The organism is Streptomyces sp. NPDC008313 (assembly GCF_042956125.1).
Classification (GTDB): domain Bacteria; phylum Actinomycetota; class Actinomycetes; order Streptomycetales; family Streptomycetaceae; genus Streptomyces.
This window is the reverse complement of sequence record NZ_JBIBFR010000032.1, coordinates 1-57,671: the sequence shown is the minus strand read 5'-3', so window position 1 is coordinate 57,671 and position 57,671 is coordinate 1. Positions and strand designations below refer to the sequence as shown.

Annotated in this window: 38 protein-coding genes (1 of these 38 running past the window's edge); 20 read left to right on the top strand and 18 right to left on the bottom strand. The window is 73.2% G+C overall.

The features are described 5' to 3' along the window. The 3 genes from prfB to ACFY93_RS31340 form a co-directional block, all read right to left on the bottom strand. Positions 1–706 carry the 5' portion of a peptide chain release factor 2 gene (prfB, locus tag ACFY93_RS31350; RefSeq protein ID WP_391365278.1) on the bottom strand. Its footprint begins 401 nt before the window's first position, so the window shows 706 of its 1,107 coding nt (coding positions 1–706); the start codon lies at positions 704–706; its stop codon lies beyond the left edge, outside the window. An 84-nt stretch (positions 707–790) separates the two neighbouring features. Then, on the bottom strand, positions 791–2,014 hold the full coding sequence (locus tag ACFY93_RS31345) for a protein kinase (RefSeq protein WP_391365277.1): 1,224 nt from the start codon (positions 2,012–2,014) through the stop codon (positions 791–793). A 180-nt stretch (positions 2,015–2,194) separates the two neighbouring features. Continuing rightward, entirely contained in the window at positions 2,195–3,871 is a 1,677-nt protein-coding gene (locus ACFY93_RS31340; protein WP_391365276.1) for a protein kinase, read from the bottom strand. 466 nt (positions 3,872–4,337) lie between these two features. Between ACFY93_RS31340 and ACFY93_RS31335 the strand changes: the two genes are divergently transcribed. The 8 genes from ACFY93_RS31335 to ACFY93_RS31300 all read left to right on the top strand — a co-directional run bounded on the left by ACFY93_RS31335 (position 4,338) and on the right by ACFY93_RS31300 (position 19,752). Then, on the top strand, positions 4,338–7,967 hold the full coding sequence (locus ACFY93_RS31335) for an FHA domain-containing protein (RefSeq protein ID WP_391365275.1): 3,630 nt from the start codon (positions 4,338–4,340) through the stop codon (positions 7,965–7,967). A gap of 281 nt (positions 7,968–8,248) precedes the next feature. After that, on the top strand, positions 8,249–9,595 hold the full coding sequence (locus ACFY93_RS31330) for an extracellular solute-binding protein (RefSeq protein ID WP_391365274.1): 1,347 nt from the start codon (positions 8,249–8,251) through the stop codon (positions 9,593–9,595). 25 nt (positions 9,596–9,620) lie between these two features. Next, positions 9,621–10,967 carry an ABC transporter permease subunit gene (locus ACFY93_RS31325; RefSeq protein ID WP_391365302.1) on the top strand — a complete coding sequence of 449 codons (1,347 nt, stop codon included), beginning with the start codon at positions 9,621–9,623 and terminating at the stop codon, positions 10,965–10,967. Further along, a complete protein-coding gene (locus ACFY93_RS31320) occupies positions 10,964–11,845 on the top strand; it encodes an ABC transporter permease subunit (RefSeq protein WP_391365273.1) in 882 nt (293 codons plus the stop codon). Before ACFY93_RS31325 ends, ACFY93_RS31320 begins: the two co-directional genes overlap by 4 nt. A gap of 175 nt (positions 11,846–12,020) precedes the next feature. Next, positions 12,021–14,354: a CDP-glycerol glycerophosphotransferase family protein gene (locus tag ACFY93_RS31315; protein WP_391365272.1), complete on the top strand. Its 2,334-nt coding sequence runs from the start codon at positions 12,021–12,023 to the stop codon at positions 14,352–14,354. Between the two features lie 6 nt (positions 14,355–14,360). Continuing rightward, the gene (locus ACFY93_RS31310; RefSeq protein ID WP_391365271.1) at positions 14,361–16,565 is read left to right on the top strand and encodes a CDP-glycerol glycerophosphotransferase family protein; all 2,205 of its coding nucleotides are present in this window, start codon (positions 14,361–14,363) and stop codon (positions 16,563–16,565) included. A 131-nt stretch (positions 16,566–16,696) separates the two neighbouring features. Then, positions 16,697–18,097 carry a hypothetical protein gene (locus ACFY93_RS31305; RefSeq protein ID WP_391365301.1) on the top strand — a complete coding sequence of 467 codons (1,401 nt, stop codon included), beginning with the start codon at positions 16,697–16,699 and terminating at the stop codon, positions 18,095–18,097. Continuing rightward, positions 18,094–19,752, top strand: a complete 1,659-nt coding sequence (locus ACFY93_RS31300; RefSeq protein ID WP_391365270.1) for a hypothetical protein — start codon at positions 18,094–18,096, stop codon at positions 19,750–19,752. The genes ACFY93_RS31305 and ACFY93_RS31300 overlap by 4 nt, the downstream gene beginning before the upstream one ends. Positions 19,753–19,827: 75 nt before the next feature. Here the strand turns inward: ACFY93_RS31300 and ACFY93_RS31295 are convergent, their stop codons facing one another. Beyond that, the gene (locus ACFY93_RS31295) at positions 19,828–20,241 is read right to left on the bottom strand and encodes an Ohr family peroxiredoxin (protein ID WP_391365269.1); all 414 of its coding nucleotides are present in this window, start codon (positions 20,239–20,241) and stop codon (positions 19,828–19,830) included. Positions 20,242–20,369: 128 nt separating this feature from the next. Between ACFY93_RS31295 and ACFY93_RS31290 the strand changes: the two genes are divergently transcribed. Then, entirely contained in the window at positions 20,370–20,867 is a 498-nt protein-coding gene (locus ACFY93_RS31290; RefSeq protein WP_391365268.1) for a MarR family transcriptional regulator, read from the top strand. A 120-nt stretch (positions 20,868–20,987) separates the two neighbouring features. After that, positions 20,988–22,580, top strand: coding sequence for a glycosyltransferase (locus ACFY93_RS31285; RefSeq protein WP_391365300.1), 1,593 nt, complete (start codon positions 20,988–20,990; stop codon positions 22,578–22,580). Positions 22,581–22,655: 75 nt separating this feature from the next. Here ACFY93_RS31285 and ACFY93_RS31280 read toward each other — a convergent pair whose 3' ends face one another. Next, on the bottom strand, positions 22,656–23,279 hold the full coding sequence (locus ACFY93_RS31280) for a TetR/AcrR family transcriptional regulator C-terminal ligand-binding domain-containing protein (RefSeq protein WP_391365267.1): 624 nt from the start codon (positions 23,277–23,279) through the stop codon (positions 22,656–22,658). A gap of 209 nt (positions 23,280–23,488) precedes the next feature. Between ACFY93_RS31280 and ACFY93_RS31275 the strand changes: the two genes are divergently transcribed. Then, the gene (locus ACFY93_RS31275) at positions 23,489–24,433 is read left to right on the top strand and encodes an ABC transporter permease (protein ID WP_391365266.1); all 945 of its coding nucleotides are present in this window, start codon (positions 23,489–23,491) and stop codon (positions 24,431–24,433) included. Next, positions 24,426–25,271 (top strand): ATP-binding cassette domain-containing protein, encoded by an 846-nt coding sequence (locus ACFY93_RS31270; protein WP_391365265.1) that lies wholly within the window; start codon positions 24,426–24,428, stop codon positions 25,269–25,271. The genes ACFY93_RS31275 and ACFY93_RS31270 overlap by 8 nt, the downstream gene beginning before the upstream one ends. Before the next feature lie 18 nt (positions 25,272–25,289). Here ACFY93_RS31270 and ACFY93_RS31265 read toward each other — a convergent pair whose 3' ends face one another. The 5 genes from ACFY93_RS31265 to ACFY93_RS31245 form a co-directional block, all read right to left on the bottom strand. Then, positions 25,290–26,477 carry a glycosyltransferase gene (locus tag ACFY93_RS31265; RefSeq protein WP_391365264.1) on the bottom strand — a complete coding sequence of 396 codons (1,188 nt, stop codon included), beginning with the start codon at positions 26,475–26,477 and terminating at the stop codon, positions 25,290–25,292. After that, positions 26,474–29,341, bottom strand: a complete 2,868-nt coding sequence (locus tag ACFY93_RS31260; RefSeq protein ID WP_391365263.1) for a CDP-glycerol glycerophosphotransferase family protein — start codon at positions 29,339–29,341, stop codon at positions 26,474–26,476. Before ACFY93_RS31260 ends, ACFY93_RS31265 begins: the two co-directional genes overlap by 4 nt. Before the next feature lie 201 nt (positions 29,342–29,542). Next, complete coding sequence (locus ACFY93_RS31255) at positions 29,543–34,477, bottom strand: NAD-glutamate dehydrogenase domain-containing protein (RefSeq protein WP_391365262.1); 4,935 nt, start codon at positions 34,475–34,477, stop codon at positions 29,543–29,545. 780 nt (positions 34,478–35,257) lie between these two features. Beyond that, positions 35,258–35,923, bottom strand: coding sequence for an HAD family hydrolase (locus ACFY93_RS31250; RefSeq protein ID WP_391365261.1), 666 nt, complete (start codon positions 35,921–35,923; stop codon positions 35,258–35,260). A gap of 198 nt (positions 35,924–36,121) precedes the next feature. Next, a complete protein-coding gene (locus ACFY93_RS31245) occupies positions 36,122–36,637 on the bottom strand; it encodes a DUF6912 family protein (protein WP_391365260.1) in 516 nt (171 codons plus the stop codon). Between the two features lie 334 nt (positions 36,638–36,971). Here ACFY93_RS31245 and ACFY93_RS31240 point away from each other — a divergent pair, with 334 nt between their 5' ends. Next, positions 36,972–37,601, top strand: a complete 630-nt coding sequence (locus ACFY93_RS31240; RefSeq protein ID WP_391365259.1) for an Rv3235 family protein — start codon at positions 36,972–36,974, stop codon at positions 37,599–37,601. Positions 37,602–37,768: 167 nt separating this feature from the next. Here the strand turns inward: ACFY93_RS31240 and secA are convergent, their stop codons facing one another. Further along, a complete protein-coding gene (gene secA / locus ACFY93_RS31235; protein ID WP_391365258.1) occupies positions 37,769–40,579 on the bottom strand; it encodes a preprotein translocase subunit SecA in 2,811 nt (936 codons plus the stop codon). Between the two features lie 264 nt (positions 40,580–40,843). Between secA and ACFY93_RS31230 the strand changes: the two genes are divergently transcribed. After that, positions 40,844–41,410, top strand: coding sequence for a GNAT family N-acetyltransferase (locus ACFY93_RS31230; RefSeq protein WP_391365257.1), 567 nt, complete (start codon positions 40,844–40,846; stop codon positions 41,408–41,410). Positions 41,411–41,538: 128 nt separating this feature from the next. Further along, entirely contained in the window at positions 41,539–42,741 is a 1,203-nt protein-coding gene (locus tag ACFY93_RS31225) for a DNA glycosylase AlkZ-like family protein (RefSeq protein ID WP_391365256.1), read from the top strand. Between the two features lie 5 nt (positions 42,742–42,746). On the opposite strand, the gene ACFY93_RS31220 is transcribed toward ACFY93_RS31225, so the two are convergent. From ACFY93_RS31220 to mtnA, 7 genes are all read right to left on the bottom strand, one after another. Continuing rightward, a complete protein-coding gene (locus ACFY93_RS31220) occupies positions 42,747–43,493 on the bottom strand; it encodes a response regulator (protein ID WP_391365254.1) in 747 nt (248 codons plus the stop codon). Between the two features lie 214 nt (positions 43,494–43,707). Then, complete coding sequence (gene hpf / locus ACFY93_RS31215; protein ID WP_391365252.1) at positions 43,708–44,400, bottom strand: ribosome hibernation-promoting factor, HPF/YfiA family; 693 nt, start codon at positions 44,398–44,400, stop codon at positions 43,708–43,710. 320 nt (positions 44,401–44,720) lie between these two features. Then, on the bottom strand, positions 44,721–45,605 hold the full coding sequence (locus ACFY93_RS31210) for a ComF family protein (RefSeq protein ID WP_391365250.1): 885 nt from the start codon (positions 45,603–45,605) through the stop codon (positions 44,721–44,723). A 187-nt stretch (positions 45,606–45,792) separates the two neighbouring features. Next, a complete protein-coding gene (locus ACFY93_RS31205; protein WP_391365248.1) occupies positions 45,793–47,622 on the bottom strand; it encodes an LpqB family beta-propeller domain-containing protein in 1,830 nt (609 codons plus the stop codon). Next, positions 47,612–49,846 (bottom strand): MtrAB system histidine kinase MtrB, encoded by a 2,235-nt coding sequence (gene mtrB, locus ACFY93_RS31200; RefSeq protein ID WP_391365246.1) that lies wholly within the window; start codon positions 49,844–49,846, stop codon positions 47,612–47,614. The genes ACFY93_RS31205 and mtrB overlap by 11 nt, the downstream gene beginning before the upstream one ends. Position 49,847: 1 nt before the next feature. Continuing rightward, positions 49,848–50,537 carry a two-component system response regulator MtrA gene (mtrA, locus tag ACFY93_RS31195; protein WP_187822996.1) on the bottom strand — a complete coding sequence of 230 codons (690 nt, stop codon included), beginning with the start codon at positions 50,535–50,537 and terminating at the stop codon, positions 49,848–49,850. Between the two features lie 4 nt (positions 50,538–50,541). Beyond that, a complete protein-coding gene (gene mtnA, locus ACFY93_RS31190; protein ID WP_391365243.1) occupies positions 50,542–51,690 on the bottom strand; it encodes an S-methyl-5-thioribose-1-phosphate isomerase in 1,149 nt (382 codons plus the stop codon). Positions 51,691–51,830: 140 nt separating this feature from the next. Here mtnA and ACFY93_RS31185 point away from each other — a divergent pair, with 140 nt between their 5' ends. Genes ACFY93_RS31185 through ACFY93_RS31165 form a run of 5 tightly spaced genes read left to right on the top strand, consistent with a single transcriptional unit; the run spans position 51,831 to position 57,501 of the window. Then, positions 51,831–53,252: a hypothetical protein gene (locus tag ACFY93_RS31185; protein WP_391365241.1), complete on the top strand. Its 1,422-nt coding sequence runs from the start codon at positions 51,831–51,833 to the stop codon at positions 53,250–53,252. 4 nt (positions 53,253–53,256) lie between these two features. Continuing rightward, positions 53,257–54,003, top strand: a complete 747-nt coding sequence (locus ACFY93_RS31180) for a DUF4129 domain-containing protein (protein ID WP_391365239.1) — start codon at positions 53,257–53,259, stop codon at positions 54,001–54,003. Then, positions 54,000–55,193, top strand: a complete 1,194-nt coding sequence (locus tag ACFY93_RS31175; protein WP_391365237.1) for a DUF4350 domain-containing protein — start codon at positions 54,000–54,002, stop codon at positions 55,191–55,193. Before ACFY93_RS31180 ends, ACFY93_RS31175 begins: the two co-directional genes overlap by 4 nt. Continuing rightward, positions 55,193–56,191, top strand: a complete 999-nt coding sequence (locus ACFY93_RS31170) for an AAA family ATPase (RefSeq protein WP_391365235.1) — start codon at positions 55,193–55,195, stop codon at positions 56,189–56,191. Before ACFY93_RS31175 ends, ACFY93_RS31170 begins: the two co-directional genes overlap by 1 nt. Beyond that, positions 56,191–57,501, top strand: coding sequence for a DUF58 domain-containing protein (locus ACFY93_RS31165; RefSeq protein WP_391365233.1), 1,311 nt, complete (start codon positions 56,191–56,193; stop codon positions 57,499–57,501). The genes ACFY93_RS31170 and ACFY93_RS31165 overlap by 1 nt, the downstream gene beginning before the upstream one ends. Positions 57,502–57,671 lie beyond the last annotated feature (170 nt).

The following is a 57,671-nucleotide window of genomic DNA, read 5'->3' as shown; positions in this document are numbered from 1 at the left end:
ACTCGTCGATCTCGATGTGGTCGGTCTGCTCGACCACGGGGAGGATCTCGACGCCCGCGAAGGAGGTCTGCCGGCGGCCCTGGTTGTCGAACGGGGAGATGCGCACCAGGCGGTGCGTGCCCTGCTCCACGGAGAGCGTGCCGTAGGCGTACGGGACGTGCACGGCGAAGGTGGTCGACTTGATGCCGGCCTCCTCCGCGTACGACGTCTCGTAGAGCTCCGTCTTGTAGCCGTGGCGCTCCGCCCAGCGGAGGTACATCCGCTGCAGCTTCTCGGCGAAGTCGGAGGCGTCGACGCCGCCGGCCTCGGCACGGATGGTGACGACGGCCTCACGGGAGTCGTACTCCCCGGACAGCAGGGTCCGGACCTCCATCTCGTCCAGCGCCTTCTTGACGGCCGTGAGCTCGCTCTCGGCCTCGGCGCGGGTGTCCGGGTCGTCCTCCTCCTCGGCCATCTCGAAGAGCACGCTGAGGTCGTCGATCCTGCCGCGCAGGGTTTCGGCCTTGCGGACCTCCGCCTGGAGGTGGCTCAGCTTGCTGGTGATCTTCTGCGCCTCGTCCGGGTCGTCCCACAGGGACGGCGCGGCCGCCTGCTCCTCGAGCACGGCGATGTCTGCCCTCAGCTTGTCGAGGTCCAGGACGGCCTCGATCGACTCCATGGTCGAGGAGAGGGACTTGAGCTCTTCGGATACATCGACGACTGCCACGCCTCCAGCGTAACGGCAACGGCGAGCGGTCCCGCCGCCCCTGTGGGCAATCGTGCCTCCGGGGCCGCCCGCGCGCCCGCGGCTCTACGGTGTCGCGGACCGGCTGGTCTCCGGCGGGGGCGCGCCCTGGTCGTCGGCGGAGGTGGCGAGCCAGGCGCCCACCGCCGCGCCCGCGAGCAGTACCGTCGCCGCCGCCAGCGTCACCCTGCGTCGCCGCGCGGACGCGCGGTGCCGGGCGGAGCCCGGGCGGGGCGCTCCCGCCGCGCGGGGCGCCCGCGCCGTTCCGCGTGCCCCGCCGGCCAGCTCGTCCGGCCCCGGCACCCGCATCGACGTGTGCGTGTCCCGGTTGGAGTCGGGCGCGGCGCCCGGTACCAGGGGCACCGCTCCGCGCCGTATCCGCTCGCGGGGCGCGTCCGGCTCGGCGGGGTCGGCGGGCTCGTCCACCGGCTCCGTGTCGGGTTCGTCCACGTCGAGCGGCCCCATCCCCACCAGCAGCGGCAGCTGCTCCCGCAACCGGTCACCCAGCTCGGACGCCCGCAGCCGCGAGGCCGGCGCCTTGGCCAGGCACTGCACGATGAGCTGCCACAGCTCCTCGGGGATGCCGGGCAGCGGCACGACCGTCTCGGTCACGTGCCGCCGCAGCACCGCGCCCGGGTGCCCGCCGCCGAAGGGCGTGAACCCGGCCAGCAGCTCGTACAGCACGGTCGCGAGCGCGTAGATGTCGACGGAGGCGCGCGGCGGGAGCCCTTCGATGATCTCGGGGGCGAGGTAGTCCGGCGTGCCGATGATCTTCGTGGCGCGGGGCCGGCGGGGCGAGTCGATGAGTTTCGCCACTCCGAAGTCGGTCAGCAGCGCGGGGTGCGAGCCGCCGGGCCCGAGCGGGCCCTGCATGTCCAGCAGCACGTTCTCCGGCTTCACGTCCCGGTGGACGACGCCCGCCGCGTGCGCGGCGGCCAGTCCGTCCGCGACGTCCGCGACGATGGCGACCGCGGCCTCGGGGGCCAGGCGCCGCTCGCGGTCGAGCCGGGTCCGCAGGTCCGTGCCGCGGACGAGATCCATGACGAGCGCGAGATCGGTCCCGTCCACCACGAGGTCCCGGACCGCGACCACGTGCGGGTGGTCGAGCCCGAGCAGGGCGGTCCGCTCCTGGACGAAGCGGCCCACGAGCTCCTGGTCGGACGCGAGGTCCTCGCGCAGCAGCTTGATGGCGACAGGACCCTCGGGCCCCTCGCCCAGCCACACCGTGCCGGCGCTCCCCCGCCCCAGGATCTGGTGGGCGGTGTACCGGCTGCCGATCTTCCGTGTCAAGACTGCTCCTACGGACGCGTGTTGTCGCTGCTGCGCCATCCAGGGAACGTCCCTGGGCCCCGAGGACCCGGACCCCCAGCCGATAAAACTACGCGCCGTACGAGCCGACCTTCACCGCGGAGACGGAAATCACCCGGCAGGTGTCGACAAATCTCCAGAGTCGCCGCTCGGCGGCGGCCGTCAGACGTTCCCCAGGTCGCCGATCCAGCCGCTGACGGTGTCGTACCAGTCCTTCAGCTGCTCGAAGTAGCCCTTGCCCGTCCCGATCCACTCCTGGAGGGGGCTCAGCTCCCAGACCAGCCAGCTCGCGACGAAGAGGATGACCACGGTGAACAGGCACCCCTTGAGGCAGCCGAGCCCGGGGATCTTCATCGGGTTGGCGCCGCGCTGACGCGGCTCGCGCGGCTGCCGGGCGGGCTGCTGCGGCTGGGGCGGGGCGGGTGCGTACCGCTGGGGCTCGGGCTGCGGCTGCGTCGCGGGCACGTACCCCTGGGGCTGCCGGTGCTGGGGCTGCTGGGGCGCGTACTGCTGCTGTCCCGGATAGCCGTATCCGGGCGCCTGCTGCGGCTGCGGGCGCTGCTGTTGCCGGGGGCGCTGCTGCTGCGGGCGCGCGACCTGCCGCTGGGGGCGGCGGCGCAGCGGGTCCTCGCTGGGGTCGAGGTACTGGATCTGGGTCTGCTCGTTGCGGTCGCGGGCCGCGCGGAGCTGGTTCTGCCAGGGGTGCGGGTCCTCGGGGCCGGGTGCGCCCGGCTGGTTGTGCGGCACCGGCGGCATGACGGCCGTCGGGTCGGCGGCGCCCCGGTGGGGCAGCACGGAGGTGGGGTCGGCGTCGCCCGAGGTGTGCGGCAGGACGCTCGTCGCGCCGTTCGGGTCGTACGCTCCGGCACCCTGCGGCAGTACCTGCGTGGGGTCGGCGTCGCCCCCCGCGCCGGGGACCGCGGCGGGCGCCGGGTCGGGCGCGAGGAGCGCGCCGACGCCCTCGGCGGCGGCGATCTGTGCGGCGCTCGCGTGCACCCCGACGCCCTCGGCGACGGTGCGCAGGGCGCGCGCGAGGTTCTCGGCGCTGGGCCGCTGGTCCGGGTTCTTGCGCAGACAGCGCTCGATGACCGTCCACAGCGGGTCCGGGACGGTCGAGGGGCGGCGCGGCTCGGCGCTCAGGTGCTGGTGCAGCACCTCCAGGGCGGAGCCGCCGCCGAACGGCGGGCGGCCGGTGACCAGCTCGTACAGCAGGATGCCCGCGCCGTAGATGTCGACGGCGGACGTCTGCGGCCGGCCCTCGGCCGACTCCGGCGCGACGTACGCGGGCGTGCCGACGAACTCGTGGGTGCGGGTGAGGCCCGGGGAGTCGGCGAGACGGGCGATGCCGAAGTCGGTGAGCATCGGGTGCATCCGGTCGCCGTCCTGCTTGAGCAGGACGTTCGCCGGCTTCAGGTCCCGGTGGACGACCCCGTCGGCGTGGCTCGCGGCGAGGGCGTCGGCGACCTGGGCGGTGAGCAGGGCGGCGGCGACCGGCGTGAGCGGTCCGCTCTCCCGGAGGTAGCGGTGCAGGTCGGGGCCGTCCACGAGGTCCATGACCAGCGCGAGCAGCTCGCCCTCGACCACCAGGTCGCGCACGCGCACGATGTTCGGGTGGGTGAGGCGGAGCAGGACGGAGCGCTCCCGCAGGAACCGCATCACGATGTCCGCGTCGCTCGCGAGCTCTTCCTTGAGGACCTTGATCGCCACGGTCTCGCCGGGCTGCCCCGCCACGGCCGCCTCGGCACCCGCGGTCTCCCGCTGGCGGGCGCGCCAGACGGTGCCCGTGGCGCCGCGGCCCAACGGCTCCTCAAGGAGGTACTTGCTCCCTACCGGCCGCACGTCATGCGCTCCCTGTTGCTTGCTCGCCTGGTGATCGGTCCACCGCCGTCCACCGTGCTACGGGTGTTCCGACCCACTGTAGTGCCGTGGGCACGGGTCCCGGGCTGTCGTCCTCCCACGGGCCGAAAGCCGCGTACCGCGGTCGTTCTCGCGGCGTTCCCCCGGTGTCCCGGTCCGTGTTCGATGAGAAGACGCGCGCTTGTGCCGGATGGTTGCCGACGCCCCGTGCGAGCGGTCCCAAGCGGGCACGGGTCGGGTACCGGTCAGGCACTTTTGCGGGCAGAGCCGACCAATCAAGATCACTTGTTCCCGGGTGCCGGGCGTGTTGTCGGTGGCAGGTGCGAGGATGCCTCCAGTACTGGCCGACGTGCCCGTGCGCGGTGGGTGGGGGAAGTCTGCGGTGGGGGACCGCGGCGCAGCCTCGTCCTCGTCGCGGGTGCCCGCGCGGAAGGGACCGCTGACGGCGATGCAGATCCGGCTGACCGTCGTAGACCCGCTGGGCCCGCCCTCGGAACCACGGGGGCGCGCCGCGGCCTGCGATGTGCTGGTCACCGCGCCCGCCGGGACGGCGCTGGCTGCGGTGGCGTCGGGTCTGGCGGCGGCGGTCGGCGGGGACGGGAGCGGAGCGCACGCCGAGCGGGGCCGGGAGGCCGGGGGCGGCCAGGCCGTGCTGTACGCGGGCGCCGAGCGGCTCGACGCGCAGCGCTGCACGCTCGGTGAGCCGCCGCTGACGGACGGCGCGGTGCTGTCGCTGGGCGCGCCGGTGGAGCCCGGCCCCGACGTCGACGAGGGCGCCGCCCAGCTGCGCGTGGTCGCGGGCCCCGACGCGGGCGGCGTGCACTTCCTGCACGGCGGGCAGATCCGGGTCGGCCGCTCCGCCGACGCGGACGTCCCGCTGGACGACCCGGACGTCTCCCGGCTGCACTGCGCGGTCACCGTCGCCCCGGACGGCCGCGTCACGGTCGCCGACGTCGGCTCGACGAACGGCACGTCGCTGGACGGCGCCCGCGTCGGCGCCCGCCCCGTGCGGTTCGCCCCGGGGGCCTTGCTCCGGGTCGGCGAGTCGGCGCTGCGGCTGGTCGCGCCGGGCGCGGTCCCGGCGGTGGCGACGGCTCCCGACGGGGAGGGGCACGTGCGGGTGGCGGCCCCGGACGCCGGTGGCCCGGACGACGCCGGGCACGGGCCCGCTACCGGCGACGGGGATGCGGAGGGCCGGGCGCGTCCGCTGCCCGGTGGCGGCGCGTCGGGGCCGGCCCCGGGTGGCGTGCCCCACGCGCGCGTGGGCGAGCCCGCCGCGCCCCCCGGGCAGACGGGTCACGCCTACGGGACGGCGGGCTGGGGCGCCGCGGAGGGCGGTGCCCGGGCCCAGGGGCACGACGGGCCGCAGCCGCCCGTGGTGCCGGACCAGAGCGGGGCCCCGCGGATCGAGAGCAGAGGGGCGCGGACGTACGACGTGGGCACGCGGGCGGGGGAGCGGGCCCTCACCCCGAGGGACGGCGACCCCCGGCCGGCGTCCGGCCTGCCCACCCACGGCGGCGGCTTCGAAGCGCACGCGCGGGGCGGGGCGACGGGCGCGACGGCGTCCGGGTACGGCGCGGGGCGCGTCGGCGGCGGACCGGCCGGGGACCTCCCGGGGGCACGGCCCGGCGAGGACGGCGCCCGGGGCACCGGCGAGCCCGCCGGGGTGCGCAGGCGCGGCGGGCTGAGCGCGTGGGCGCGGCGCCTCGCCAAGGGCCGCGGCGAGACGCCCGGCGCGGAGCGGGAGCCGTACGAGGTGGAGCGGGCGCCGTCGGCCGAGCCCGCCGCACCGGTGGCGCAGGCGCCCGAGAGCTGGCCGGATCCGGCGGCGCTGCTGCTCACCGCGCTGGGCCCGGGTCCCCGCCTGTGGGAGCGCGGGCCGGGCCACCCGGAGGCGCTGGCGGTCCGGCTCGGCACGGCCGACCGGTCGGCGCCCGACGGCGCGGGGCTGCTGCCCGCCGTGCCGGTGACCGTGGGGCTGCGGGAGGCCGGCTCGCTGGGGCTGGCCGGGCCGCGCGAGCGGCTCGCGGGGCTGGCCCGCGCGGTCGTGGCGCAGCTCGCCGCGCTGCACTCCCCCGACGACCTGGAGATCGTCCTGATCGGCACCGACCGTTCCCGCACCTCGCGGGAGCGCGTCGCGCAGTGGTCCTGGCTCGGCTGGCTCCCGCATCTGCGTCCGGCCCACGGCCAGGACTGCCGTCTCCTGCTCGCCTTCGACCACGAGCAGGCCACCGCCCGCACCGACGAGCTCCTGCGCCGCCTCGAGGACCACGCGGCCGAGCCGCGCGCGGGCCTGGTCCCGCGCCGGGCCCCGGCCGGCGGCGCGCCCGGCGCCCGCGGGCAGGACGGGCCCGGACGCCCCTCGTGGGCCCGGGCCGACGCGGACGACGCCACGGACGAGGACGTCTTCGACGGGCCGTACACGGTCGTCGTCGTGGACGGCGACCCCGGCTGCCCCGGCGTGCGGGAGGCCGTGGTCCGGCTCGCGCAGGACGGGCCGCGCGCCGGGATACACGTCGTCTGTCTCGCCGAGACGGCGGCGGCCTCGCCCGCGTCCCCGGTGACACAGACGTACGAGGCGGCCTGCGCGGTGTCGCCGGTGTTCCGCGAGTGCGGGGCCGTCGCGCTGCTCAGCGGTGACGTGGCGACGGCGCTGCGGCTGATGCGCATCGCGCACGGCGGTGTCCCGGACACCACGCGCGGGGAGCGGTCCGGGCCCCGTGCGGCGGGCGGCCCCGCCGGGCAGGCGGCTCCTCACGCCTCCGGTCACCCCGCGCGCGGCCCCATGGGCCACGGCACCGTCGCGGCCCTGGACGCGGTGTCGACGGCGTGGGCCGAGCGGTTCGCGCGGGCGCTGGCACCGTTGCGTCCCGACGGCGCGGCCGTCGAGCGGCACCCGCGCGTGTCCGCGCCGCTGCCGCAGTCGGCGCGGCTGCTCGACGAGTTGGGGCTCGCCCGCGCCACCCCCGCGTCGCTGATGGCGCGCTGGGCGGACGCGGCCGACGACACGGAGTCGCTCGGCGGACGCGCCCGGGCCGTGCTCGGCGCGGGTCCGCGCGGGCCGGTCGGGGTGGATCTCCCGGCCGACGGCCCGCATCTGCTGATCGAGGGCCCGGCGGGCAGCGGCCGTACGGAGCTGCTGCGGTCCGTCACCGCCTCCCTCGCCGCCGCCGAGCGGCCCGACCGGCTCGGGATCGTCCTCATGGACGGCCACGACACCCCGGGCGGCAGCGGCGGTGCGCGCGGCAGCGGCGGTGCGCGCGGCGGCGGTCTGCACGTCTGTACGGACCTGCCGCACGTCACCACCCATCTCACCGCCAACGACCCCGTCCGGATGCGGGAGTTCGCGCAGTCCCTGAGCGCCGAGCTGAAGCGGCGCTCCGAGCTGCTGGGCCGGCTCGGCTTCGCCGAGTGGCACACACGGCGCGAGGTGTCGGGCCGGATCGTGGCCCAGCGTTCACCGGGCGGCCCGCCCGCGGCGGGCGCGTCCGACCTGGACACGCCCCCGAGTTCGACCCTGCGGCTGCGCCCGGCGGCGGCCCGCAGGCGTCCGGAGCCGGGCCCGCCGCTCCCCCGGCTGGTGCTGGTCGTCGACGACCTGGACGCCCTGCTGGCCCCCGCGCTGGGAGCGCCGGGGCGGCCCTCCGCTGGCTCCGTCATACGGGCGCTGGAGGCGGTCGCCCGGGAGGGTGACCGGCTCGGCGTGCACCTGGTGGCGGCGGCCGCCGCCGGGGGGCGTACGGCGGACTCGGAGCTGGGGCGGGCGGCCCGGTCACGGATCACGCTCGACGCTCCCGCGCCGGGACCGGAGGAACCGGCCCCCGGCCGGGGCCGCCTGACCACGGCGGACGGACGGGTCACGCCCTTCCAGGCGGGACGCGTGACGGGGCGGATCCCCCGGACGGCGACGCTGCGGCCCACGGTCGTACCGCTCGAATGGCAGCGGATGGGCGACCCGCCGACGCGCCGGCCCGTCCGCGAGCTCGGCAACGGCCCGACCGACCTGGCCCTCCTCGCCAGCGCACTGGAGCGCGCCGCCCGTTCCGTCTCGGCGGCGGAGGTCCCGTCCCTGCTCTGACCCCCGGCCGTCCACGCCCCCTCGCCGCTCGCTGCCCCGGCCCCCGCGCCGCCGTCCCGCCGCCCGTCGCCGCCCGCTCGTCCGCCCTCGCCCAGGCGAGTTACGACGCGGTCACGATCAGTCGCTTGACACGGCAGGCGCTATTGCCACCCCCGGGACCCGGGCGTAGACAGATCGCACGGGATAGCGCCGGACGTTCGACGAGTACGAAGAACGGGGCAGTGATGCGCAGAACTCTTCGTGTACGAGGTCACCAAAGTCACGGGTCGAGGCCGTCGGGGATGGCGAGGACGGGCGCCGCCGTCGTCGCGGGCGCGCTCGCGCTGACGCTCACCGCGTGCGGCGGTGACGACGACAAGGACGGCGACGGCGGAGGGGGCGGCGGCAAGAAGACCAGCGGCTCCGTCGAACTCCCGAAGCTGGACGGGCAGAAGCTGGAGGTCGCGGCCGTCTGGACCGGCCCGGAGCAGAAGAACTTCACCAAGGTCCTGGACGAGTTCGAGAAGCGCACCGGCGCCCAGGTCAGCTTCGTGCCGACCGGCAACAACACCTCCACGTTCCTCGGGACGAAGATCGAGGGCGGCGCGCCGCCGGACGTGGCGTTCCTCCCGCAGGTCGGCGTGCTGCACCAGTTCGCCGACAAGGGCTGGCTCAAGCCGCTGGGCAGCGAGGCCCAGGCGCAGCTCGACAAGAACTTCTCGCAGGGCTGGAAGGACCTCGGCGCGTACAAGGGCAAGCAGTACGGCACCTATGTGAAGGCCGCCAACAAGTCCCTGGTCTGGTACAACACGGACGCGTTCGAGGCGGCGGGCATCACGGACACGCCGAAGACGTGGAAGGACTTCGTCGCCACGGCGCAGACGCTGTCCGACGCCGGTTCCCCGGCCGTGTCCGTCGGCGGGGCCGACGGCTGGACGCTCACCGACTGGTTCGAGAACATCTATCTCTCCCAGGCGGGCCCGGAGAAGTACGACCAGCTGGCCGCGCACAAGATCAAGTGGACGGACCCCTCGGTCAAGGACGCCCTGACGACACTCGCCGGGCTGTGGGGCAAGGACGAACTGCTCGCGGGCGGCCGTTCGGGCGCGCTGCGCACGGAGTTCCCGAAGTCGGTCACCCAGACGTTCTCCGGTGACAGCCCGGCCGCGATGGTCTACGAGGGCGACTTCGTGACGGCGAACATCAACGCCGACACCAAGGCGAAGGTCGGCACGGACGCCAAGGTCTTCCCGTTCCCGGCGGTCGGCGACCAGGCCCCCGTGGTCAGCGGCGGCGACGTCGCCGTGGCCCTCAAGGACGGCAAGGGCGCGCAGGCGCTGCTGACGTTCCTGTCCTCCACGGACGCTGCCGAGATCTGGGCGGCGCAGGGCGGCTTCATCTCCCCCAACAAGGAGATGGACCCGGCGACGTACAAGGACGGCGTGACCCGGGACATCGCGAAGGCGCTGCTCGCGGCGGGCGACGACTTCCGGTTCGACATGTCCGACCAGGCACCGGCGGCGTTCGGCGGCACGCAGGGTGTCGGTGAGTGGAAGGACCTCCAGGACTTCCTGAGGAACCCGAAGGACGTGGCGGGCGCCCAGAAGAAGCTCGAGGCCGACGCCGCCAAGGCGTACAAGAGCAGCTGACGGCCGCGTCGTGTCGTCCTCGGCACTGAAGGCGGACGGCGCCGGCGCACTGCCGCCGGTGCCCTCCGCCGCCCCGCGCAAGAGCGTGACGGGTACGCGGCTGTGGGTGGCGGTGCTGTTCCTGCTGCCCGCGCTGGTGCTGCTCGGCGCGCTCGTGGTCTACCCGATCGGGTACTCGGTCTGGCGCAGTCTGTACGACGCGGACGGCTCCGGTTTCGTCGGCCTGGACAACTACGGCGACATCTTCAGCAACGACTCGACGCTGACCGCCGTCCGCAACACGGCGATCTGGGTGGCCGTCGCCCCCGCCCTGGTGACGGCGCTCGGCCTGATCTTCGCCGTGCTGACGGAGCGGGTCCGCTGGGGTACGGCGTTCAAGCTGATCGTCTTCATGCCGATGGCGATCTCGATGCTCGCCGCCGGCATCATCTTCCGTCTCGTCTACGAACAGGACCCGGACCAGGGCGTCGCCAACGCGGTCGTCACCTCCGTGCACGACACGTTCACCGACTCCTCCGTCTATCCGAAGGCGCGGCCGAACGCCCAGGCCGGCGATCTGAAGGCGTCCGGCGGCGGCTCCTTCACGACGACCGGCACGGTGCGGTCGGGCACCCCGGCGCTGCTTCCGCTGGTCGGCATCGCGCCGAACCGGCTGCCCGGCGACCCCGAGGGCGCGAAGGCGGCGAGCGCCTCCGGCGACGGCGTCTCGGGCACCGTCTGGCTGGACTTCAAGCTGGGCGGGGGCGGCGAGAAGGGCGCGATCGACGCCGGTGAGAAGGCGCTGAAGGGCGTCGAGGTCGAGGCGGTGAAGGACGGCGAGGTCGTCGCCTCCGCGACCAGCGGGGCCGACGGGACCTTCACCCTGCCGAAGGAGGCCGACGGGGCCCGGCTGAGGCTGCCGGGCTCCAACTTCTCGGCGCCCTACGACGGGATCGACTGGCTCGGCCCGACGCTGGTCACCCCGGCCATCATCGGCTCGTACGTCTGGATGTGGGCCGGGTTCGCGATGGTGCTGATCTCGGCGGGCCTGGCCGGGGTCGACCGCAATCTCCTGGAGGCCGCGCGGGTGGACGGCGCGAACGAGTGGCAGGTGTTCCGCAGGATCACGGTCCCGATGCTCGCGCCGGTCCTGGTCGTCGTCCTCATCACCCTGATGATCAACGTGATGAAGATCTTCGACCTGGTCTACATCATCGCCCCGCAGCCCACCCAGGACGACGCCAACGTCCTCGCCCTGCAACTGTTCCTGTCGTCGTTCGGCGGCGGCGGCAACTACGGCGTGGGCAGCGCGATCGGCGTGCTCCTGCTGCTGCTGGTCCTCCCGGTGATGATCGTGAACATCCGCCGTCTCAGGAAGGAGCGCGAGCGGTGAGCGCACTCGACACCCCGGTACGCGCCAAGCGCTCCCTCGCCGCCCGGGTGGTCGGCGGCGCGGCGGGCGGAGCGCTGCGCGTCTTCCTGTTCCTGGTCGCGCTGTTCTGGCTGGTACCCGCCTTCGGCCTGCTGGTCTCCTCGTTCCGCGAGCCGACCGACATCGCCTCCTCCGGGTGGTGGAAGGTCTTCACCGCGCCCGCGCAACTGACGACCGGCAGCTACCGGTCGCTGCTGGAGAACGACGACGTCACCGGAGCGCTGTTCAACACCGTCTGGATCACGGTCCCGGCGACGCTGCTCGTCGTGGTCATCGGCGCGATGGCCGGATACGCGTTCGCGTGGATGGACTTCAAGGGCCGCGACTGGTGGTTCCTGGCCGTGGTCGCCCTGCTGGTGGTGCCGGTGCAGGTCGCGCTGATCCCGCTGTCGGACCTGTTCGGGAAGATCGGGATCTTCGGTGACGTCATCGGCGTGGTCCTCTTCCACGTCGGCTTCGGGCTGCCGTTCGCCATCTTCCTGCTGCGCAACTTCTTCGCGGAGATCCCCAGGGAGCTGCTGGAGGCGGCGCGGCTGGACGGCGCGGGCGAGATGCGGCTGTTCGTGACCGTCGTCCTCCCGCTGGGCGCGCCGGCCATCGCGTCGCTGGGGATCTTCCAGTTCCTGTGGGTGTGGAACGACATGCTGGTCGCCCTGGTCTTCTCGGACGCCGATTCGCAGCCGCTGACGGTCGCCCTGCAGCAGCAGGTCCGGCAGTTCGGCAGCAACATCGAGATCCTGGCGCCCGGCGCGTTCATCTCGATGGTGATCCCGCTGGCCGTGTTCTTCGCGTTCCAGCGGCAGTTCGTGTCGGGGGTGATGGCGGGCGCGGTGAAGTAGCGGCGCGACCGCACGGGCACGAGCACGGCGCGGCAGCGGCAGCGACGAGGGGTGGTCCCAAGAGGACCGCCCCTCGGTCAGTTGTGCGGGTCCCCCGGATGCCGCGTCCGGCGTAACCCGGTCACACCATCTGCCGTTTTACGGCAATATGCCCGCACCGACCCATGGATGCCCTTTGCCCAGGTTCAGTGTCATCATCCCCACTCACCAGGTCGCGGGCCGCCTGTCGCAGGCTCTGGACTCGGTCCTCGGCCAGTCCTTCGGCGACGTCGAGGTGATCCCGGTCTGCGACGCCCCGGACTCCCCGGCGGCCGACGTCGCCGCCGAGTACGCCGGGCGCGACCCCCGCGTGCGCCCCCCGGTCGTCTCCGCGCCCTCCGGCGGACTGAGCGCGGCCCGCAACACCGGGATGGAGGCCGCCCGGAGCGCGTACCTGCTCTTCCTCGACGGCGACGACGTACTGACGCCGGGCGCGCTCGCGGCGATCGACGCGCGGCTGCGCGAGACGCAGGCGCCCGGCGAGGCCCGCGACCCCGCTGGGACCACCCGTGACGCCGACGCGTACGGCTCCACCCGTGACGCCGACGCGTACGGCACCGCCCGCGCCGTCGACGTCCTGCGCTTCGCGTACGAGCGCGTCCACTGGTGGGACGTCGAGACGAGCACGCCCGAGCTCCCCCGGACGCCCCGGGGGGTCTTCGCGCCCGTCGAGGCCCCGGAGCTGACCGGCGTCGGCCTGCCGGCCTGGACGGCCGCGTACCGCAGGGACTTCGTCACCGCGAACGGCCTCGCCTTCCCGGCCGGCCACGGCACCGACGTCGGCTGGGGCGGCCTGGTCACCCTCGCCGCCGAGCGCATGGCCGTCCTGCGCACCGTCTGCGTACAGCACCTGCTGCGCCGCCAGGGCAGCCGGCTCAACGCGCCGGGCGAGCACCAGCTCGAACTCCTCGACCAGGTGGAGCTGGTCCTGTCCCGCGCCGCCGAACTGGGCCTGCCCCCCGAACGGTCGGGGCCGCTGTTCGGGGACCTGTTCGCCGAGGTGCTGCGGACGGCGGCGCGCCCGGAGCGGCTGCCCGCGGGCCGGCGCCGGGCCTTCTTCCGCCAGGCGGGCACGCTCTACCGGCGGCACCGCCCGGCCGGGTACCGGCCGCCGCCGGGAAGCCTCGGCGTGCAGCACCGGCTGCTGGCCACCGGGGCGTACGGCGCGTTCCGGGCGCTGCGCGGCGCGAACCGGGCGGCGCGGGCGAGCCGCCGCTCGCCGCGCCCCCACTTGCCGCTGGCCCGCGCGGCCTACGCGGCGTACCGGCGCCGACCCCTCGACGAACACCTCGCCGTGTACTGCGCCTACTGGGGCCGCGGTTACGCCTGCAACCCGGCCGCGATCCACGCCAAGGCCCGCGAACTCGCCCCGCACATCCGCTCGGTGTTCCTGGTGGAACCCGACGCGGTGGGCAGCCTGCCACCGGGGCTCGACCACGCGGTGATCGGCAGCCGCCGCTCCTGGGAGGTGCTGGCCCGCGCCAAGTACCTGGTCAACAACGCCAACTTCGCCGACGGGGTCGTCAAGCGCCCCGGCAGCGTCCACCTGCAGACCCAGCACGGCACCCCGCTGAAGAAGATGGGTGTCGACCAGTCCACGTACCCGGTGGTGGCGGCCGCGACCGGCAGCTTCGCCAAGCTGCTGAACCGCGTCGACCGCTGGGACTACAACCTCTGCTCCAACCGGCACTCCACCGAGGTGTGGGAGCGCGCGTTCCCCGGCTCGTACCGGACGCTGGAGTACGGCTATCCGCGCAACGACGTCTATTACACGGCGACCGCCGCCGACGTCGCCCGGGTACGGCGCGAGCTGGGTGTTCCGGAGGGCAGGAAGGCGGTCCTGTACGCGCCGACGCACCGGGACTTCAGCAGCGGCTTCGACGAGCGCCTGGACCTGGCGGCGTTCTGCGAGGCCGTGGGCGACGAGTACGTCGTGCTGCTGCGCGCCCACTACTTCTACGACGACCGGGCGCGCGGGGCGGCCGCGGCGGGCGGCGCACGGGTCATCGACGTGACCGGGCACCGCTCCTCCGAGGACGTCTGCCTGGCCGCCGACGCGCTGATCACGGACTACTCGTCGATCATGTTCGACTACGCCAACCTGGACCGGCCGATCGTCGTGTACGCGGACGACTGGGACGTCTACCGGGAGACCCGCGGCGTCTGCTTCGACCTGCTCGCCTCGCCCCCGGGGCCGGTCGTGCGCACGCCGGCCGAGCTGGCCCGTGTCTTCCGCGACGGCTCCTGGGCGGACGCCGAGGCGGCGGCGCTGCGGGCGCGGTTCCGCGAGCGTTTCTGCGAGTTCGACGACGGACGGGCCGCCGAGCGGGTCGTGCGGCGGGTGTTCCTCGGTGAGCCGCCCGAGGCGCTCCCCCCGCTGCTGCCCCTGGCCGCGCGCGTCCCGGCCCCGGCCGCCTGTCCCGCGCTCCCCGCGTCCCCGGCCCCCTCCGCGACCCCGGCAAGGAGCTGATCCGCCGTGCCCCGCTTCAGCGTCATCGTCCCCGTCCACAAGGTGCAGGGCTTTCTGCGCGAGTGCCTCGACTCGGTCCTGGAGCAGTCGTTCACCGATCTGGAGGTGATCGCCGTCGACGACCGCTCCCCGGACGGCTGCGGAGCGATCCTCGACGAGTACGCGGCGGCCGACCCGCGCGTGCGGGTGCTGCACCTGGCGGACAACGTCGGGCTCGGCCGCGCCAGGAACGCCGGGATCCCGTACGCCACGGGGGACTTCCTGCTCTTCCTCGACAGCGACGACACGTTCACGCCGGGCGCGCTGCGGGCGATGGCCGACCGGCTCGACGAGAGCGGCGACCCCGACGTGCTGGTCTTCGACTACGCGCGCACCTTCTGGTGGGGCGGCACCCGGCGCAACGTGCTGGCACGGGTGCTCGCCGAGGCGGGCGAGGGCACCTTCACGGCCGCCGAGCACCCGGAGATCCTCCAACTGCTGATGGTGGTCTGGAACAAGGCGTACCGGCGGGACTTCGTCGAGCGGCACGGGTTCCGGTTCCCGCCGGGCTACTACGAGGACACGCCCTGGACGTTCCCGGTGCTGCTCAGCGCCGAGCGGATCGCGACGCTGGACCGGATCTGCCTGGCCTACCGGCAGCGCCGCCAGGGCAACATCCTGTCCACCACCAGCCGCAAGCACTTCGACGTCCACGACCAGTACGAGCGGGTCTTCGCGTTCGTCGACTCCCGTCCGGCGCTGGCCGGCTGGCGCTCCTACCTGCACGGCAAGATGGGCGAGCACTGCCTGGACATCCTCGGCAAGCCGGACCGGCTCCCGGAGGCGGACAAGGCCGAGTTCTTCCGGCGCACCGCCGACCTCTTCCGCAAGCACCGGCCGCCCGGCCCGGTCCCGGTGGACCTGCGCGTCCTGGAGCAGGGCTACCCCGCCTACCGGGCCCGGCAGCAGGCGGCGCGGGCCGCGAAGACCGCCGGCCGACGCGGGCGGCAGGCGGGCGCCTGGGCGGCCGGACGGGCCGGACACGCCTGGTCGGCGCTGCACGAGCGCCGCCCGCTCGACCCGCACCTGGCGGTGTACTCGGCGTTCTCGCACCGCGGGGTGCTCGGCGACCCGGCGGCCGTGTACCGCGCGGCCCGTGAACTCGCCCCGCACATCCGGGGGGTGTGGGTGGTGCGCGAGGACCAGGTCCCGTCGCTGCCGCCGGGCATCGAGTACGTCGTCCCGGACTCCGCGGGCTACCGCGAGGTCGTCGCCCGGGCCACGTACCTCGTCAACAACGTCAACTGGCCCGGCGCCCTGGCCAAGCGCCCCGGCTCCGTCCACATCCACACCCACCAGGGCACGCCGCTGAAGTACATGGGCGCCGACCTGCTGCACAAGCCGGGCGCCCGGCACGGTCTCGACGTGCCGCAGATGCTGCGCCGCGCCGACCGCTGGGACTACAGCCTGGTCGCGAACCGGCACGCCGAGCTGGTCTGGGAGCGGGCCTACCCGTGCGGCTTCACCTCGCTGCGCACCGGCAGCCCGCGCAACGACGTGCTGGTGGGGGCCAAGCCCGACGACGGCGACGCGGTCCGCGCCCGGCTCGGCGTCCCGGCCGGGCACCGGGTGGTGCTGTACGCGCCGACCCGCCGCGACTACGTCAGGGGCGGTCACGCCGAGCGGTTCGACCTCGCCCGGTTCGCCGAGGACCTCGGCGAGGGCCACACCCTCGTCGTACGCCTGCATCCGTCGCTCGCGGACGGCCCGGCGCGCGGGTTCGGGCTGACGGAACTGCACCGCCGCGGGGTCCTGGTCGACGCCACCGACGAACCGCACGTGGAGGAGCTGATGCTCGCCTCGGACGTGCTGGTCACGGACTACTCGGCCCTCATGTTCGACTACGCCAACCTGGACCGGCCGATCGTCGTGCACGCCGACGACTGGGGCACGTACGCGGCGAGCCGGGGCGCCTATTTCGACATCACCGCCGAGCCGCCCGGCCAGGTCTCGCGGTCCTACCGGCAGCTGGTGTGGCTGTTCGCGTCCGGAGCCTGGGAGGACGAGGAGGCGACGCGCATGCGGACCGAGTTCCGGGCCCGGTTCTGCGAGTTCGACGACGGGCGGGCGTCGGAGCGGGTGGTACGGGCGCTGATGCTCGGGGAACGGGCGGAGGCCGTGCCCCGCGTGCCGAGTCCCGTGAGCGCCCGCGGCGTCCTGGCGCCGTCGTGAGCGTCGCCGCCGTCCTGGCGGGCGCCGCCGCCCGGATGCGCACGGCGGTCCGCGCGCCCCGGCCCGTTCGGCCCACCCGGGCCCCTCGCCCTCCCCGGCCCTCCCGGCGCCCGCGGTCCGCCGTGTCCTGGGTGGTCCTGGTGGCCGCCGTCTTCGCCGTCCTGCAACTGGCCAACGTCACCGGGCGGGACACCCCCGACACGAAGAACTACCTCTCCTACGCGCTGAGTCTGCGCGGCGACGGCAAACGGGAGGCGGCCATGGGGGCCGTCGACTACGCCTGCGCGGGCCGGGCGTCCATCGCGCGCCGCGCCCAGAGCGTCGACACCGTGCGTTTCCACGCGCCCAGCCCCACCCGGCGGGTCACCGCGACGTGCCGCCGCGAGCAGTGGCGTGAGGTGTCGAGACGGCTCGCCGCCGGACAGACGGCGGGCCGCACCGCCCCCTTCATGTCCGAGCGGTTCATGCGGATCTTCGAGGTGCGGCCCGGCTACCCGGCGCTGCTCGTGCCGTTCGTGACGGTGCTCGGCGTGACGTGGGGCGTGTGGGCGGCGGGCGTGGCGGTCACGGTCGCCGGGGGCGCCCTCGCCTTCCTCGTGCTGCGCACGCTGCGCGCCCCGCCACGGGCCGCCGTCACGGGGCAGGTCCTCTTCCTCGTCCTGCCGTGCGGAAGCACGGCGATGCGCCCGATGACCGAGGGTCTGCTGCTGGCCCTCTCACTGGCCGCGCTGTGGGGCTGCGCCCTGACGCTGGCGGGCCGCCGCCGGACCGGGGCCGCCGTGCTCGCCGGTTCCCTGGTGGCCCTCTTCACCGTGAAGCACGCGCAGACGCTGTTCCTCGGGGTGTGCCTGGCGGGCGCGTGCGCGGTGGCCGGCGCGCTGCGCGGACGGCGGCGCGCGCGGCACGGGCGGGGGTCCGGGACGGTCGGGGACGGCGGCGGCCCCGACACCGGGCTGCGGACGATCGCCGCGGTCGCCTGCTGCGCGGCCGCGGGGACGCTGGTCGCGGCTCGGCTGCTGCACTACCCGTCCGAGACCGACAGCGTCCAGGACCTGCTCACGAACCACTTCGCGTACCCGGACCGCGCCAGGCCCTGGCGTGAGTTCCTGCATCTGGAGGCCGACTTCTGGGTGGAGTGGCTGCGCCGCCGGCTGTGGGAGCCGCTGTTCCTGTCGGCCGTACTGGCCGCCGCGTGGGGCGCGCTGCGGCAGCGGCCGGCGTTCGGCGCGCTGCTGCTCGGGGCCGCGGGCACCGGAGTGCTCACCCAGGCGGCCCACCCCGACATCAACATCTGGGGCGACCGGCTGATCGTGCTGGTCTGGCTGCTGCCCGTGGTGGGGCTGCCCCTGCTGCTGGAGTCCGCCGTACGGCCGCACGCGGCGGCCGCCCCGCCGGTCCCGGGTACGGTGCCGGGCCCGGTGCCGGGTTCACTCGATGAGGTGGTGACCGGCAAGGGCGTTCACCCGGACGGGCATACAGTGCACATGCCGCAGACCGTCCAGCCCTCCCCCGCCCCGCCCATCGTCCGGTGAGCGCCGACCTCCTCGCCGGACGGGACCTGCGCGGCGCCACCGCGCTCGGCCGGGCCCGCTCCCGCCGCCCCAGCCCCTATCTGGTGTGCGGCGCCCTGTTCTGGCTGGTGACGACCCTCGCCTACTGGCGGGTCCCGATGTGCTGCGACTTCGGCCAGCACGCGGCGGTCGTCGAGCGGCTCAGGGCGAGTCTGCTGCATCCGGCCCACCCGATGGCCGACCTGCCGGGCACGGGCAGCCCGTACTACTCGCCGTACGCCGTGGCCCAGGGAGCCTTCGCCCGGCTGACGGGGCTGCCGGGACGGGAGGTCGTGAAGCTCGGCGGTCCGCTGAACCTGCTGGTGGTGCTGACCGGCATCGGCCGGCTCGTCCGCGTCCTGACGCCCCGGCGCTGGGCGCCCGTGTTCGCGCTGCTCGCGATGGCGCTGCTGTGGGGCACCGAGCGGGCCTGGTGGAGCGGCTACCTCGCGCTGATGTCGATGACCGGGAACCTCGGCTACCCGTCGGCGTTCGCCATCGGACTCACCTTCTGGGCGTGGGCGCTGACGGGCAGGCGCGCGGGCACGGCCGAGGGACCCGTCCGGTACGCGGGCCCGAGGCGGCTGCGCGGCTTCGGCGGGTACGTGGGGCTGGGCGCGCTGTACGGACTGATCCTGCTCGTCCACCCGATCACCTCGGTGGCGGCGGTGCTCGGCGCGGCGGCCTTCGTCGCGGCCGGGCAGCGCGGATGGCGGGCCGGTGCCGTGGTCCGCTGGGCGCTGACGGGCGTGACGGCGCTGCTGGTCGCGGGCTGCTGGCCCTACTTCGACGTGTTCGCGCTGGCCGGCGACGACAGCGTGGACGCGATGCACGAGCGGCTCTACGAGGGCATGCCCGGCCACTTCTGGCTGGCACTGCTCGGACTGCCCGCCCTGTGGCTGCGCGCGCGCCGGGCCGGAAGAGCGGGGCGGACGGGGGAGACGGGGCGGACCGGGGAGGCGGGACGCGGCGCGCGGGCCGGGGGCGCCGGGAGGTTGTGGCACCGGTGGCGCGATCCGCTGGTGCTGATGTTCACCCTGGACTGCCTGGCGGTGGCGTACGGCTGGTTCAGCGGGCACTACACGTACGGCAGGATCCTGGGGCTGACGCTGGTGCCGCTCCAGTTCGCGCTCGCGGTGGAGCTGGCCGCGCCCCGCCCCTGGCCGGTGTGGCGGCGCGCGCTCGGCACGGCGGCGGCGGCCGGCGCGGCGGCCGGCTTCCTCACGGTGCACGCCGGGGCGGTCGTGCCGCGCGCCCTCGACCCGGTCGGCTTCGACCGGCCGCCGCACTGGCCGACGTACGAGTGGGCGGCGCGGCACATCGCGCCCGGCGAGGTGGTCGTCACCGACGGGTACTACGCCGTCCACTCGATCGCGGGGTACGGGGCGAACCTCGCCGCGCCCGCCTGGCCCGACGCCTCGCTGGACGAGCGGGAGCGGATGCGGCGGCTCGCGGCGGTCCGGGCCTACCTCGACCCGGCCTCGACCCGCACCGAGCGCGCCGCCGTCGTCCGCCGCTACCACGTCCGCTGGCTGCTGCTGACGCGCTGGCGGAAGGTGCCCGAGGAGGCGGTGGTGGTGGCGCGGAGCCCGCGGACGGGCGAGGTGCTGGCGCGGGTCGGGGGCGGCGGGCGCTGACCCGGGGGCCGCCCGGAGCCGCGTCGCGGGCCGGGTCGGAGGGGGCCGGGGCGCAGGAGGCCGGTCCGGGGCGGACTACTCGACGATGAGCTCGACGGGGATGTTGCCGCGGGTCGCGTTGGAGTACGGGCAGACCTGGTGGGCCTGGTCGACGAGCTCGCGGCCGGTCTCGGCGTCGACGGAGTCGGGCAGCTCCACGCGGAGCGTGACGGCGAGCGCGAAGCCCTCGCCCTGCTTGCCGATGCCGACCTCGCCGGTCACGGCGGCCTCGCTGACGTCGACCTTCGCCCGGCGGCCGACGACACCGAGGGCGCTGGCGAAGCAGGCCGCGTATCCGGCGGCGAACAGCTGCTCGGGGTTGGTGCCCTCTCCGTTGCCGCCGAGCTCCACCGGCGGGGCCAGCTGGAGGTCGAGCGTGCCGTCGGAACTGACGGCGCGACCCTCGCGGCCGTGCGTGGCGGTGGCGACAGCGGTGTAGAGCGCGTCCATGGAGACCATCCCTCTCGGATCAACATCGTGGCCGGGCGGCCCGTCCTCCGGCCGCCTCACGACCATAAGTAGAGCACGCAATTCAATTGTGCACAACCATCTTGCCCGCGAAGAGCTATCCTGGAACCATGACCGTCACGCCCACTCCGGGCCCCGCGTCCCCGTCGGACGGGGACCTCCTCCGGCTCGACCAGCAAGTCTGCTTCTCGCTGCACGCCGCGTCGCGCGCCTTCGGGAGCCTCTACCGCGTACTCCTCAAGGACCTCGGACTGACCTATCCCCAGTACCTGGTGATGCTGGTCCTGTGGGAGCGGGGCGAGCTGCCCGTCAAGAAGCTGGGCGAGCACCTGAGGCTCGACTCGGGCACCCTGTCACCACTGGTCAAGCGGCTGGAGGCGGCCGGTCTCGTGCGACGCGAGCGCAGCACCCTGGACGAGCGCTCGGTCCACGTCCACCTCACCGGCGAGGGCACCGCGCTGCGCGAGCGCGCCCTGCTCGTACCGCGCCGGATCGCCGCCGCGACGGGCTTCGCGGTGGAGGAGATCCGCGATCTGCGGGCCCGCCTCGACCTGCTGACGTCGGCGCTGGACGCGGCGGCGCTGGAGGAGACCCCGGGCGCCGTGTAGCCGCCGCCGGGAGGGCGCCGACCGCGCGGCCCGGCTCCGCCGGGGCCGCCGAGCCGGTCCGCGAAGTCGGACCTAACGGATATTTGCGCGCAAACGCCTACCATTCGGCTCGTGGACCTCATGCACCCTCACTTCCCGCGGGTCTGCGTCGTCGTCATCGGGTTCGACGACGCCGCCCATGTGTCCGACGCGGTGGGCTCGGCGCTCGCGCAGGGTCCGTCCGTGCGTGAGGTGATCGCCGTCGACGACTGCTCGACGGACGGCAGCGGCGCCCTCCTCGACCGCCTCGCCGCCGGCGAGCCCCGGCTCCGGGTGATCCACCGGTCGGCGAACAGCGGCGGCTGCGGCAGCCCCCGCAACGACGGGATCGACGCGGCCCGCGCCCCGTACGTGATGTTCCTCGACAGCGACGACGTCCTGCCGCCCGGCGCGGTGGACGCGCTCCTCGGGGCGGCCGTCGAGGGCGGCACGGAGGTCGCCGCCGGACTGTGCCTGCGGCGCGAACTGCCCGGCGGCCGCGAGACGCCGTGGCTGCCCGAGTTGTACGCGCGCCACGCCCTGGTCACCCGCCCGGCCCGGCACACCCGGCTGGTCCACGACACCCTCTGCGTCAACAAGCTCTACCGCGCCGACTTCCTGCGCGAGCACCGCATCCGCTTCCCCGAGGGCCGCTTCCCCTACGAGGACTTCGTCTTCACCGCGCGCGTGCTGGCGGCCCGCCCGCGTGTCGCCCTCGTCCCCGACCCGGTCTACGTCTGGCACGTGCGCAGATCCGCGCGGCAGCTGTCCATCTCCCTCGACCGGGCGGGCATCGGCAACTGGCGGGCCCGCACCGAAGCCGACCGGCAGGCGCACGGGATCCTGCTCGACGCCGGGGAGAAGCGTCTCGCCCACGCGGCCCGCGCCCGGTTCCTCGACCACGGCCTGCGGATGTACGCGCGGGACCTCGGCCTGCGCGGCCCCGAGTACCGCCGCGCGTGGTGGGACCACACGCGCGCGTACCTGGCCACCTTCGACGAGGCCGACTTCGCTCGGGCACCCGCCCCGGGCCGGCTGGTCGCACGGGTGGTCCTCGCCTCGCCCGAACCCCGCGACCTGCCCCGGCTCAGGGAGCTGGCGGCCCGCCCGTCCCGGCTCCGCCCGCCGTACGCACGGGCCGCCGACGGCAGCCCGGTGTGGTCGGCCGACCTCCCGCAGGTCCCGCTGGACCACCTCCTCGTACGCCCCATGCACCTGCTGCCCCTCGCCGTCGACGCGGAACTGCGTCCACGCGCGCGTGCGGCACGGCTGCGGCTGCGCCTGCACGAGCTGTACGGGCGGATGGCGGAGGCGGGACCGGCGTGGATGGACGTCGAGTTCGTACACCGGGAGGACCGGCGGCCGGGGCTGCGCCGCACGGTCGCCCTCGTGCCCGACCCGGACTTCAGCAGTTGGTCCGCCGAGACGCCGGTGGAGCTCGCGGCGCTCGGCGCGGGCACCTGGGACCTGCGCATCGGCGTGCGCTTCCTCGACGGCACGAGCCGCGACACCACCGCCCACGCCGTCACGGGCCCCGGCCTGCTGCGCCGCCACGTCATGGTCGGCGCGAGGCACGGCGTGCTGCTCGCCCAGCCGTACGCCACCCACGCGGGCTCCCTGGCCCTGCGCCTGGCCCCCGGTGCCCGCGGACTCGCCTCCGTCGTACGCCGCAGGCTCCGCCGCCTGTTCCGCTGAGACCGGGAACGCCGACCGGACGCGCACCCCACGGACCCGACGGACCCCGCGTACCAGGTGCCCGGAGGGCTCGGCTCAGAGCGCCCTGAGCGCCGCCGCCGTGGCGCGGGCCAGGCTCGGCAGGTAGGACGCGGGCGGCTTCGGGGCGCGCACCACCACCGAGTGCCAGTAGAGCGGGCCGGAGATCAGGTCGAGGGCCAGGTCCTCGTCGAGGTCCCCGCGCACCTCGCCGCGCGCGGCCGCCGCCGCCACGATGCCGCTGGCCGCGCCCTGCTGGCCCTCGCGCAGCGCCTTCTGCAGGGCCTCGGCGATCTCGGGGCTGCGGGCCGCCTCCGCCTGGAGGTCGGGGATGATCTGGCCGGCCACGGGGTGGCGCAGCGCGCGGGCGGTCACCTCGTACAGGAGGCGGAGGTCGCCCTCCAGGGAGCCGGTGTCCGGGGCGGGCAGTCCCTGCACGGCCACCGCGGAGACCAGGTCGAGGACCAGGTGCAGTTTGGAGCGCCAGCGGCGGTAGACCGCGGTCTTGCCGACGCCCGCCCGGCGCGCGATGCCCTCGATGGACATCCGGGCGTAGCCGACGGCCGCCAGCTCCCCGAAGACGGCGGAGCGGATCGCCTCGGTCACGTCCTCGCGGAGCACGGCCGCCCCGGCGGGGGCCCTGCGGCGCGGGGTACGGGTGTCGTCGGCGTTCGTCGTCATGCGGACCAGCATAGGCAGGCGCCCGAACGCCGTTACGACGAAACGGTTGCGTTCCGACGTACGGGCCCCCTAGGCTCCCGATTGCGACGCGACGATACGGTGCCGTTCCGACGTACCGGAGCCGCCTCTCGGCGACCCCCCCCCAGGGGGTGCCAGGCGCCGCGGCGCCGCGGGCAAGTGTCAGACACCCCCTAGCGAAAGCAGCGGATGTGAGCCAGGTACTCCAGCCCCCGCCGGCCGCGGCCGGGCCCCCGGGTCACGAGCCCGGCCCGCCGGCCGGGCCCGCCGAGTCCGCCGCCGCGCTGGCCGCCCGGTACGGGCTGACCGCCAGCGGGGCCCGCCCCTCGCTGCCCGAGTACGTCCGCGCGCTGTGGGCGCGGCGCCACTTCATCACCGCGTTCGCCACCGCCAGGCTCACCGCCCAGTACAGCCAGGCGAAGCTCGGCCAGGTCTGGCAGGTGGCGACCCCGCTGCTGAACGCGGCGGTCTACTACTTCATCTTCGGCATCCTGATGGGCACCAAGCACGGCGTGCCCGACTACGTGCCCTTCCTGGTCACCGGCGTGTTCGTGTGGACGTTCACCCAGAGCTCGATCATGGCGGGCACCCGGGCGATCTCCGGCAGCCTCGGCCTGGTGCGCGCCCTGCACTTCCCACGCGCCGCGCTGCCCGTCTCGTACTGCCTCCAGCAGCTCCAGCAGCTGCTGTTCTCCATGGCCGCGCTGGGCGTGATCCTGCTCGGCTTCGGTGTGCCCGTGCGCGCGTCCTGGCTGCTGGTCGTCCCCGCGCTCACGCTCCAGTTCCTCTTCAACGCCGGTGTCGCGATGGTCATGGCCCGGATGGGCGCGAGGACGCCGGACATCGCGCAGCTGATGCCGTTCCTGCTGCGCACCTGGATGTACGTCTCCGGTGTCATGTGGAGCATCGAGCGGGTGCTGCGCCACCAGGACCTGCCGGACGCCGTGCTGCTGGTGCTGCGCTGCAACCCGGCGGCCGTCTACATCGACCTGATGCGGTTCGCGCTGATCGACAGCTTCCGCGCGGAGCAGCTGCCGCCGCACGTATGGGCGCTGGCGACGGGCTGGGCGCTGCTCGCGGGCGTCGGCGGCTTCGTCTGGTTCTGGAAGGCCGAGGAGACCTACGGACGTGGCTGAGACCCTCACTCCCGAACGCGCGGGCAGCTCCCCGAGCACCGCCGGGCGCGTTCCCACCGTCATCGCCGACCGCGTCGACATCGTCTACCGCGTCAACGGCACCGGCGCCGGCCGCGGCACCGCCACCGCCGCCCTCAACCGCATCCTGCGGCGCGGGAAGGCGGAACGGGCGGCGGGCGTCCGTACGGTGCACGCCGTGCGGAACGTCTCCTTCACCGCGTACCGCGGCGAGGCCATCGGCCTGATCGGCACCAACGGTTCCGGCAAGTCCACGCTGCTCAAGGCCGTCGCCGGCCTCCTCCCGGTGGAGAGCGGGCACGTCTACACCGACGGCCAGCCCTCGCTGCTCGGCGTCAACGCGGCCCTGATGAACGACCTGACCGGCGAGCGCAACGTGATCCTGGGCGGGCTCGCGATGGGCATGTCCCGCGAGCAGATCCGGGAGCGCTACCAGGAGATCGTCGACTTCTCGGGCATCAACGAGAAGGGCGACTTCATCACCCTGCCGATGCGCACCTACTCCTCCGGCATGGCGGCGCGGCTGCGGTTCTCCGTCGCGGCCGCCAAGAACCACGACGTGCTCATGATCGACGAGGCACTGGCGACCGGCGACCGCACCTTCCAGAAGCGCTCCGAGGCCCGCATCCGCGAGCTGCGCAAGGAGGCCGGCACGGTCTTCCTGGTCAGCCACAGCAACAAGTCGATCCGCGACACCTGCGACCGGGTCCTGTGGCTGGAGCGCGGCGAGCTGCGCATGGACGGACCGGTGGACGAGGTCGTCAAGGAGTACGAGGCGTTCACGGGCGGCGCTTCCGGCAAGGGCGGCGGAAGGAAATAGGCAGCACCGCGCGGGCCGTCACCTCTCCAGGAACGCGAACAGGTCCTCCCAGCGCCGCACGATCGCGTCCGTCGAGTAGCGCCGGATGTTGACGCGCGCCGCCTCGCCCATGCGGTCGCGCAGTTCCTTGCCGGACATCAGCGTGTCGAGCCGGCGGGCGAGTTCGGAGGTGTTGCCGACGGTGGCGAGGAGACCGTCCTCGCCGTCGCGGACGATCTCGTGGACGCCGGGCGCGCAGTCGAAGGCGGCGCAGGGCACGCCGGTCGCCATGGCCTCCATCAGGGCGAGCGGGAAGCCCTCGCCGCGCGAGGACTGCACGAAGACGGAGCCGCCGCGCAGGGCGCCCGGCACGTCGCCGGTGCGGCCCCGCCACTCCACGCTGTCGTCGAGGCCGAGGGACGTGCACTGCCGCTTCAGCGTCTCCTCGTCCTCGCCGGTCCCGTAGATCCTCAGCACCCAGTCGGGGTGCCGGGGCGCCACCTCGGCCCAGGTGTCGAGAAGCATGTCCACGCCCTTCTGGTCGTGCAGCCGGCCGATGCTGACGACGGCCTTCCCGGTGCGCGGCGAGGGCGTCTCGGGCAGGAACGGAAGGGGGTTCGGCATGAAGGACACGTTGTTCATGCCCTGCCGGATCCACAGGTCGGCGTCCTCGCGGGTGAGCGACAGCATCCGGTCGACGTCCCGGTAGTGCCGCAGCACCCGGCCGTGGCGCGACGAGGCCCGCGCGTACGCGTACGACTCGTGGCTCATGCCGATGACGGTCAGCCCCGAGGTGTCGGCGAGCTCGACCCACTCCATGGCCCACACCTGGGTGACGATCACGATCCCGCCGGGGCGCGCGGTGCGCAGCAGCGCGGTGAGCGTCCGTGCCCGCTCCCGCATCCCGGCCGCGTGCCGGGCGCGCAGTCTGCGCCGGGCGGGGCCGTACCGGCTCCTGAGGCCGCGCGCGGAGGGCGGCTGAGGCGGATGGACGTCGTACAGCGTCGTGGTCGGGTAGGGGACGTCGCCGATGTCCTGGGGTATTTCGGGCTCGGTGATGCCGATGACGTGGACGCGGTGGCCGCGTCCGAGGAACAGGCGGGCCATCTGGTGCGACCAACTGGTCACGCCGCCCAGTTCGTCGACGCTGTTGGAGACGAAGAAGACGTCCCGGCCGTCCCCCTCGTACCGCTCGCTCGTCGCGTCGCCCTGCGTCTGCGTGGTCACGTGGGCCTCCAGTGCGCGAAGAACTGCTCGACGACGTCGGCCGCGGCCCTTCCCCGGTCGTACTCGCCGAAGTCCGCGACGAACCGCTCGCGCGCGGCGGCGTACTTGACGCGCTGTTCGTCCAGCGAGCCGAGGGCCGCGTGCAGTTCGTCCTCGGTGCGCAGGACGGGGCCGGGGGCGCGGTCGAGCAGGTCGAAGTAGGTGCCGCGGCCCTCGACCACGTACTCCTCGTAGTCGTGGACGAGGAAGAACAGGGGCCGGTCGAGGAGGGCGTAGTCGAACATCACGGACGAGTAGTCGGTGATCAGCCCGTCGGCGAGCGCCAGCAGCGGGGTCATGTCGTGGTGTGCGGTGACGTCGACGACGCGGCCCCGCACGGACGGCGGGAGCACGACGTGGTTGAGGTAGTGCGAGCGGACCAGGAGGACGTAGCGGTCGCCGAAGGTGTCGGCGAACCGTTCGACGTCGAAGGGCAGGGTGAACCGCCGCTGCTTGTCCGCGCGCCCCCGGAAGGTCGGGGCGTAGAGCAGGACGGCGCGGTCGGCGGGGATGCCCAGTTCGGCGGCGAGCGGCCCGCGTTCGCGCCGCCCGGAGGCCCGCTCCTTCTCCCGGGCCCGTACGAGCGCGTCGTTGCGGGGGTAGCCGACGCGCAGCAGGGTCCCTTCCTTCAGCCGGAACGCCCGCGCCAGGGTGCGTACGTCGTGCTCGGAGCGGATCAGGAACCGGTCGAAGCGGTCCAGGACGCGCTGCTGGTCCTCCTGCGCCGGACGGGGCTTCAGCTTCCATTCGGGCTCGTCGAATCCCATCCGCTTGAGCGCGGACCCGTGCCAGGTCTGGAGGTAGGTGGTGCCGGGCCGTTTGGCCAGCTTCAGCGGATAGCTCTGGTTGTCGATCCAGAACGCGGCCCGGGCGAGCGCCCTGAGGTACGGCAGGGACCAGCGGCGCACCAGGGTGGCGTCGGCGGGGAACCCCTCGGGGCTCGTCGCGTACGACCACACCGCGTCGAACTCCAGTCCCCGGCGGCGCATCTCCTCGTAGAGGGCGCGGGGGCTGTCGCTGTACTGGCGGCCCAGGTGGCTCTCGAAGACGACGAGGCGCCTCCTGACGGGCAGGCGGCTGTACACCTCGTGGTAGAGGCGGATCCGGGCCGGTCCCGAGGTGAGCCGCTTGCGGACGGTCCTGACCCCGCGGACGCCGGACTTGGCGAGCCGGCCCGCCGGCCCGTGCACCCCGCGCAGGACGAGGGCGTTCGCCCGCTTGTCCGGGACGAGGCGGAAGGCGAGGTGGCCGCGGACGGAGACGCCCGGTTCGATCCGGTCGGCCACGAGCCGGCCGAGCCGGGGCCGGACGGGCAGCGAGCCGCCGCTCACTCCGGTCGCGGGGGCGGTGAGGCGGGTCGTGGTCCGCACGCCGTCGGCGTCGAGGCGCAGCCGTACGTCCCAGACGGCGTCCACGATGCCGAGCGGCCGCAGCCGTCCGCCGAGGTCGGCCGTGGCCTCCCAGGCGAGGGTGTCCCCCTCGTGCCGCACGGTGGCGACGGGGAAGCGGAACGTCTGGAAGCGCACGCCGGGCCTGCGGGCGTGGAAGAGCAGTTCCGCGCGGAGCCGGGCGCCGGGCGGGACGACGCCGAGCGGGTTGGTGATGCGCCCGGCGAGCCGGACGGTGCCGCCGCTGTGCGTGAAGGAGGTGAGCGCGTTGCGCAGGAACATCCGGTCGAGGGGCCGGGCGTGGTGGCCGAGGCCGGTCACGTCCAGGACGTGCCGGCCGAAGGGGTCGTCGAGGTGCTCGGCGCACCAGTACACGCGTCCGTCGCGTTCGACGAGCGGTGAGGAGATCTTGTCGCGGTTGCTGAGGGTGTCCACGGCGGGCAGCAGGTTGTCCCAGTCGCCGCGCTCGAGCAGGTAGGCGCAGACGGCGTGGACCGGCTCGGCCTCGTCGAAGGCGGCGCGGTCGACCGACTCCAGGTAGGGCCGGGCGAGCGCGGCGAACTCCCGGCGGTACGCCGCGTCCCGGAAGGGCAGTTCACGCAGGTGCAGTACGAGGTCGTGCTTGAGGAACTTGACGTCCTTGCGGAACTTCAGCTCGCCGAGGCCCCGGTCCGCGAGGAGTCGGTCGACCTGGCGGTGGATCTCCATGCGGTGCGCGAAGTTGGCGATCTCGTCGCGCCGGTTGCTGATCGACTTCGCCGTCGCGTGGTCGGTGATCCGCCAGTCGTAGACGCGGTTGGGGACGAGGGTGATGCGGCGGGCGGCCACGTAGGCACGGGCCGAGAACAGCAGGTCCTCGTAGTGGATGCCGACCGGGAACCCCAGGCCCTCGTCGAGCAGGAACCGCCTGCGGTAGCACTTGTTCGTCGACAGGGTGTCGTAGACGAGCAGGTCGGGCAGTTCGGAGACCGACTCCAGGGTGCGGGTGCGCTCGTAGAGCCAGGGGTACCACTTCACCTCCTTACGGGTGCGCGAGTCGACGTGGACGCGCACGCACAGGCCGGAGACGAGGTCGGCGCCGGTGGTCTCGGCGGCCTCGACCAGATTGCGGCAGGCGTTGCGTTCCAGCACGTCGTCGCTGTCGAGGAAGAGGACGTGGTCGCCGCGGGCCTCGCGGATGCCGAGGTTGCGCGGGGCACCGCAGCCGCCGCTGTTCTCGGGGAGCCTGAGGACGCGGACGCGGCCGGGGTGCTCGGCGGCCAGCCGCCGGGCCACCTCGTACGAGCCGTCGGTGCTGTGGTCGTCCACGACGACGGCCTCGACGCCGCGCAGCGTCTGGTCCAGGACGGAACGGACGGCCGTGGGCAGCCTCTCCGCGTCGTTGTAGACGATCACGACGACGGACGCGGCGAGCGGACGACGCGGATCCACGTTCATCTCATAGATGCTAGATATGACTGATCTGATGGTATAGGCGTATTGCGCCATTCGTGGACACGCGCCCCCGTGGCCACGCGCCCCGTTGCGCACGCGCGGCACGCGGGGTCGGGGAGCGGGGTGTTCCGGGCCGGAAACGGGAGCGCCCCGGACCGTTCCCGGCCCGGGGCGCTCCGTCGACGTACAGGCGACGTCCGGCGACTACGCGTGCGTACGCAGCAGCGTCCGCATCGTCCGCATGGCGACGGACAGGTTGGCGAGGTCGAAGGTGTCCGAGCCCTGGATCTCCTCCAGGGTCGTGCGCGCCCGTCCGAGGATCGCCGCGTTCTTCTCCTCCCACGCCTTGAAGCGCTGCTCAGGGGTGGACGTGCCATTGCCGACGGCCAGCACGTCCGCGGTGAGCGCCGCGTGGGCCGCGTACAGGTCCTCGCGGATCGACGCGCGGGCCATGGACTGCCAGCGGTCGAAGCGCGGCAGGTCGATGATGCGGTCCATGAGCCGGGTGATGCCCAGACGGTCGGCGAGATCGTAGTAGACCTCGGCGACGTCCATCGCGTCCTTGCCCATGCGGTCGGCCACCGCGACGATGTCCAGCGCCGGGAAGGCCGACGAGAAACCGGCCACGCGCGTCGCCAGCTCCTCCGGCACCCCCGCGCCCGAGAGCTCGTCGTGGATCGACTGGTACCACTCCAGGTCCGCGCCGCGCAGCAGCTTCGGCAGCTCCGACCAGACCTGCCGGACGCCCGCTCCGAAGAACGAGATCGTCTCCGCGATCTGCAGCGGCTGCGGCCGGTTGTTCAGCAGCCAGCGCGTGCCGCGCTCGACGAGCCGGCGCGAGTGCAGCCGGATCCGGGTCTGCACCTCCGCGTCGACGACGGTGTCGAGCGACTCGACCGCGTCCCAGACGGCGCTCGACTCGAAGATCGCGCGGGCCGCGGTCTGCGCCCGGACGATCTCCTCCAGCGAGGCCCCGGTCTCCTCCCGCAGCCGGTGCAGGAAACTCGTCCCGCCCGTGTTGACGGTGTCGTTGACCAGCACCGTCGTGATGATCTCGCGGCGCAGCGCGTGCGCCTCGATCTGCTCGCGGAAGCCGTCGCGCAGCGCCGTCGGGAAGTACGCGTGGAGCAGGCCCGCGAGATACGGGTCGTCGGGCAGCGAGGTGGTGAGCAGCTCCTCCGCGACCGTGATCTTCGTGTAGGCGAGGAGTACGGCCGTCTCGGGACCGGTGAGCCCCTGTCCGGCGTTGATCCGCTCGCGGATCTGCCGGTCGGCGGGCAGGAACTCCAGCGCCCGGTCGAGGTGTCCCTCGCGCACCAGGTGGCGGATGAACCGCTGCTGCGCGTGGAGCATGCTCCCGGACTGGGCGAGGGCGTTGGCGATCGCCAGGTTCTGCGCGTAGTTGTTGCGCAGGACGAGCGCGCCGACCTCGTCGGTCATCTCGGCGAGCACCTTGTTGCGCTGCTTGACGGTCAGATCGCCGTCGGTGACGACCGAGTTGAGCAGGATCTTGATGTTCACCTCGTGGTCGGAGGTGTCGACGCCGGCGCTGTTGTCGATCGCGTCGGTGTTGATCCTTCCGCCCGCGCGGGCGAACTCGATCCGGCCGAGCTGGGTCAGGCCGAGGTTGCCGCCCTCCCCGACGACCTTGACGCGCAGGTCGGCGCCGTCCACACGGATCGCGTCGTTGGCCTTGTCGCCGACGTCCGCGTGCGACTCGGTGCTCGCCTTGACGTAGGTGCCGATGCCGCCGTTCCACAGGAGATCGACCGGCGAGGCGAGGATCGCCCGCATCAGGTCGGCCGGGGTCAGCTTGGTGACGTTGCCCTCGATGCCCAGGGCCTCGCGGATGTGCGCGTTGATCTGGATGGCCTTGGCGCTGCGCGGGAAGATGCCGCCGCCCGCGGACAGCAGCGAGGTGTCGTAGTCCGCCCAGGAGGAGCGCGGCAGCTCGAACAGCCGGCGGCGCTCCGCGTACGAGGTCGCCGATTCCGGGACCGGGTCGATGAAGATGTGCCGGTGGTCGAAGGCGGCGACCAGGCGGATGTGCTCGGACAGCAGCATGCCGTTGCCGAACACGTCGCCGGACATGTCGCCGACGCCGACGACGGTGAAGTCCTCGGTCTGGGTGTCCACGCCCAGCTCCCGGAAGTGCCGCTTCACCGACTCCCAGGCGCCGCGGGCGGTGATGCCCATGCCCTTGTGGTCGTAACCCGCCGAGCCGCCGGAGGCGAAGGCGTCGCCGAGCCAGAAGTCGTAGGCCTCGGCGACCTCGTTGGCGATGTCCGAGAACGTCGCCGTGCCCTTGTCGGCGGCGACGACGAGATAGGTGTCCTCGCCGTCGTGGCGGACGACGTCGGCGGGCGGGACGACCTCACCGGCGACCAGGTTGTCGGTGATGTCGAGCAGCGCCGAGATGAACGTCTTGTAGCTGGCGATGCCCTCGGCGAGCCAGGCGTCCCGGTCCACGGACGGGTCGGGCAGCTGCTTGGCGACGAAGCCGCCCTTGGCGCCCACCGGCACGATCACCGTGTTCTTGACCATCTGCGCCTTGACCAGGCCGAGGATCTCGGTGCGGAAGTCCTCACGCCGGTCGGACCAGCGCAGACCGCCGCGGGCCACCTTGCCGAACCGCAGGTGCACGCCCTCGACACGCGGCGAGTACACCCAGATCTCGTACGCCGGGCGCGGCGCGGGCAGATCCGGGATGGCCTGCGGGTCGAACTTCATCGACACGTAGGCGTGCGGCGTGCCTTCCTCGGTGTGCTGGAAGAAGTTGGTGCGCAGGGTGGCCTTGATGACGGTGAGGAAGGAGCGCAGGATCCGGTCCTCGTCGAGCGAGGCGACCTGGTCGAGCGCGGCCTCCAGCTCCTCCAGCAGGGCGTCGGTCAGCTCCACGCCCGCGCCCTGCCGCTCCGGCGACATCCGGGCCTCGAACAGGGAGACGAGCAGCCGGGTGGTGTGGACGTTGTTGCGGAGGGTGTCCTCCATGTAGTCCTGGCTGAAGGTCGCCCCGGCCTGGCGCAGGTACTTGGCGTACGCGCGCAGCACCATCGCCTGCCGCCAGTTCAGCCCGGCGCTCAGCACGAGGGCGTTGAAGCCGTCGTTCTCGGCCTGACCGGTCCAGGTCGCGGCGAACGCCTCCTGGAACCGCTCGCGCCCGTCCTCGGCGAGGTGGCTCCCCTCGCTCTGCGAGGTGGGCAGCAGCAGCCCGAAGTCGTAGATCCAGGCGGTCGTACGGTCCGAGCAGCGCAGCTCGTACGGGCGCTCGTCGGTGACCTCGACGCCCATGCGGCTGAGGGCGGGCAGCACCGCGGAGAGCGAGACCTGCTCACCGGTGCGGTAGATCTTGAAGCGGCGCTCGCCGGGACCGGCGCCCACCGGCTCGTACAGGCTGAGCGCGAAGTCCTGGGACGGGTCCTGGGTGAGCTGTTCCAGGTGGACCAGGTCGGCGACGGCCGAGCGGGGGGTGTGGTCGGCCTTGTACCCCTCGGGGAAGGCGTTGCCGAAGCGGCGCAGCAGCTCGGCCGCGCGCTCCTCGCCGAACTCGGCGTGCAGCGCCTCGCCGAAGCCGTCGGCCCACGAGCGGGCGGCCTCGACGAGCCGGCCCTCGATGCGCTCCTTGTCGGCGTCGGACAGCTCGGGCAGTTCGGTGCCCGGCGCGACCCGGACCACGAAGTGCAGCCGGGACAGGATCGACTCGGTGTTCCAGGCGGTGAAGTCGACGCTGACGCCGCCGAGCTCCTCCTTCAGGATGTCGATGATCCTCAGGCGCACGCCGGTGGTGTAGCGGTCGCGCGGCAGGTAGACGAGGGCCGAGTAGTAGCGGCCGTACTCGTCCTGGCGCAGGTAGAGCCGCAGCCGGCGGCGCTCCTGGAGGTACAGGACGCTGGTGACGATCGCGCGCAGCTCGTCGGGCGGCGTCTGGAACAGCTCGTCGCGCGGGTAGGTCTCCAGGATCTGCAGCAGGTCGCGCCCGTCGTGGCTGTTGGGCGAGAAGCCCGCGCTCCTGAGGACCTCCTCGACCTTGCGTCGGACGACCGGGACCCGGCGCACCGACTCGGTGTACGCGGCCGAGGAGAACAGCCCGAGGAAACGCCGCTCGCCGATCACGTTGCCCTCGGCGTCGAACTTCTTGACGCCCACGTAGTCGAGGTACGACGGCCGGTGCACGGTGGCGCGGCTGTTGGCCTTGGTGAGGATCAGCAGCTTGTGCTCGCGCGCCTTGGCACGGGCGTCGGCGGGCAGCCGCTCGAACGACGGGCTGACGGGGTGGCTGTCCTCGCCGCCGTGCTTCGGGTCGGAGCGCAGGATGCCGAGGCCGGTGCCGGGGACGGCGGCCAGCGAGTCGTCGTCCCGCAGCCGGTACTCGCGGTAGCCGAGGAAGGTGAAGTGGTCCGCGGCCAGCCAGCGCAGCAGCTCCCGGGCCTCCTCGACCTCCTGGTCGCGCAGGTCGTCGGCGGTCGGCTCCTTGGGCAGCTCGTCGGCGATGCGCAGCGCGGAGTCGCGCATCTTCTCCCAGTCCTCGACGGTCTCGCGGACGTCGGAGAGCACGCGCAGCAGATCGGCGGTGATCTGCTTCAGGTCCGCGCGGTCGGTCTCGCGGTCGACCTCGACGTGGATCCAGGACTCGGTGTACGTGTCGTGCGGCAGCTCGCCGGCCGGCCGGGTCTTCAGGACTTCCAGCAGCTTGCCGGTGACGTCGCGGCGCACCGTCATCAGCGGGTGGATGACGAGGTGGATGCCCCGGCCCTGGCGCGACAGCTCGTTCGTCACCGAGTCGACGAGGAAGGGCATGTCGTCGGTGACGACCTCGACCACGGAGTGCGTGCACGTCCAGCCGTTCTCCTCGACGGTCGGCGTGTGCACCCGCACGTTGGCCGTGCCCTGCGGACGGTTCTCGGCCAGCCGGTAGTGCGAGAACGCGGCTCCGAAGACGTCGACCGGGTCGCGGTCGGTCAGGTCCTCCGGGGCGGTGTGCAGGTAGTAGCGCTGGAGGAACGTGAGCACGGTTTCCCGGTCGGGTGCGCTCTCGCCCGTGGTCCCAGTCGGTAGATGCCCCCCGGCCGGGCTGTTCTCAGCTACCCGGGCGGCCCGTTCGAGCAGCTCGGCCTTGGCTTCGTCCAGCTTGGTCTGCATGGTCCTCTGGCTCCTGTCGCGCGCCGTTGCGTGACGTTGAAGAAATCGAAGTGACGTAACGCCATGACGCGGGGTGTCCGGTCGGAATCGACGCTATGCCGCAATGAGAGTCGGGCGGGGGGATATCGGCCACTTTCGACACCGGAGAGGACTGTGACCCTGCTCTCGGCAGGACCCTCACGGGCGTCGCCCGCGTCCATGGGGCCGGTGGCCGGGGCCGCCCGGGGGGACCAGCGACGGCCCGGTCACGGATGTGGTCCGTACTCACCGGGCGCGTGGCAGGGGCGCCGATGCCCCCGCGAAATATCGCGCTGATCACGCCACCAGGCTATCGCCCCGCACCGGGTCCCCGTCATGAGCCGCATGTGTACAAAACCGGAGCCCGAACTTTGCCACTCTGCACAGAACCATTCCGGCCAGCCGGGGGGTAAGGAGCGGGGCGGGCGAAGCACCGGGGTTTGGACGGGAGGGAGCGCCGGGGCAGGGACGGAGCGCCGGGACGGGAGAGGGGCTGGGGGCCGGGGCGGGGTGAGACGGGAGGGAGCGGGGCTCGGGGGCGGAGCCCCGGGGCCTGGACGGGGAAGGGCCCCGGAGCCGAGGACGAGAGCCGGGGCCGGGGCCGGGGGCGGAGCCCCGCCCCGGGACGGGACGGGTAGTCGGGGTCAGAGGCGGAGCCCCGGGACGGGACGGGTAGTCGGGGTCAGGGGCGGGGCACCAGTCGGGTCCGGGGCGGAGCCCCGGGGGTGGGAAGGGAAGGGGCGGAGGGGGCGAGAGAAACCCTCACCCCGCCAACCGCTCGGCCACCCCCACCGCCTCCTCCAGCGTGTCCACCACCGGCACCCCCACGACCTCAAGACTCGCCCGCCCGTGCGACCCCCCGGTGTACAGCACCGCCCGCGCCCCCACATGCGTCGCCGCCACCGCGTCGTCCGCCGCGTCACCGATCACGACCACCCGCTCGGGTGCCACCCCGGCCAGCGCGGCCAGATGCCGCACCATGTGCTCCGCCTTGCTCCCTCCGGACGGCCCGACCCGCCCGTCCACCCGGACGAAGTGCGACTCGATCCCGAACCCCCGCACCAGCGGGACGAGCTCGTCGTGCGTGTACATGCTCAGGATGGACTGGCTGCGCCCCGCCGACCGCCATCCGGCGAGCAGCTCGGGCACGCCCTCCGCGAGCCCGCACGCGGCCCGGTGCTCGGCGTAGTGCCGGTGGAAGACCGCGTCCATGAGTTCCCACTCGGCATCGGTCGGCAGCCGCCCGATCAGCCGTTCGTAGAACTTCGGCACCGGCACGCAGTACAGCGCCCGGTACTGCTCCAGGGTGATCGGCTCGATCCCCAGTTCGGCGAAGGCGGCGTTCGTGGCGCCGATGATCGCCGTGATGTCGTGGAACAAGGTTCCGTTCCAGTCCCACACGATGTGTGCTGCTTCGCGCTTCCCCATACGCAGAAAATACTCGCCCCGGCCGGATGAGCACGGGGCTGGTCCCGAACATCACACCGGAGCCGGAGCGAGGCGCCACACCTGGGCGGAGGCACCCGGGGCGCCACGCCGCACGGGCCCCCCGCACCGCCTCCGCCACGAAGGCACCCCACCCGCTCGGTCCCGCCCGCTCGGTCCCGTCCGCTCAGTCCCGTCCGCTCAGTCCTCCGGCCCCACCAGGTGGGGGATCTCCTGCGTGGCGAACCACAGCAGCTCGTGGTCCTCCGCACCGTCCACGACGAACTGGGCGTCGTCGTCCCCGAGGTCCGCCGCCCCCAGCGCGTCCGCCGCGGCGGTGACGTCCGCCTCGGCGTCGTCCGCGTCGACGTGCACCGCCGCCGCCTTGGCCAGCGGCACGGGGTCCGCGAGCCGCACCTCGCCGAGCGCCGACGGGTCGAGGCCCCGGTCGGGGTCCGCCACCGCCGCACGGTCCGGCACGTCGACCGCGACGACGACCCGCCTGCGCACGGCCCCGGGCTCGACCGCGAGCAGCCGCAGGGAGGCCAGCGCGGCCCGGTTCAGCGCCGCGTACTCCAGTTCCTCGATGTCGTCGGACACGTACCACTCGCGCAGCGCCGGCGTGACGGCGTACGCGACCGACGGTCCGGGCCCCAACTGCCCCGTCCTGTGCGCCTCGGCGAGGCCGGAGAGGGTCAGGGGGACGTAGACGCGCATGGCTGGCCGCTTTCGTAGTCGGAAGGCTCCGTGGAGGCCCCGGGAGGGCGGTTCCCCGTCTCACGGAAGGGCTCCAGGATACGTGCGCGTGTCCCCTTTCGAGTCCGGTCCACACCCCCGGACGGCGTCCACCCCGGGGCCTTCAACTCACCCGGTACACCCCTGTCCCGCCACGGGTCCCGACACCTCACGTCACCCTGATAGGTGAACCTCCGGCCGGGTCCGACGCGCCCCGGCCGTCCTTGCGGACGCCCGCCCGGACCTCGTACAAGATCCCTCGACACCCAAGTTACCGCCCGGTATCGCTCCGGGCCCTGCGGAACGGGGACGACGTATGAACAAGGTGATGACCAGGACCAGGCGGCAGCACCCCGGCGGCCGCCCGCCGGGCCGCCACGACACCCGCCGCCCCGGCACCGCCCCGTCACGCCCGGCGCCGGGCGGCAGCGCGCCCTCCCGTGCGGCGGCCGAGCGCACCGCCCCCCTCACGGCCCCCCGCACCTCCCCTCGCGACGACTCCCCCGTCGCGGCACACACACCGCGGACCCGGCCCGCCCCCGACCGCCCGACCCCGTACCGCCCGAGCCCGCACCGCCCGGCACCGCTCCCGCACGGCGGACCGGCTCCCCGGCCCACCGACGTCTTCGCCGAACTGCTCCTCGCCGTACTGAGCGGCCGGCGGCCCGTCCACTGCATGCTGCGCCACACCGCGGGCCGCGCCTACGACGAGCTCGCCTGGCTCGCGGAACGCGGTCCCCTGCGCACCCGCGGCCCCCGCCCCGTCGTCCGCGACATCGGCTACTACGTCGTCCGGCCCGGCGCGGTCGAGGCCTTCGCCCGGATCGGCGCCGGCGACCGGCTGCGCGCGATGGCGTTCCGTCTGGAGCAGGCTCCCGACAACCGCTGGCGCTGCACCGCGGTGGAGCTGGGCGGCCCCCGGATGCCCCGCTCCTACGACGACTGACCCGCCGGCCGCCGCCGCGCCGTCGGCCCCGCTCCCCGTCCGCGCCGAGCCCTGCGATCCGGCACCGCGCCGGACGCCGAAGGGCCGGGCACCCACAGGTACCCGGCCCTCCCGACGTCACCACGTCACGACATCTCCCGATGTCACGACGTCAACGCGTCACGGCGTCACTTCTTGCGGCGACGGCCGCCCTTCTGCTGCTTGCGGCGCTCCGCGCGGGTGAGGCCGTCGGCCTCCGAACGGACCGGCTCGTCGTCGACGAAGTCGCCCTCGACGACACCGCCCTCACCGTCGACGGTCGGCGCGGAGAAGTGCAGCCGGTCCGGACGCTGCGGGGCGTCCAGGCCCTTGGCGCGGATCTCCGGGCGCGCCCCTGCGCCCGCGGGAACGGCGTCCTCCTTGACCATCGAGGGCTTCTCGTCCTCGACGGGGACCTCCTCGACCTGCTGCTCGACCTGGACCTCCAGGTTGAACAGGTAGCCGACGGACTCCTCCTTGATGCCGTCCATCATGGCGGTGAACATGTCGAAGCCCTCGCGCTGGTACTCGACCAGCGGGTCCTTCTGCGCCATGGCCCGCAGGCCGATGCCCTCCTGGAGGTAGTCCATCTCGTAGAGGTGCTCGCGCCACTTGCGGTCGAGGACGGAGAGCACGACACGCCGCTCCAGCTCTCGCATGATCTCGGAGCCGAGCTGCTCCTCACGCGCCGCGTACTGCTCGCGGATGTCGTCCTTGATGGACTCGGAGATGAACTCGGCGGTCAGACCGGCACGGTCGCCGGCCGCCTCCTCCAGCTCCTCGACGGTGACCTTCACCGGGTAGAGCTGCCGGAAGGCGCTCCACAGCCGGTCCAGGTCCCACTCCTCGGCGAAGCCCTCCGCGGTCTCCGCCGCGATGTAGGCGTCGATCGTGTCGTCCGTGAAGTGCTGGATCTGCTCCTGCAGGTCCTCGCCCTCCAGGACGCGGCGACGCTCGCCGTAAATGACCTCGCGCTGCCGGTTGAGGACCTCGTCGTACTTGAGGACGTTCTTACGGGTCTCGAAGTTCTGCTGCTCGACCTGGGACTGCGCGGAGGCGATGGCCCGGGTCACCATCTTGTTCTCGATCGGGACGTCGTCGGGGACGTTCGCCATCGACATGACGCGCTCGACCATCTGGGCCTTGAACAGGCGCATCAGGTCGTCGCCGAGGGAGAGGTAGAAGCGGGACTCGCCGGGGTCGCCCTGACGGCCGGAACGACCGCGCAGCTGGTTGTCGATACGCCGCGACTCGTGCCGCTCGGTGCCGAGGACGTAGAGACCGCCGAGCTCCTTGACCTCTTCGAACTCCGCCTTCACGGCCCGCTCGGCCTTCTCCATGGCGGCGGGAAGGGCGGCGGCCCACTCCTCGATGTGCTCCTCCGGGTCGAGGCCGCGCTGGCGCAGCTCCGCCTCGGCGAGGTCGTCCGGGTTGCCGCCGAGCTTGATGTCCGTACCGCGGCCGGCCATGTTGGTGGCGACGGTGACGGCGCCCTTGCGGCCGGCCTGGGCGACGATGGTCGCCTCACGGTCGTGCTGCTTGGCGTTCAGCACCTCGTGCTGGATGCCCCGCTTGCTGAGCTGCTGCGAGAGGTACTCGGACTTCTCGACCGAGGTGGTGCCGACCAGGATCGGCTGGCCCTTCTCGTGCTTCTCTGCGATGTCGTCGACGACCGCGTCGAACTTGGCGACCTCGGTGCGGTAGATCAGGTCCGACTGGTCCATGCGGACCATGGGCTTGTTCGTCGGGATGGGGACCACGCCGAGCTTGTAGATCTGGTGGAACTCGGCGGCCTCGGTCATCGCCGTACCGGTCATGCCGGAGAGCTTGCCGTAGAGGCGGAAGAAGTTCTGCAGGGTGATCGTGGCGAGGGTCTGGTTCTCGTCCTTGATGTCCACCCCTTCCTTCGCCTCGATCGCCTGGTGCATGCCCTCGTTGTAGCGGCGGCCGGCGAGGATACGGCCGGTGTGCTCGTCGACGATCATGACCTCGCCGTCGATGACGACGTAGTCCTTGTCCTTCTTGAAGAGCTCCTTCGCCTTGATGGCGTTGTTCAGGTAGCCCACCAGCGGGGTGTTCACCGACTCGTAGAGGTTGTCGATGCCCAGCCAGTCCTCGACCTTGGTGACGCCGGGCTCGTGGATGGCGACGGTGCGCTTCTTCTCGTCGACCTCGTAGTCGCCGGTCTCCTCGATGCCCTTGAGGGGGTTGCCCGCCTCGCCCTTCTTCAGGCGCGTGACCAGCTTGGCGAAGTCGCCGTACCACTTGGTGGCCTGGTCGGCGGGGCCGGAGATGATGAGCGGGGTGCGGGCCTCGTCGACGAGGATGGAGTCGACCTCGTCGACGATCGCGAAGTTGTGGCCGCGCTGCACGAGCTCGTCCTGCGACCAGGCCATGTTGTCGCGGAGGTAGTCGAAGCCGAACTCGTTGTTCGTGCCGTACGTGATGTCGCACGCGTACTGCTCGCGGCGCTGGGCCGGCGTCATGTTGGCGAGGATGCAGCCGACGTTCAGGCCCAGGAACTTGTGGACGCGGCCCATCATCTCGGAGTCGCGCTCGGCCAGGTAGTCGTTGACCGTGATGAGGTGGACGCCTTCTCCGGAGAGGGCGTTCAGGTACGCGGGAAGCGTGCCGACCAGGGTCTTGCCCTCACCGGTCTTCATCTCGGCGACAAAGCCGAGGTGGAGGGCGGCGCCGCCCATCAGCTGCACGTCGTAGTGACGCTGGCCCAGCGTGCGCTTGGCGGCCTCACGGACCGTCGCGAACGCCTCCGGCAGCAGGTCGTCGAGGCTCTCGCCGTCGGCGTACCGCTGCTTGTACTCATCGGTGAGGGCCCGCAGCTCGGCGTCGGAGAGGTCGACGAAGTCCTCTTCGATGGAGTTGACCTGGTCCGCAATGCGGTGCAGCTTGCGCAGGATCTTGCCTTCGCCTGCACGCATGATCTTGGAGAGGACGGACACGGGGGTTGGTCTCCTTGCCGGTCGGGCCTGGGACGGTCGGTTTCCATTGACATGGCTGAGCAACGGCCATCGTATGCGAGGACCCCGCCGCGCCGGGAGGTCCGCGATCGGGACAGCCAACAGGACAACGGACGGGTGACCGGGATGGTGCCGCGTCCCCGCCGCCGAATCGACAAAATGTAACCATGCCGTCACCCGGCGGCAGCCCCGGACCCGTGCGCCGAACCAGTGGCTTCCGCACCGTCGGCCCCGCAGAATCGGGCAATGGACCCCTTCACCCTCACCACCGGCCGGCTCCTCCTCCGCGCCGTCGGCCCGCACGACACCGACGCCGTGTACGAGGCCGCCCAGGACGCCGACATCCAGCGCTGGACGACGATCCCGTCGCCCTATCTGCGGGAGCACGCCGAGGGGTTCACCCACCAGCTGGTGCCGGACGGCTGGGCGGACGGTTCGATGTTCACCTTCGGCGTCTTCCTCCCCATGGGGGCGCTGGCCGGGATGCTCAGCTTCTCACCACGCTCCCCCGGCGTCGGCGAGGTCGGCTTCTGGGCGGCGAAGGAACACCGCGGCAACGGCTACATCACCGAAGCCGTGACGGCCGTGTCCCGCTGGGCGTTCACCCGCCTGTCCGTCGACCGGGTCGAGTGGCGCGCGGAGGTGGGCAACACGGGTTCCCGCGCGGTCGCCGAACGCGCGGGCTTCACCATCGAGGGCACGCTCAGGTCCGCCATCAGCAACAAGGGCACCCGCCGGGACTGCTGGATCGGCTCCCTGCTCCCCTCGGACCTCGGCCTCCCCTCGGCATCGCCCTACCTGCCGTCGTCCTGACCGCGGACTCGCCTGCCGCCGGGGAGCGTGACAGGCCGATGCGGGCCCCGTGACAGGCCGATGCGGGCCCCCGGCGGCGAACGCCCAGCTCACACCAGGCTGTCAGTCCCACCCCCTATCGTGCGGACATGACCACCCTTCCGCGCCCCACGACAGAGCTCTCCGCCGACGAAGCCCGCCGCATAGCCCTGCGCGCGCAAGGTCTCCTCGGCGCCCCCGACCGCCGCGGGGGCGTCAGGGGAGTCCTGCGGCACCTGGGCGCGGTCCAGCTCGACACCATCTCCGTCCTGGCCCGCTCCCACGAACTGATCCCGTACGCCCGCCTCGGCGCGGTCGGCCGCGACACGGTGAACCGCGCGTACTGGACGCCCGGCCCCGACGGCGCCCCGCACGCCTTCGAGTACTGGTCGCACGCCGCCTGCGTCCTGCCCATCGAGGAGTGGCCGCACTTCGCCTTCCGGCGCCGCGCCTACCGCGCCCGCCCGCACTGGAACCACGCCCTGCCCGACGGCGTGTACGACCAGGTCGTCAAGCAGCTGCGCACCGAAGGCCCGCTGACGGCGACGGACTTGGGCGGCGCGAAGCGGACCAGTGACTGGTGGGACTGGTCCGGCACGAAGGTCGCCGTGGAGCGCGCGCTGATGCACGGGGAGGTGGTGTGCGTCGAGCGCCGCGGCTGGAAGCGCGTGTACGACCTCGCCGAGCGCGCGATCCCCGAGGCGCTGCTGCACGACGATCTGGACGACACCGAGTGCCTGCGCAGGCTCGTGCGTCTCGCGGGCCGCTCCCTGGGCGTCGGTACGCGCGCGGACATCGCCGACTACCACCGCCTCAAGGCCGAGCAGGTCGACGCGGTGATCGCCGACTCGGGACTGGTCCCGGTGACGGTCGAGGGCTGGGGCAAGCCCGCGTGGGCCGATCCGGCGGCGCTGGCGACCCCTCCGCGCGGGCGGCACCGCACCACGCTGCTGTCCCCGTTCGACTCGCTGATCTGGGACCGGGCGCGCACGGAGCGGATCTTCGGCTTCACCCACCGCCTGGAGGCGTACGTCCCCAAGCCCAAGCGTGTGTACGGCTACTTCGCCATGCCCGTGCTGGCGGGCGGCCGTCTGGTCGGGCGCGTAGACCCGGCGCGGGAGGGCGGGACCCTGGTCGCCAGGCAGGTCACCCTGGACGGCCCGAAGGCCGTCCCCGCGGTGGCCCGGGCGCTGGTCCAGGCGGCGAGCTGGGTGGGCGTCATGGACATCCGCGTGGAGCGCGTCGACTCCCCGGAACTGCGGGAGCCCCTCGTCCGGGAGGTGCCCCGGGCGCTGGTCGCCGCCCTGCGCTGACCGACTCAGCGGATCTCGAGGATCTTCTCCCGCATCGCGTAGACTACCGCCTCCATCCTGGAGTGCAGCTGCAGTTTCTCCAGGATGTTGCGCACGTGGTTCTTCACGGTGTTCTCGCTGATGAACAACTCCTTGGCGATGTCCCGGTTGTTCATTCCGGTCGCCACGAGCTTCAGGACCTCCAGCTCACGGTCCGTCAGCCGGGGCGCCGGCACGAGGCGCCTCTCGTCGGTGCGCTGGATCATCGACTTGAACTCGGTGAGCAGTTTCGACGCCATCGAGGGGCTGATCTGCGACTGGCCGTCGGCCACCGCGCGAATGGCCGTGGCCACCTCGTCCGTGGAGATCTCCTTGAGGAGATAACCCGTCGCACCGGCCTTGATCGCGTCGTAGAGATCGGCCTCCTCGTCGCTGATCGTCAGCATGATGATCTTCGCGCTCGGAGCCACCTCCTTGATGGACGTGCACGCCTCGATGCCGCCGCGCTTGGGCATGCGTACGTCCATCAGCACGATGTCGGGCAACAGATCCGCCGCCTTGTCGACGGCCTCCGCCCCGTCACCCGCCTCGCCGACGACCTGGATGTCCTCCTCGGCGGCGAGCACGATCTCCAGGCCGCGGCGGAAGAGGGCGTGGTCGTCCACGACAAGGACCCTGATCGGTTCCTTGCGTGGGGATTCCGCGTCCGGGCCCATGGCGACAACGCCGTCGTCGGCGCCCTCGTCACGCATCGGTCCGAAGCTGTCCGCCATCGTTCCTCCCCCTGAAGGCCGTGGCCTGTGTTTCCTGAGCCGTCGCCAACCCAGGGCGACAACACACCGGTTGGGGCCCGGTGCGGCCATGATTCCATGCCGGGGCGGCGGCGCGGTGACGGAGCGGGGTGCGAAGGGGTCGCACACCGGTGCCCCTGGGGGCGCACACGCGCTCCAGGGGCACCGGCTGAACCGTCGTCGTCACCGGGTGAGGTCACCCACCGAGGGCACCGCCCGCCTCGCCCGACTGCGCGCGGGCGACCATCGGGTCCGTGCTGAGGTGGATGACGCCGTAGTCGTAGGCGTGCCGGCGGTAGACGACGCTCGGTTCCTTCGTCTCGGAGTCCACGAAGAGGTAGAAGTCGTGCCCGACCAGCTCCATCTCGTAGAGCGCCTGGTCGAGCGTCATCGGGGAGGCGACGTGGGTCTTCTCGCGGACGACGAGCGGACCTTCTCCCATGACCTCGATGGACCCGATCTTCTTGGTCGGAACGTTGTCCGGCTCCTCGTCCTGGACGATCTCGCCGTTCCCGTTCAGCGTCGCGGCGTCGGGGACGGTGTCGGCGACCTCGGCCGCCGAGAGCCTGCCCGCACCGCGGCGGGTGTGGCGCTTGTCGTGCTGCTTGCGCAGCCGGGCCTCGAGCTTGTCCGCCGCCAGGTCGAGCGCCGCGTACGGATCGCTGGCCGCTGCCTCCGCCCGGATCACCGGGCCACGGGAGCGGAGCGTGATCTCCACTCGGTCGCAGCGGTCGGCCTGCCGGGGGTTGGGCTCCTTGGACACCTCGACGTCGAGGCTGATCACCTTGCCATCGAGCTTCTGGATCTTCTCCAGCTTCAGCTTCTCGGCCACGTGCTTGCGGAACCGCTCGGGCACCTCGGTCTTGCGGCCCTTGACGACGATGTCCACGCAGAACTCCGTTCCCGGATAGCTCCGCTCCTGTGGCGGAGCATCTCCCTTTTGCACCAGGTCCCGGTACGTTCCGGGGCCTCGGACTCGGTGACGTCCACCTCCTCCTCCCCCGCGGGCAAGATCTCCACCCCACCGGCGCGGGTGATTCAGCAGAACCGCGCACGGCATACGGCATTTCGGTAGGTGAGGGAGGACGGCGTCCTTTCCCTCACAACCGAACATATCTCGCCCGGACGGATGGCGTCACCCTCTACAGCGACGTACCCCCGTTCAGGTGATTTGACCCTCTCGTTACCTGCAACGATGCGAGTTCCCCGTCAGTTCCGGTTTATCTCGAACGCGTCCGGCGGAGCCGCGATCACGGCCGCGTGGATCACGCGTTCGGACCGCCCCGGGCCCGCCTTCTCGCGGACTCTCCGTCTCCTGTCCACTCCCGCCGGCGCCTCCTCGGTCCTCCGTTCTGCCGATGCTGCCCAGGTGGCCGCGGAATACGCGTCGGAGGCCGCGTCCCCGGCCACCCGGACGCCCCGCTCCACCCGGACGCCCCGCTCCGGCGCGGCGGCCCGCACGGCGCGCGCCGCCTCCGCCAGCGAGGCACCGGTCGTCATCAGGTCGTCGACGAGCACCAGCCGCCCGCCTCCGGCCAGCAGCCGGGCGCCGCCCGGGACGGCCTCCAGGGCATACGTGAGATTGGCGAGCCGCTGACGGGAGCCCAGTCCCGACTGGTCGGCCACGGCCCGCCGCTGCCGCAGCGCGGCGACGACCCGGGCCGGTGTCCCGGTGCGCCGCAGCTCCGCCGCCGCGGCGCACGCGATCCGCCGCGCCGGATCGTGCCCCCGCGCCCGCACCGACCGCCGTGAGGAGGGCACGGGAACCATGAGCACACCGCCGGCGCTCCCGGCCCGCGAACACCGCTCTCCCGCCCGTACGGCTCCTGCCAGAGCCGCTCCGAGCGGTCTCGCGAGTCCCAGGGCACCGCGCTCCTTGTGGGCGAGGAGCACGGCCCGCGCCTCGTCCGCGTACGGAGCGGCCGCGTGCACCACGGGCAGGCCGGCCGGCTCGGGCGTGGGACGCACCCGGCGTGGCACGGTCCCGCACAGGACGGCACGGCACTCGGGGCAGAGCACCGCACGGGCCCTGCCGCAGCCTCCGCAGTCGGCCGGCAGCACCAGGTCGGCGAGGTCCTGCCACCATCCGCGCATGGCCCCACTGTGCCGATCGGCGCGCGACCCCGCCACCCCTGTGGACAACCCCCTGTGGACAACCGCGCGGAGCTGCCGCGAAGGGTCACCCGCACAGGTGACGGCCGTCCCCGGCGGATGGTCAACCGGCCGGTCCGTCACCTCTGGGAGAGGGCCCCCAGGAAGACGGTCGCCCCCGACGGACCGGTCACCCGGGGTAGACCGGTGCCATACCGTCCTTGACGACCTTCTGCGGCTGCGACCCGGGCGACAGCCGCACGATCCCGTCCTCCGAGTGCGCCACCAGCGGCAGCTGCTCGTCCTCGGAGGCGGCTATCTCCTTCACGCCCGTCAGCCCGGACGGTGCCGAGCCCACCGGCGTGGAGCCGTCGACCTGCACGTACCGCATCTGCTGCACGCCGCCGGACTCCCGGCCGACCACCACGAGGCGGCTGTCACCGGCCCACGACATGGCCGTCACGTCCTCCAGCCTGGGCGCCACGGAACGCAGTTCGAGCAGGGAGACGGAGGGCCGCCCGTCCTCCTTGTCCTCGCGCTCGATCCGGCCGATCAACAGGGACCTCTTGTGGTCCTTCTCGACGATCAACGCGATCCGCACGCCGTCGGCGGCCACCCGCACCGCCTCGATGCGCCCGTCCAGGCCCGGCGCGGTGACCTCCAGCGGCTCGCCCGCGCCCTTCGCCAGCACGAGCAGCCGGGGACGGTCCGGATCGCGGTCGGCCACCCACAGGTCGCCCCGGCCGTCCCAGCTCGGCGTCGTCAGCCGGTCCTTCTCGGTCCCGCCGTCACTGCGCAGCACCGGCTCCCCGAGCGAACCGCCCGCCACCAGCGACCCGACGTACAGCGAGCGCCCGTCCAGCGACACTCCCGCCGCGGTGTCCTCGTCGCGGGCGACCGCGGCCGCCCGCAGCGCCTTCTCGCCCTCGCCCAGCGCGCCCGGCACTGGCTCCGGCACCCTGCCGCCTCCGCTGGGCATCCGTACGAGCCGGCTGTCGCCGTCGATGAAGTAGGTGTACTCGGGTGGCTTGCCCGTGCCGTGCAGGGCGATGATCTCCGCCGCGGCCTCGTCGAGCACGCACAGCTGCGAACCGTCGGAACGCTGCAGCTCCACCTCGTCCACACCGGTGGGGGTGAGGTCCTGGAGGGTGAACAGGAGTTGCGCCGCCATCTTGGCGCACTGGCTCTGGCCGACCCGGTCGACCCGCTCGTTCAGCGGTACCGTCAGCCGGTTCTGGTCGTCGGGCGTCAGCGACTTGACGCCCTTCCGCAGCTGCGTGCGGGACGGGAAGCTGGAGCGTGCGACCGGCGCCAGCCACCGCGTGGGCCCGTCCAGCAGGGTGCGCACCATCTCCGTCATCGGGTCGACCTGCTTGCGCACGTAGACGGGGTCGGCGACGGCTCCCGTCTGGCCGTCCGTGTCCGAAGGGTCGTTCGAAGCGAAGTAGTACTTGTTGACGGACACGTAGTTGCGCTGGAAGTCGGACTTGCCCATGACCACCCCGTGCGGCAGCCCGTCGATGCGCCACTGCTTGGTGCCCTTGAGCCGGACGAGGTGCACCGTCTCGTCGTACGACCCGTCGTCGGGCGCGTACGCGTGCTGGGAGTCCACGGTGGCGAGCTTGCGGCCGGTGAGCGTGTACGCGTACTCGCCGCTGCCCTCCCGGGCCCCCGAGTGCTCCCCCGACCTGTAGGGGCCGTCGGCGAGCACGGTGGTCGACCGGTCCGGCTGCCATGTCTTCGACGCCGCGTCCGTCAGGTACTTGCGTGCCGTCTCGTACCCGGGGTCGTCACTGGTCAGGGCTTCGAGGAAGCCCTGGACTATCTCCTCGGGCCGGGCGTCGTCGCGCGGCGGCACGGCGAAGACGCGGACCTGCGAGTCCTGCCGGGGCGTGGACTCCACCCCGCGCAGGTCCCCGCTGTCCGGCATCGAGGCACACCCGGCCAGCAGTACGGCGCAGCATCCCGCGGACGCCGCCACGCGCAACGGACGTCTCCGGCCGCCCCCCTCAGCGCCCACGAGTCGCCTCCCCTTGTCTCAGCTCGTCCTGCGCGTGTTGTCCCAGCTCGTCCTGCGCGTGTTGTCCCAGCTCGTCCTGCGCGTGTTGTCCCAGCTCGTCCTGCGCGTGTTGTCCCAGCTCGTCCTGCGCGCGCTCGCCCGAGTCACCCTCGTCGTGCTCACGCTCGTCGTGCGCGTGCTTCCCCGGCTCGCGCGGGTCCGTGTCGTGCTCACGCACGCCCCGGTGCCCCGGCGAGGCGGCTTCCGGCGCGGCCGGGCCCTCGCTCGCCGGGGGCGTCTCGTCCGCCCTGCGGGCGCCGGCCGGGGGGCGGGACACCACGCGTGCGCCGTTCCCGGGCAGTGCCGTGGGGTCGGCCGTCGGCGCAGGCCCCGACTGCCGCGGCGTGATGGGCGCGCGCTGCGGCACCGGCGGGGGCGTCGGCTTCCCCGTCGGCAGACCGGCGTCTTCGAGTCCGCGGTTGCGCCGCGAGTCCTTGGGTTCCAGGGGTATCGGTGAGCCCCGCAGCGGCTCGTCGGCGGTCCTGGGCAGCGTGAGCCGGAACTGCGAGCCGCCGCCCGGCTCGCCCCAGGCCTGCAGCCAGCCGCCGTGCAGCCGCGCGTCCTCCAGGGCGATGGACAGTCCGAGCCCGGTCCCCCCGGTGGTACGCGCGCGTGCCGGGTCGGCCCGCCAGAAGCGGCTGAACACCCGGGTCGCCTCGCCGGGCTTGAGCCCGACACCGTAGTCGCGCACGGCGATCGCCACCGCCCCGCCCGCCGAGGCGAGCTTGACGACGACGTCCTTGCCGTCGCCGTGCTCGACGGCGTTGACGACGAGGTTGCGCAGCACCCGTTCCACCCGCCGGGGGTCCGCCTCCGCGACGACCGGCTGCTGGTCGCCGACGACGCGGATGTGCGTGCCCTTGCGGTCGGCGAGCGGTTCGGCCCCGCTGACGACCCGGCGTACGACCTCGCGGAGGTCGATCGGCTCGGCCTCCAGCGCGGCGGCGCCCGCGTCGAACCGGCTGATCTCCAGCAGGTCCGCCAGCAGGGTCTCGAAACGGTCCAGCTGGTCGGCGAGGAGTTCCGCCGAGCGGGCGGTCACCGGGTCGAAGTCGACGCGCGCGTCGTGGATGACGTCGGCCGCCATCCGGACGGTGGTCAGCGGCGTACGCAGCTCGTGCGACACGTCGGACACGAACCGCCGCTGCATCCGTGACAGGTCCTCCAGCTGCTGGATCTTGAGCTGGAGGTTCTGCGCCATCTTGTTGAAGGCCTCGCCGAGCCGGGCGATGTCGTCCTCGCCGGTGACCTTCATACGTTCCTGCAGGCGGCCGGCGGACAGCCGCTCGGCGATCCCCGCCGCCATCCGTACGGGGGTGACGACCTGGCGCACCACGAGCCAGGCGATGGCCCCGAGGAGCACGACGACGAAGAGTCCGGCCGTCGCGAGCGTCCCCTTGACCAGGCTGAGCGACTTCTCCTCCTGCGTGAGCGGGAAGAGGTAGTACAGCTGGTAGGGATCGCCGCTGGGGTCGTTGACCTGCTTGCCGATGATCAGCGCCGGCTGGGGTTCCTTGCCGTTGGTGTAGGTGACGCGCGTGTAGCTCTGGGCCACTCCGCCGGTGCCGTCGTCGACGCGTTCGCGCAGGGCCTCGGGGACGCTGACGTTCGGGTCCACGTAGCCGGAGGCGCGCGGTCCGAGGCCGCGGTTGTCGTTGTCCGCGGCGGTGGTGCTGAGCGTGACGACGTCGAACGCGCCCTGGCCGCCGCTGGACAGGGACTCCACGAGGTCGCTCATCCACCGGCTGATGTTCAGCCCCGGGTTGCCGTCGGCGCCGGGGCCGTCGTCCCCGCCCGTGCTGGCCGCGTTGTCGGCCTTCTGCCCGGCCACCGTGAAGCCGCCGGTGGCCTGGCTCTGCGAGGCCTTCACCTTGGCGTCCAGCAGGCCGTTGCGGACCTGGCCGATGACGACGAAGCCGAGCAGCAGCACGACGCCGAGCGACATCAGCAGGGTCGTGACGACGATCTTGAGCTGGATGTTGCGCCGCCACAGCCGCATGACGGGCAGCAGCGGACGCCGTACCCAGCGCACGAAAAGCCGCAGGACCGGGCTGCCCTGGACGCCGCCGGGCAGCCCGCCCTCGATGAGCCGGGCCCAGCGGGAACCCGCCGTCCTGTGGCCGACAGGCCGCCCCTTGCGGTCTCCCGGCCGGCCGGGCGCCGAAGCGGCACTGTCCCGGGACATGTCAGCTCGGTCCTGCCTTGTAGCCGACACCGCGCACGGTCACCACGATCTCCGGCCGCTCCGGGTCCTTCTCGACCTTGGAGCGCAGCCGCTGCACATGGACGTTCACGAGACGGGTGTCGGCGGCGTGCCGGTAACCCCAGACCTGCTCCAGCAGGACCTCGCGGGTGAACACCTGCCACGGCTTGCGGGCCAGGGCCACCAGCAGGTCGAACTCGAGCGGGGTCAGCGCGATCGACTGCCCGTCCCGCTTCACCGAGTGACCGGCCACATCGATGACGAGGTCACCGATGGCCAGCTGCTCGGGCGCGGGCTCCTCCGAACGGCGCAGCCGCGCCCTGATACGTGCCACCAGCTCCTTTGGCTTGAACGGCTTCACGATGTAGTCGTCCGCGCCCGACTCGAGGCCCACGACCACATCGACGGTGTCGCTCTTCGCCGTGAGCATCACGATCGGCACCCCGGACTCCGCCCTGATCAGGCGGCACACCTCGATGCCGTCCCGGCCGGGGAGCATCAGGTCCAGAAGCACCAGATCGGGCTTGGTCTCACGGAAAGCGGCCAGCGCCTTGTCGCCGTCGGCTACGAAAGACGGCTCAAAACCTTCACCACGCAGCACAATGCCGAGCATCTCGGCCAGTGCGGTGTCGTCATCGACGACAAGGACTCGTCCCTTCATAAATGCCATCATCCCATTAGCTAATCGTTACCCGGCGTGACCTGGCACACAGCTCGGCGAGGGCCTGAGCCGTGACGGGCGACACGGCGCCCTCTTCGGTGACGATCGCCGTCACCAACTCGGGCGGCGTCACGTCGAACGCCGGGTTGTAGGCCTGGGTCCCCAGGGGTGCCACCGGTATCCCGCCTCCCGCCTCCGCGCCCGCCACCGGCACCTGAGGTGCTGTGATCTCCGTCACTTCATGACTCGCCCGCTGCTCGACCTCGATGGACGCCCCGTCCGGAGTGTCCGGGTCTATCGTCGTCACCGGCGCCACCACGATGAACGGCACGTGGTGGTACCGGGCCAGCACGGCGAGCGGATAGCTCCCCACCTTGTTCGCCACCGAACCGTCGGCCGCGATGCGATCGGCCCCGATGAGCACCGCGTCCACGTCCCCGGACGCGAACAGCGAACCCGCCGCGTTGTCCGTGAGCAAGGTGTACGCCATTCCGTTGCGCGCCGCCTCGTACGCGGTGAGCCGCGCACCCTGCAGCAGCGGCCGCGTCTCGTCCACCCACAGCCTGCGCAGCCGCCCCTCCCGGTGTGCGGCCAGGGCGACGGCGAACGCCGTGCCCTCCCCGCCCGAGACGAGCGCCCCCGAGTTGCAGTGTGTCAGTACCCGGTGCCCGCCGCCCGGCAGCAGCTCGTCGAGCAGCGCCAGACCGTGCGCCGCCATGTGCGCGCTGGCCTCGGCGTCCTCCCGGTGCAGCGCCCGCGCCGCCGTCAGAGCCGCCGCGGCCGCCTGCGCCCGCGTGCCCCCCGCGGCCAGCGAGGCCCGGTACGCGTCCTGCGCCCGGCGCACCCCCACGGCGAGGTTCACGGCGGTGGGCCTGGCCCCTGCCAGCGCCCGGGCGGCGTCGTCCACCTCGAAGCCCCGCACGGCGGCCAGCGCGACGCCGTACGCCCCCGCGATACCGAGCAGCGGCGCCCCGCGCACGGCGAGCGTACGGATCGCCTCCACCAGCGCGGGCGCGTCCGTGCAGACGAGCTCGACCTCCTCGGCCGGCAGCCTTCTCTGGTCGAGGAGGACCAGTACGGGACCTTCTGGCGGCTCGTCCCAGCGGATCGCCGGTATCGCCGACGGCGGTTCGCCCTCGCGGGAATGCTCGTACTGATCAGCCATCCGCCCAGTCTGCCCCGTACCGGGCGGACAATTGAAGGTGTGCAGCCCATACGGCACCCGGTCCGCTCACCGGCACGCCGTGGCACGATGGCTGCCAACCTGCCCCCGCGACCGCGGCCGGGCACCGTGAAGGAGCGACGATGAAGGACACTCCGGGCTGGGCCTCGCCCGGATCCGCCCCCTCCGACGGACAGGAGCCGGGCACCTCCGGCCCCGCGCGTCCGCAGGACCAGGATGGCGGGAACCAGAGCGGTACGGACCGGAGCGGTGCGGGCCGGGGCGGGACGGACCAGAGCGGTACCGACCAGCCCGACTCCGCGTCGAAGTGGTCCAAGGAACAGCCCCCGCCGCGCCCCTGGACCGCACCCGCTCCGCAGGACCGCGCGCAGGTACCCCCGCCACCGCCGCCGCCCGGCCCCGGCTGGGGCGGCCAGCAGCCCGGCTGGGGACCCCCGCCGCCCGGCTGGGGTCAGCAGCCCGGCTGGGGCGGCCAGCACCCCGGAGGTCCCGGCCCCGTCCCCGGCGGATACGTCCCCTGGGGAGGCGGCTGGGGAGGCCCGCCGCCCGCCGCCAGGCCCGGTGTGATCCCGCTCCGCCCGCTGGGCGTCGGCGAGATCCTCGACGGTGCCGTCTCCACCATGCGCACCTACTGGCGCACGGTGCTCGGCATCTCGCTGACCGTCGCGGTCGTCACCCAGGTCGCCGTCATCCTGCTCCAGGGCCTCGTCCTGGACGACGTCGCCGGCACGGACGCGGACGCCCTCAGCGACCCCAGCGCCACCGCCGACGAACTGGGCCGCGCCCTGGGCGAGTCGCTGCTGAGCTCCGGCGTCATCCTCCTCGTCACCCTGCTCGGCACCATCGTCGCCACCGCCCTGCTCACGACCGTGACCAGCCGTGCCGTGCTCGGCAAGCCGGTGTCCATCACGGAGGCCTGGCAGGACGCGCGCCCCCGGCTGGCGAGACTGTTCGGCCTCACCCTCCTGCTGCCGCTCATCGGTGCCGTCGTCGTCGCCGTCGGCATCCTGCCCGGCGTCATCGCCGCCACCACCGGCGCCGGCGACGCGGGCATCAGCCTCGCGGTCCTCGGCGGGCTCGCGGCGGGCGTCGCCGCGGTCTGGCTGATCGTCCGCTTCTCGCTCGCCTCTCCCGCCCTCATGCTGGAGAAGCAGGGCGTCATCAAGTCGATGAGCCGCTCCGCGAAGCTGGTCCGCGGCTCCTGGTGGCGCGTCTTCGGCATCCAGCTGCTGGCCACGATCATCGCCAACATCGTCGCGTCGATCATCGTGATCCCCTTCACCTTCCTCGCCTCTGCTCTGAGCGGACAGGGCTTCACCGGATACTTCACCAGCGGCGGCGACATCGGCTGGACGTTCCTCGTCGTCAGCGGCGTGGGCTCGGTGATCGGCACCATGCTCACCTTCCCGATCACCGCGGGCGTCACCGTGCTCCTCTACATCGACCAGCGCATCCGCCGCGAGGCCCTCGACCTCGACCTGGCCCGCGCCGCCGGTGTCCAGGGCTACGGCTCGCCCGCCCCCGGCACCCTCCCCGGGAGCTGATGCGGTGAGCACGGCAGGGGGCCTTCTCACAGCGGTGCCGGCCTGGGCGCACACCGGCACCACAGCGCTCTTGGCACTGAACCGCGGCGACAAACCTCCGGTGACGACCCCGCGCGACCCCGCACGGGAGGCCGCCCGCCGCGAGCTGTCCAAGCGCATGTACCACGAGAACGACCCCAGCCTGCTCCAACGCGCCCTCGACCACTTCTGGGACTGGGTCGGCAAGCTGTTCGACACCGCCTCCACCGCGACCCCCGGCGGAACCCTGGGACTCGTCGTCATCGTCCTCGCGGTCGTGGCCGTGGCAGCCGCCCTCTGGTGGCGCCTCGGCACCCCCCGCCGCACCCCCACGTCCTCCGCCCGGCTCTTCGACGACCGCCCCCGCAGCGCCGCCGAACACCGCGCCGCCGCCGAGGCGCACGCGGCCCAGGGCCACTGGAACCAGGCCGTGCAGGAACGCATGCGCGCCGTCGTCCGCTCCCTGGAGGAGCGCGCCCTGCTCGACCCCCGCCCCGGCCGCACCGCCGACGAGGCGGCCGACGAAGCGGGCCGCACCCTGCCCGCGCACACCGGCCGGCTGCGCGCCGCCGCCCGGGACTTCGACGACGTGACATACGGCGGCCGGGCCGCCGCCCCCGACACGTACGACCGCGTCACCGCACTCGACCGGGACCTCGAACACACGAAGCCGGTCCTCGCGAGCAGCACCCCGAGCACGGCCACCGGCACCCACCAGGGGGCCGGCGAATGACCACCGAGGCCCCCCTCGCCTCCACCTCGGCCTCGCCCACCGCCCGCCAGGTGTGGACCCGCGCGCGCGGCATCGCCCTCGCGCTGGTCGTCCTGCTGGCCACCGCCGTCGTGATCGCCGCCGTGCGCTCGGACGCCCGGCACGGCCGCCTCGACCCGCGCGCCGCCGACCCCTACGGCAGCCGCGCCGTCGCCGAACTCCTCGGCGACCGCGGGGTGTCCACCCGCGTGGTGACGACCCTCGACGACGCGCACGACGCCGCCGGCCCCGACACGACCCTTCTCGTCGCCGCCCCCGACCTGCTGACCGGCCGTCAGCAGCGCCTGCTCCACGCGGCGACCGAGAACTCCGGAGGACGAACCGTCCTCGTCACCCCCGGCGCCCCGTCCGTGGACGGCCTGGCACCCGGCACCACCGCCGATCCCGTGACCAGCTTCGACTCCACGCTCGCCCCCGGGTGCGACCTGCCCGCCGCCCGCCGCGCCGGCCGCGCCGACACCGGCGGCATCCGCTACAGCACCCCCGACCCGGACGCCGACACCTGCTACCCCAGTGAGGGCCTGCCCACCCTGCTGCGCATACCGGCGGACGCCGGAAGCGGCGACACCGTCGTCATCGGCGCCCCCGACATCCTCTACAACGACCGCCTCGACGAGCAGGGCAACGCCTCGCTCGCCCTGCAACTGCTCGGCTCCCGCCCCCATCTGGTCTGGTACCTCCCCTCGCTCTCCGACGACTCGGCCACCGACACCGGAAAGCAGACCTTCTTCGACCTGCTCCCCGGGGGCTGGCTCTGGGGAACCCTTCAGCTCGCCGTCGCGGCGGTCCTCGCCGCCTTCTGGCGCGCCCGCCGTCTCGGACCCCTCGTAGCCGAACGCCTCCCCGTGGCCGTCCGCGCCTCCGAAGCCGTCGAGGGCCGCGCCCGTCTGTACCGCAGGGCAGGCGCCCGCGACCGGGCCGCGACAGCCCTGCGCTCCACCACCCGCACCCGCCTCGCCCCCCTCGTCGGCGTATCCCCCGCCCAGGCACACGCGCCCGAGGCTCTGCTCCCCGCCCTGTCCGCCCGGCTCCACGGCGACGGACAAGCCCTGCACCAGCTCCTCTTCGGGCCGCCGCCACGCGACGACGCGGCCCTCATCGCCCTCGCCGACCAACTCGACGCCCTCGAAAGAGAGGTACGCCGTCCATGATGGACCCGACCACTGACAACGCCGGGCACACCGGGCACGCCGGGGACTCGGGCGCCGCCCGCGCCTCCCTCGAAGCCCTGCGCGCCGAGATCGCCAAAGCCGTGGTCGGCCAGGACCCCGCCGTGACCGGCCTCGTCGTCGCTCTCCTCTGCCGCGGCCACGTCCTCCTGGAAGGCGTCCCCGGAGTCGCCAAGACCCTGCTCGTCCGCACCCTCGCCTCGGCACTCGAACTCGACACCAAGCGGGTCCAGTTCACCCCCGACCTGATGCCCAGCGACATCACCGGCTCGCTCGTCTACGACGCCCGCACCGCCGAGTTCTCCTTCCAGCCCGGCCCGGTCTTCACCAACCTGCTGCTCGCCGACGAGATCAACCGCACCCCGCCGAAGACCCAGTCCTCCCTCCTCGAAGCGATGGAGGAACGCCAGGTCACGGTCGACGGCACCCCCCGCCCGCTGCCCGAGCCGTTCCTGGTCGCCGCGACCCAGAACCCGGTCGAGTACGAGGGCACCTACCCCCTCCCGGAAGCCCAGCTGGACCGCTTCCTCCTCAAGCTGACCATCCCGCTGCCCACGCGTGAGGACGAGATCGACGTCCTCGCCCGCCATGCGGCCGGCTTCAACCCGCGCGACCTGCGCGCCGCCGGCGTACGCCCCGTCGCGGGCCCGGCCGACCTGGAAGCCGCCCGCGCCGCCGTCGCCAAGACAGCGGTCTCCCCCGACATCACCGCCTACGTCGTCGACATCTGCCGCGCCACCCGCGAGTCGCCCTCGCTCACCCTCGGGGTCTCCCCGCGCGGCGCCACGGCCCTGCTCTCCACCGCCCGTGCCTGGGCCTGGCTGACCGGCCGCGACTACGTCATCCCGGACGACGTGAAGGCCCTCGCCCTGCCCACCCTCCGCCACCGGATCCAACTCCGCCCGGAGGCGGAGATGGAGGGCGTGACCCCCGACTCCGTGATCAACGCGATCCTCGCCCACGTCCCGGTCCCCCGCTGATGGCGCTCACCGGACGCGCCGCCCTGCTGGCGGCTCTCGGCGCCCTCCCCGTCGGCATCTGGGGCCCCGGCTGGACGGGCATCCTCGCCGTCAACGGCCCGCTGGCCCTGGCCTGCGCCTGTGACTTCGCCCTCGCCGCCCCGGTACGCCGCCTCGGCCTGACCCGCTCCGGCGACACTTCGGCGCGCCTCGGCGAGAACGCCGACGTCACGCTCACCCTGACGAACCCCTCCGGCCGCCCCCTGCGCGCGGACCTGCGCGACGCCTGGCCCCCCAGCAGCTGGCAGCCCGGCACGGAGTTCGCCGCGTCCCGGCACCGCGTGACGGTTCCCGCCGGTGAACGCCGCCGGCTGACGACGCGGCTGCGGCCCACCCGCCGCGGCGACCGCCACGCGGACCGCGTCACCATCCGCTCCTACGGCCCTCTCGGCCTGTTCTCCCGGCAGGGCAGCCACAGGGTGCCCTGGGCGGTACGCGTCCTGCCGCCCTTCACCAGCCGCAAGCACCTGCCGTCCAGGCTGGCCCGGCTGCGCGAGCTCGACGGCCGCACCAGCGTGCTGACCCGCGGCGAGGGCACCGAGTTCGACAGCCTCCGCGAGTACGTCCCCGGTGACGACACCCGCTCCATCGACTGGCGTGCCACCGCCCGCAACACCACGGTCGCCGTACGGACCTGGCGTCCCGAACGCGACCGGCACATCCTTCTCGTCCTGGACACGGGCCGCACCTCGGCCGGCCGGGTCGGCGACGTGCCACGGCTGGACGCCTCCATGGACGCCGCCCTCCTCCTCGGCGCCCTGGCCTCCAAGGCGGGCGACCGCGTGGACCTCCTCGCCTACGACCGGCGTGTCCGAGCCCTCGTCCAGGGCAGAGCGGCCGGCGACCTCCTGCCCGCACTCGTCAACGCGATGGCGACCCTGGAACCCGAGCTCGTCGAGACGGACGCCCGCGGCCTCACGGCCACCGCGCTCCGCACGGCCCCGCGCCGTTCCCTGATCGTCCTGCTGACGACCCTCGACGCGGCCCCCGTCGAGGAGGGCCTCCTCCCCGTACTGTCCAGCCTCACCCAGCGCCACACGGTGCTGGTCGCCGCCGTCGCCGACCCGCACGTGGCCCGCATGGCGACATCCCGCGGAACGACGGACGGCGTGTACGAGGCGGCGGCCGCGGCCCAGGCCCGGACGGAACGCCACCGCACCGCCGAGCAGCTGCGCCGCCACGGCGTCACCGTCGTGGACGAGACCCCGGACGACCTGGCGCCGGCGCTCGCGGACGCCTATCTGGCTCTCAAGGCGGCGGGCCGCCTGTAGCCCGCGGGCAGGGCAGGCGCGAATCCCCGCACGTACCGCATCGCCGCTACGACACGGCCTCTGAAGCCATCCCGAAATTGCCTCTGGAACGCAGAAAACCCCCGGACCGGTTTCCCGGTACGGGGGTATTTCCACAATGATTGTTCGGCGGCGTCCTACTCTCCCACAGG

What these genes read in the sequence shown, in the direction of transcription:
- ACFY93_RS31245 (WP_391365260.1), bottom strand. Translation starts at nt 36,637, where the DNA reads ATGCGCGTCTACGTCCCCCTGACCCTCTCCGGCCTCGCCGAGGCGCAC.
- ACFY93_RS31280 (WP_391365267.1), bottom strand. Translation starts at nt 23,279, where the DNA reads ATGACGACGAACGCCGACGACACCCGTACCCCGCGCCGCAGGGCCCCC.
- ACFY93_RS31165 (WP_391365233.1), top strand. Translation starts at nt 56,191, where the DNA reads ATGGCGCTCACCGGACGCGCCGCCCTGCTGGCGGCTCTCGGCGCCCTC.
- mtrA (WP_187822996.1), bottom strand. Translation starts at nt 50,537, where the DNA reads ATGATGGCATTTATGAAGGGACGAGTCCTTGTCGTCGATGACGACACC.
- ACFY93_RS31330 (WP_391365274.1), top strand. Translation starts at nt 8,249, where the DNA reads ATGGCGAGGACGGGCGCCGCCGTCGTCGCGGGCGCGCTCGCGCTGACG.
- ACFY93_RS31225 (WP_391365256.1), top strand. Translation starts at nt 41,539, where the DNA reads ATGACCACCCTTCCGCGCCCCACGACAGAGCTCTCCGCCGACGAAGCC.
- ACFY93_RS31175 (WP_391365237.1), top strand. Translation starts at nt 54,000, where the DNA reads ATGACCACCGAGGCCCCCCTCGCCTCCACCTCGGCCTCGCCCACCGCC.
- ACFY93_RS31185 (WP_391365241.1), top strand. Translation starts at nt 51,831, where the DNA reads ATGAAGGACACTCCGGGCTGGGCCTCGCCCGGATCCGCCCCCTCCGAC.
- ACFY93_RS31335 (WP_391365275.1), top strand. Translation starts at nt 4,338, where the DNA reads ATGCAGATCCGGCTGACCGTCGTAGACCCGCTGGGCCCGCCCTCGGAA.
- ACFY93_RS31255 (WP_391365262.1), bottom strand. Translation starts at nt 34,477, where the DNA reads ATGCAGACCAAGCTGGACGAAGCCAAGGCCGAGCTGCTCGAACGGGCC.
- ACFY93_RS31230 (WP_391365257.1), top strand. Translation starts at nt 40,844, where the DNA reads ATGGACCCCTTCACCCTCACCACCGGCCGGCTCCTCCTCCGCGCCGTC.
- mtnA (WP_391365243.1), bottom strand. Translation starts at nt 51,690, where the DNA reads ATGGCTGATCAGTACGAGCATTCCCGCGAGGGCGAACCGCCGTCGGCG.
- ACFY93_RS31250 (WP_391365261.1), bottom strand. Translation starts at nt 35,923, where the DNA reads ATGGGGAAGCGCGAAGCAGCACACATCGTGTGGGACTGGAACGGAACC.
- mtrB (WP_391365246.1), bottom strand. Translation starts at nt 49,846, where the DNA reads ATGTCCCGGGACAGTGCCGCTTCGGCGCCCGGCCGGCCGGGAGACCGC.
- ACFY93_RS31285 (WP_391365300.1), top strand. Translation starts at nt 20,988, where the DNA reads ATGCACCCTCACTTCCCGCGGGTCTGCGTCGTCGTCATCGGGTTCGAC.
- ACFY93_RS31220 (WP_391365254.1), bottom strand. Translation starts at nt 43,493, where the DNA reads ATGGCGGACAGCTTCGGACCGATGCGTGACGAGGGCGCCGACGACGGC.
- ACFY93_RS31210 (WP_391365250.1), bottom strand. Translation starts at nt 45,605, where the DNA reads ATGCGCGGATGGTGGCAGGACCTCGCCGACCTGGTGCTGCCGGCCGAC.
- ACFY93_RS31295 (WP_391365269.1), bottom strand. Translation starts at nt 20,241, where the DNA reads ATGGACGCGCTCTACACCGCTGTCGCCACCGCCACGCACGGCCGCGAG.
- ACFY93_RS31240 (WP_391365259.1), top strand. Translation starts at nt 36,972, where the DNA reads ATGAACAAGGTGATGACCAGGACCAGGCGGCAGCACCCCGGCGGCCGC.
- ACFY93_RS31260 (WP_391365263.1), bottom strand. Translation starts at nt 29,341, where the DNA reads ATGAACGTGGATCCGCGTCGTCCGCTCGCCGCGTCCGTCGTCGTGATC.
- ACFY93_RS31290 (WP_391365268.1), top strand. Translation starts at nt 20,370, where the DNA reads ATGACCGTCACGCCCACTCCGGGCCCCGCGTCCCCGTCGGACGGGGAC.
- ACFY93_RS31170 (WP_391365235.1), top strand. Translation starts at nt 55,193, where the DNA reads ATGGACCCGACCACTGACAACGCCGGGCACACCGGGCACGCCGGGGAC.